We start from the raw sequence: 55660 nt of genomic DNA on the forward strand, positions 1-55660 counted from the left end.
GTTCCTTCACACCCCCCTCTGTCCTGCCGGACATCTCCCCCGCAAGGGGGGAGATTGGCCGTCACCGGCGCCTTCGCCAATCGCCAAGGTTCCCTCACCGCTTGATCTCCCACGTAGTCACGCGCTCGCCGGTGGCGGGGTCCTTGCCGTCCTTCAGCTGCACGCCCTGCGCAAGCAACTCGTTGCGGATGCGATCACCCTCGGCCCAGTTCTTGGCTGCGATAAACTCCAGACGATCCGCGATCGCCTTTGCCACCGCCGCCTCGTCCACCTTGGCCGCGCCCGTATCGAAGCCGAGGAAGGCCAGCGCTGCCTTCAGCGAAGCGGCGGCAGTATTCTCATTGGCACTGGTGTGCTCAACCGCCTCGCCGGCGAGCTGCGTCAGCCGCTGGAAGGCGGTGTAGGTGGCGAGATCGTCGGAGAGCGCTTCCACCACCTCGGCCGGCAATTCTTTTGCCGCCACAGGCGCGATATCTGCCGCGCGTTTCCATTTGCGCAACGTGTTTTCCGCCTCCTCAAGCTTGCGCACGGAGAAGTCGATCGGCTCGCGGTAATGCGTCATCAGCATCGCCAGCCTGAGCACCTCGCCCGGCCAGGCGCGGCTGCCGAAAGTGTCGGTCTCCAGCAGCTCATGGATCGAGAAGAAATTGCCGAGGCTCTTCGACATCTTCTGGCCTTCGACCTGCAGGAAGCCATTGTGCATCCAGACATTGGCCATGACCTTGGTGCCGTGGGCGCAGCGCGACTGGGCAATCTCGTTCTCGTGGTGCGGGAAGATCAGGTCCAAGCCGCCGCCATGGATGTCGAAGACCTCGCCAAGATAGGCGGCCGACATGGCCGAGCATTCGATGTGCCAGCCGGGCCGGCCCCTGCCCCACGGGCTCTCCCAGCCGGGCTCTTCCGGGCTCGACAGTTTCCACAGCACGAAATCGCCGGGGTTCTTCTTGTGCGCGTCGACAGCGATGCGCGCGCCAGCCTGCTGCTCGTCGAGATTGCGCTTCGAGAGCTCGCCATAGTCCGGCATCGAGGCGGTGTCGAACAGCACCTCGCCTGCGGCGACATAGGCGTGGCCGCGCTCGATCAGCTGCCGGATCAGCGACAGCATGTCGGCCTTGCCGTCGGCACGCGGCGCGACAAACTCGGTGGCGCGCGGCTCGTAGGTGGGCTCAAGGCAACCGAGTGCGGCGACATCCTTGTGGTACTGATCGGCGGTCTTTTCGGTGACCTTGCGGATCGCATCGTTCAGCGAGAGCCTTCCGGCCGCGATGTCGTCGCCGAAGTCGCGCAGCGCCCTGGCATTTATCTTGTCGTCGACATCCGTGATGTTGCGCACATACGTGACATGGCTTTCGCCGTAGAGATGGCGCAACAGGCGGAAGAGCACGTCGAAGACGATCGCCGGGCGCGCATTGCCGATATGGGCGAAGTCGTAGACGGTCGGGCCGCAGACATACATGCGCACGTTGTGCGGATCGATCGGAACGAAAAGTTCCTTCGCTCGCGTCAGCGTGTTGTAGAGGCTGAGGCCCTTCGATGCGTCAGACATGCGGTCCCGGTCCTTAATTAGGGTTCGCCAGAACCGGTTTGCACCGAAGGCGCAAATCAGGCTCCAGCCTGCTGGCCGGGGCGTTTTTTCCGATCTGGGGAAAGATGAGGCGAAAACGTCCGGACCAGCGCGAGGCTAGCCAATAATGCAAATGCCACAAATGGCGAAAGACGTTTTCATGCGCGGCTTTATCGCGCCGGCGGGTGTTGCCGTCAAGTCGCTCTACTCAGGAAAGATGTCGTTGGGTCACAGGTAAAGACAGGCCGAAACATTTTATTGAACATGTCGGCACAGTGATGAAACATTCGCAGGCTAGACCGCCAGAAGTCACGATTTGGTCGGAATCAGCCGACAAACGCTGAACACGAAACCGTTACCAGGGAGAGAATCATGGCTCGCACCAAGCAGGAACAGGACCGACAAACGCAGCCGGCTCTCGCCAGCCACTACCGCGCGATCGGCCCGGCGGCCATCGTCGCAGCGCTTCTTCACACCGCGAAGAAGAAGAAGCCGACGCAGAAGATCGTCTCGCCGCGCGCCGCCTGACAAGAACGACCGGCACGGTTCCCAACCATGGGGACGCCGGCGATGAGGGCGCAAACAAGCGCCCTGGAGATGAAGGCCCCAAAGCAGCCTATCAAGGCGAGCAGCCTTCGCTAAAAGAGCGTCATCTGCTTTTCGTCCGCGCCGGGCTTCTGGCGCCTGACCTTCTCGGCCTGTGGCCCGACGACGCCCCGTTCCTGAATCTCCGGCCCGGTGTTGGCGACCTTGTTGACCAGGTCTGAAACCGGAATCGCCTCGAACAAATCGGGCTCGGCGGGCTTCAACAGGTCGAGCACGTCGCGCGGCTCCTGCGTGCGGCAATCGAGCCAGCGGGCGAAGTCGCGCTCCTCGATCACCACCGGCATGCGGTCATGGATATGGGCGATGCCGGCATTGGCCTCGGTCGTGATGATCGCGCCGGTATCCATCTCGGAACCGCCAGGTTCGGAATAAGTCTCGATCAGCCCGGCGAAGGCAATCACCCCGCCTCGCTTCGGCCGGATCCAGTAGGGCTGGCCCTTTTTGCCGCCCGACTGCTGCCATTCGTAAAAGCCGGAGGCCGGCACCAGAGCGCGGCGGTGGCGCATGGCGGTTTTGAACGAAGCCTTTTGCAGCACGCCATCGGAGCGGGCGTTGATGAGCAGCGGAAACGCCTTGGTGTCCTCGACCCAGGTAGGAATCAGGCCCCAGCGCACAAGCATCGCCTGGCGGTCCGGCAGGTTCGAGCCCGGCTCCCGTTGCGGCCCGGCAAGCGCCATAAGCACCGGCTGCGTTGGCGCGATGTTGTAGCGCGCCGGAAATTCCTCCAGTTCCGCCAGGCCGAGCAAGGCGGCGGTCTGGTCCGGCGTGGCGGTCAGGGCAAAGCGTCCGCACATGGATCTGGGTTCTTCGATTGACGTGCCACGAAAGTGGCGATGGAACCGCCAGGCTGCAACGGCTAAAGCTGGATTCGCCCAATCGATCCACAAAAGGCTGCAGAAAGATCGGCACGCATGGAACAGCGCAAGATCATACCGGCCGTTTCCGTCGCCGTCGTGCGCGGCGGCACCGTGCTTCTGGTCAAGCGCGCGCGGGCGCCGTCGCAAGGGCTCTATGCCTATCCCGGCGGCAAGGTCGAGCCGGGCGAAACGCTTGCGCAAGCCGCGGCGCGCGAGTTGCAGGAAGAGACCGGGCTCGAGGCAACAGGCTACCGGCCGCTACGCGACATCCATATCGACGGCCATGCTGAAAACCACGCGGTCGACTACCTGCTGACCGTGTTCGGCGCTGCCTATGCCGGCGGCGAGCCCGTTGCCAGCGACGATGCCGAGACCGCTGCGTTCTACACGCTGGCGGAAATGGCAGGAATGCCGCTGGCGGGCGACGTGTTCTCGGTCGCCGAGGAATTGCTTGGGTCAGCGCAAGGCACAAGGCGGTGAGCATCCAGAATGGCCTTGCAGGCGACGAAATGTTTCGCCACAAAGCCCTGCCCTTTCACCGCAAGGCTTTGATGACCCGCGCTCCCGCTTTTCTCGCCGCGTGCCTCGCCGTCAGCATGACCGTCGCAGCGTCCCCAGCGCCCGCCGCCGAGGCGCCTTTCGAGCCCGGGCTGATGCGGCTGGCGGAAGTTCTGGGATCGCTGCACTTCCTGCGCAACCTGTGTGGCGAGAAGGGTGACAAGTGGCGGGTCGAGATGGAAAAGCTGCTCGAATCGGAAAATCCCGATGCTGACCGGCGCGCCCGCTTCATCGCCTCGTTCAACCGCGGCTACCGCTCCTTCAGCGGCACCTACACGCGATGCACGCCTTCGGCGACCGAGGCCATCGCCCGCTACATGAAGGAAGGCGAGACGCTGTCGCGCGACATCGCTTCCCGCTACGGGAATTGAGACCGGCTCGACCGCTGCGCGTTTTGCCCAGATTTGTTGCGGGCAATCGGCGCCAACGTGACGTGCCTTATTGTGTCCTGTCCCGCTCTGGTGCAATCATGTGTTGCACTTGCGCAACAGTGTTAATGAAACGTTAGCGCGCAGTTGTGGAATTAACTCAAACTGAAGGTTTCGATGCCCCAAGCCGGTCTAATCGGCTAAGCTCGGCATCAATTAAGGGCAGTCTCGCCCGGAATGTGGATTTCGACCGTAAAAATGTCGTATTTACAAAGACTTAATTGAGACTCCGGACGAACTGACAGACCAAGCCGGATCCCTCGTCGGATCGACGCTTGTAGAAAGTGGATATCGCAATGGAACATGGTGTCAGCGACATCGACGCTTTGGTCAGGGAAGAAAAGCGGCTGACTGCCGTGGAGAGCCACAGCGAAGCGTGGGCCGAGGGCCTGTCGGCGGGCATCGAACCGGAAATCATCGCCGAAGCGGCGCTGGAGACCGCTTTCGGCGAGATGTTGCGCGCCAATGGCGAGACCTCGGCGCTTGCCCTGCTCGACCGTATGCGGGAAAAAGTGATTGCCGGCGCGTTCGAGCCGGAACGGCTGAAGCACTAGCCACCCGTTTTGACAGCGACTTTTTGATAGTGACTTTTGACGCGCCGTTTGGGCATCATGTCCATGCACTCGGACATTCAATGTGCCGGCCGGGCCGAGCCCGGGAACCATGGAGAGGCAAGCGGTGAGATTTTCGATGTCAGGTCGGCCGCGCGGGCTGGCCCTCAGCATCCTGATCGCCGCCTCCTGCCTGGCGCTGCCTCTGTGCCTTACCAGCACGCCTTCCTACGCGCTGAGCGAGATTCAGCGCGAGGACGTGCCTTCGCCGGTCACCCCGCCCGCCAATAGCGACAGCGCCGCGCCCGGCGCTGCCGTGCCGATGCCGGAGCCGCCCGGCACCAAGCCCGCGGACGGCCAGCCGGCCGACGACACCGACAAGTCGGAGCCGGAGACGCCGCCCGCCAATGGCGGCATCACCAGCCCGCGCGCAGACCCTGACGCGCCGCCGCCCGCGGTCGTCTACGACCTCAACACGCTTCCCGAACCGGTCAAGCGCATGCACGGGCTGCTCATCGAGGCCTGCCGGACCGGCGACATCGAGAAGCTGAGGCCGCTGATCGGCAAAGGCGATTCCATGACGCAACTGTCGCTGGGCGACATCGATGGGGACCCGGTCACCTTCCTCAAGAGCCTTTCGGGGGACGGCGGCGGCCAGGAAATCCTCGCCATTCTGGAAGAGGTGCTTTCGGCCGGCTACGTCCATGTCGACACCGGCACGCCGCAGGAACTCTATGTCTGGCCGTATTTCTTCGCGCTGCCGCTCGACAAGCTCGATGCCAGGCAGCGCGTCGAATTGTTCAAGCTGGTCACCGCCAGCGACTATGACGACATGAAGCAGTTCGGCGCCTACATCTTCTACCGCGTCGGCATCACGCCGACGGGACAGTGGCTGTTCTTCGTCGCCGGGGATTGAATTTCGCCCTTACTCGGTAAGGCTGGCGGGACAGCGCCCCCCCTCTGTCCTGCCGGACATCTCCCCCACTTGGGGGGAGATCAGATGTCACGCCGGCTTTCGCCAATCACCAACGCTGTGGGGCGAGCGAGGCGCCGAAGCTGCCAATCTCCCCCCTCGTGGGGGAGATGTCCGGCAGGACAGAGGGGGGCGCGAAGAAACACGACCATAGCGGATCGTCCTATTGCCGAGGATTGTTGCGATGGCTCAGGCAGTGGTCAGAAGGATGCCGTGACCGAATTCGTCGGCCAATTTCATGATAACCGCTTCTCACGCGCCGTAAGGCGCTTTTGGTCGACAAAGCGCCAGTCGCGTTCGTAAAGCGCAAAGGCCTCTTTCGCGGGAATAGGGCGCGCGACATCGCGGTTCCAGGCGAGCGCCTGGAGCTCAGGAAATTCCGCAGGAATGATCGGCGCAATATTCGCGGGCATAGCCCACTCAAGATAATGCAGAGCACTTAACAAATCCAATGTCGGCGGGATCAGGCCGGCAGCGCCTCGGAGAACTCCACCGCCCTGCCCTGGCCGGGTGTCGCGATCTCGCCTTCCCACATGACGCGCGTGCCGCGCACGATGGTGCCGACCGGCCAGCCGGTGACCTCTTTGCCGTCATAGGGCGTCCATCCGGCCCTGGAGCCGGCCTGCGCGTTGGTGATGGTCTCGCGCCGCTTCATGTCGACGATCGTGAAATCGGCATCGTAGCCGGCGGCGATGCGGCCTTTCCTGGCCATGCCGAAAATGCGCTGAGGACCATGGCTGGAAAGGTCGACGAAGCGCTGCAGGCTGAGCCGGCCGGCATTGACGTGGTCGAGCATGATCGGCACCAGCGTCTGCACGCCGGTCATGCCGGACGGCGAGGCCGGATAGGGCTTCGCCTTCTCGGCCAGCGTGTGCGGCGCGTGGTCGGAGCCAAGGACATCGACGATGCCCTGCGAAATGCCGTGCCAGACGCCTTCACGATGGCGTGGCGCCCGCACCGGCGGGTTCATCTGGATGAGCGTGCCAAGCCGCGCATAGTCGTCGGCGCTCAGCGTCAGATGATGCGGCGTGGCCTCGCAGGTCGCGACATCCTTGTGCTGCTCGAGGAAGACGATCTCCTCGGCCGTCGATATGTGCAGCACATGGATGCGCGCGCGTGTCCGCCTGGCGATGCGCACCAGCCGCTCCGTGCAACGCAGCGCCGCGATCTCGTCGCGCCAGACGGGATGCGACGACGGATCGCCGTCGACGCGCTCGCCGAGCCGTTCGCGCAGGCGGAACTCGTCCTCCGAGTGGAAGGCGGAGCGGCGGCGGGTGTTGCGCAGGATCGAGGCGACGCCTTCATCGTCCTCGACCAGAAGATCGCCGGTGGACGAGCCCATGAACACTTTTATGCCGGCCGCGCCCGGCAGCCGTTCCAGTTCGCCGACATCACGAGCATTGTCGCGCGTCCCGCCGACCCAGAAGGCGAAGTCGCAATGCATGCGGCCGGTAGCGCGGCGCACCTTGTCGGCAAGTGCTGCCTCGCTGGTGGTCAGCGGATTGGTGTTGGGCATTTCGAAGACGGCGGTGACGCCGCCCAGCACCGCGGCGCGGGAGCCGGTTTCCAGATCCTCCTTGTGCTCCAGCCCCGGTTCGCGAAAATGCACCTGGCTGTCAACGACGCCAGGCAGGATGTGCAGGCCCGTGCAGTCAATGGTTTCGCCGGCCGAAGCCTGGCCGAGATCGCCGATCCGCGCGATGCGTCCGGCCTTCACGCCGATGTCGCGCCGTCCCTCGCCGTCATGGTTGACCACCGTGCCGCCTGTCAGGATGAGGTCGAAGGTGGTTGCCATGGGCAGGTCCAATCTCTTGCGGGGGGAGTGTGGCCGGCTTACGTAATGACCGGACGTTTTGCAAGATCAGGCCGATTTCACGCTCATGCCCTTTGCCCAAATCAAAGACCGCGCGCTCATTTCCGTGTCAGGCCCCGATGCCGAGCATTTTTTGCAGAACATCCTCACCACCGATCTCGACGCCCTCGGCCGGGGCCAGGCAAAACCTGGCGCGCTGCTTTCGCCGCAGGGCAAGATTCTGTTCGATTTCCTGGTCTCGCGCGCCGGCGACGATGGCTTCCAACTGGAATGCCGGGCCGACATCGCCGACGACTTCGTGCGCAGGCTGATGCTTTACCGGCTAAGGGCAAAGGCCGAGATCGCCAAGCAGGATAAGGTGCTTGTCACAGTCGCATGGGGTGATGATTCAACCGCCTCACGTTTTGATTCAACAGCGCTCTCCGACACGCGGTTTCAAAATATCACGGTTACCCGCACTTATGGCGGCGAGGCACGGGACGGCGGCGACCCGAATGGCTGGCTGAACATGCGCATCGGCAACGGCATTGCCGAAAGCGGCAGCGACTACCAGCTTGGCGATGCCTTCCCGCATGACGTGCTGCTCGACGAGACGGGCGGCGTCGGTTTCAAGAAGGGCTGCTATATCGGCCAGGAAGTGGTCTCGCGCATGCAGCATCGCGGCACCGCGCGGCGCCGTGTGCTAATCGCTTCGGCCGATAGCCCCCTGCCCGCCGCCGGGACCGAGCTCACCGTGGCCGGCCGACTGGTGGGCACGCTCGGGTCTGTCGGCCACCGGACCGGTCTCGCCATTGCCCGCATCGACCGCGTCAAGGCGGCGCTGGATGCCGGCGAGGCGATCACGGCGGGCGAGATTCCGGTAACGCTCGCCATTCCCGCCTGGGTGAAGTACACCTTCCCTGAAGGTGCGGTCAGCGCGGAGGAGGCCTGATGGCGGCCGACCGGGCCGGCGCGCCGCCGCGCGCCTGGCAACGCATGCTGTCCGGCCGGCGGCTCGACCTGCTCGATCCCTCGCCGCTGGACATCGAGATCGCCGATATCGCGCACGGGCTCGCCCGCGTCGCGCGCTGGAACGGCCAGACCAGAGGCGACCATGCCTTCTCGGTGGCGCAGCATTCGCTGCTGGTCGAAGCTCTCTACGGTGAACTGGCGCCTGCAGCCCCGGCCGAGGCGCGGCTCGCAGCGCTGCTGCATGATGCGCCGGAATATGTCATCGGCGACATGATCTCGCCGTTCAAATCGGTGATGGGCGGTTCCTACAAGGATTGCGAGCTGCGCCTGCAGCGCGCGATCCATCTGCGTTTCTCGCTGCCGGCGGAACTCGCCGCCTCCTTGCGCAATGACATCAAGCGCGCCGACCAGATCGCCGCCTATTACGAGGCGACGCTACTGGCCGGCTTTTCGACCGCTGAGGCGACCGAGTATTTCGGCCGGCCGCGCGGCTTCTCCGCCGATAGCTTCGACTTCACACCAAAATCCGTGACCTGGGCTCAAACAGCTTTTCTCAGGCGTTTCAAGACACTGGAAACCAGGCGCCAGTCTTCGCGCGCGGTCAATTCCACCCCTTAACAGAACGCTAAATTAACCGGCGAGCAGGACAGTATTTGCGTTCGGTCACAATCCGAAGGCGTGCTCATGCCCGGCGCACATGTCAAGACTGGTTCGTTCGCCGGCAAGCGAAGAGCGGCCGGTGTTGGCCCGGTGCGACGAATAGCCGAAGAACTTCGCGCGCAGAACGAGCGCTTCGCGGCGGCTGTCGAGAATATGTCGCATGGCCTGTGCATGTTCGACGCCGATGAGCGGATGATTATCTGCAACCGCAACTACATCGACCTCTTCCGCCTCGACGCCAAGGTGATGAAGCCCGGCATCCGCTTCTTCGACATCCTCCAGCACAGCGTCGATATCGGCATCGCCTCGCAAAGCGCCGAGGAGCTCTATGCCGTCCGCAAGCCCTATATCGACGGCGCGAAGCCCTCGACCTATGAGGAGGCTCTGGCGGATGGGCGCATCATCGTCATCTCGCACCGGCCGCTGGCTTCCGGCGGCTGGGTCTCGATCTACGAGGACGTGACCGTGCAACGGCGCGCCGAAAAGGAGCTGAAAGAGCAGCACCGCCGCTTCGACGCTGCCTTAGCCAACATGTCGCAAGGCCTGCTGATGTATGACGCCGGCGGCAAGATGATCGTACGCAATCAGCGTTTTCTGGAGCTCTACAACGTAGCCGCGGCGGATTTCCCGTTCGGCACGACGCACCGGGACGCGCTCAAACGACTGCTGGAGCTCGGCATCTACACAAAGATCGATGTCGACAGCGAAGTCGCCAAGACCGAAGCTTGCCTGCGGGCGGGGCAGATGCATTCGACTTACCGGTATCTTGCCGACGGCAGGACATTTCTGGTTGTCCGTCAGCCGATGAGCGGCGGTGGCTGGGTGGTGACCTTCGACGACGTCACCGAGCGCCGGCGCACCGAAGAGCGTATGACGCATCTTGCGCATCACGACACGCTGACCAACCTGCCCAACCGGTCGATGTTTCGCGAAAAGCTGGACCAGGCGCTTGGCGAGGCAAAGCCGCTGGCAATCCTCTCGCTCGACCTCGACCGCTTCAAGGCCGTCAACGACACGTTCGGCCACCCGGCCGGCGACTGGCTGCTGAAATGCGTCGCCAAGCGGCTACAGCAGGCCGTGCGCAGCAGCAAGGACGTGGTGGCGCGCTTCGGCGGCGACGAATTCGCCATCATCCAGTCGGGCATCAAGAGCGTCGCCGACGCCGAAAAGCTCGCCAAGCGCATCGTCGAGATCGTCGGCAAGCCTTATCGCGACAAGGGGCGAGAGATGCATGTTGGCGTGAGCCTCGGCATCGCGCTCTATCCTGGCGACGGACACGACGCCGACACGCTGCTCACCAACGCCGACATGGCGCTCTACCGGGGCAAGAGCGAAGGGCGCAACGTCTACCGCTTCTTCGAGCAGGGCATGGATGCGCTGATGCGGGAGCGCCGGGCGCTCGAGGCCGATCTCGAGGCAGCGCTGTCCAGGCGCGAATTCGAACTCGACTTCCAGCCGATACTCGACATCGGCTCCGGCAAAGTTGTCGGCGCGGAAGCCCTGATGCGCTGGCGCTCGCGGTCGCGCGGCCTGGTATCGCCGGAAAACTTCATCGCCGCCGCCGAGGAAACCGGACTGATCGTGCAGCTCGGCGATTGGGCGTTGCGCAAGGCTTGCAACGTGGCGGCGAACTGGCCGCCGGACATGCGCATGGCCGTCAATGTCTCGGCCGCACAGATCAAGAGCGGCGGCTTCGCTCGCAGCGTGATCTCGGCGCTTGCCTTTTCCGGCCTGCCGGCCAACCGCCTGGAGCTCGAAATCACCGAGACGGTGATGATGGACGAAAGCGACGCGGTGCAGAAGACGCTGAGCCAGTTGCGCGGTCTCGGCGTGCGCATCGCACTCGACGATTTCGGCACCGGCTATTCCTCGCTCGGCTACCTTCGGCGCTTCCCCGTCGACAAGATCAAGATCGACCGCTCCTTCATCCGCGACCTCGATAAGCGCGACACGGCGGCGATCGTGCGCACGGTGATCAGGCTCGGCGCCGAGCTCGGCATCACCGTCACCGCGGAGGGGGTCGAGACCGAAGCGCAGCTCGATATGCTTCGCAAAGCCGGTTGCGGCGAGGCGCAAGGCTTTCTGATCGGCGTGCCGGCCAAGGCGTCCGACATTGGCAGGCTGCTGCGCTCGCAGGCGCAGCTGCGCCAATCAGGCTGACTTCTCCTACTTGCACGTGTTGAGATTCAGGTCAGGCCGTGCCGAGAATGACGGATTCCGAGAACCGGAGCGGAGCGTACTGAAGGACGTGAGCACCGGAAGCGCAGGAAGCTGGCATTTGCAGGCCGGCACCACCTGAATATCGACACGCGCTAGCGCAGTGCCTCTATGTATTTCTCGTGGAAAGAGACATAGCCTGGCTCGACCACCTTGAGGTGCCGCTCGATCAGACGGTGAAATTCCGGCAGCTGGTGGAACGGCACGCCGGGATAGACGTGGTGCTCGGCATGATAAGGCATGTTCCAGGCGAGCTTGCGCACGAACCAGTTGGTCAGCGTCGTGCGGGTGTTTTCCAGCATGTTGGCGACAAAGGGACAGCGGCCGTGCTCGGCCAGCAGATAGAGCCTGAGGAACGGCTGGCCGAGCAGCGCCGGCACGATCCAGACATAGAGCAGCACCGAGGCCCTGAACCAGACCGCAAGCGCCAGCAGGACGACATAGAAGGCGATCATCGCCCGTGCCTCGGCCTTCACCTTCGGCAAGCCCTTCGGCGGCACGTAGGTGTCGCGGCAGCGCCCCATCGCATTGGTGTAGAGCATCTTGACATGCCCCCACCACACCGGCAGGCCGGAGACGTGGACGATGTATTGCCGCACCGTCTCGGGCTTCGGGAAAGCCAGCTCCGGATCGTTTTCGGGATCCTGGGTGAAGCGGTGATGGGCGAAATGGAAGTAGCGGAACCAGTCGGCCGGCAGCGCGAGCGCCAGGCTGCAAAAGCGCGCGATGGTATCGTTCAACCACTGCGTTTCGAACGCCGTCCTGTGCACCGTTTCATGCAGCAGCGTGAACAGGAACACGATCAGGATGCCCTGCGGCAGCATCAGGACCGGCCAGAAACGCACCTTGGCCGCGATCAGCGCGCCAAGGAGGATGATCGCGCCGAGATGGAGCGCGAACTGAACAAGGGCCGGCCCATCCGATTTGCCGGTCAGCCGACTGCGCTCCTCATTCGTCAGCGAGGCTATCACGGAGCGATGGTCGATGGCTGCGTCGTGGTCGATTGCGTTCATGAGATCACGATACCCAGAAACAAACCTCTCGAAAAACGAGGATTTCAGCGAAAGAGGTAAGGTAATCCTATCTTTCGGATTGTCGTGGCCGCCCTTCCCTCCTTGCGCGGACCGACGGGGGACCGACCGGCGCATCTTTCCCATCCTGGCGCAACTGGTTCGAGGCGACGGGAAAGCGAAGCGGGCCGCACAATGCAGAGCGGTCTCTCCGCGAACTTGTCGCGGGCAGCGCTCGATCTCCGCCATTTCAGGGCTGGGCATGGCGCTGGCGCAAGGCGCCTACTGCGCCCAGGCGCTGGAAGACGGCCGGCTGGGGGGCTGGCCCGTTGCCAGATCGCTGGAGTTGCGCCAGCCCTACTGCCCGACGATCCCGGAACGCGGCGCCAGACGCGATATCGTGGCGGCGTTCCGCGAATGGCTGATTGGGGAATGCGTGCGCGCCGTCGGATCGCCGGCGCTTGGCGCCGCAGCTCAGCGGCGTCTTTGACCGAATTGGCCAGGGGCACGACGCGCCGGCTCGGGTATGATTGCCTGCCGAGCCGGTTCGGCACGCGGTCCGTGGGCAAATCCACCCGGCACGAACCCAAGCACGATTATGGCGGCGATGAAGCTGTATTGCAGGATGTCAAAGGCCGGCGGCGGAAGACTGCCGGGAAGAACTGAAATTGCAAGCTTCGGCGCAAGAACGCCGAACCCTACCGCGGCCGGCCAACCAATGTCGCGCACGCGGGCGAATACCATCCAAATGATCGCGACGATGGTGGCAAAGCCCATCGCCACAAGGATGGAGATATAGACCGTGCCGATGGCGGAGCTCTTTGCCTCCATAGCGAGCCCTCTGGCGACCATGCCGGAAGCAAGTTGCTCGGCGGATTTCGGCTTATCGTGCATCCCATAGTCCGGCGTCCTCAGTTCCTCGACAAAGGACTTTTGGCTCAGGGCCATACTGTTGCCGTCTACCGCATAGATCTGCCTTTGAATGTTCTCTTTGGTCCCGACCAGAAAATGCTGGATAGGGTCCTTGGCAAAATCAAACCCGATCAAGAAGACCAAAAGAACGAGGTAAAGAATTTGGCCGCAATTGCCCGATTGAAACAGCCTGATCATCTTTTTAGAGCCTCTGGGCAATCCACAATATACGCGGAATAGCAAGCCGGGCTTAAGACGCAGTTAGGCAGTTCTGCGCAAATTGAAGAAACGGCGGGCCAGGATATTCGCTTAGAGATGCCCGGCCAGCGCCGCAACCATGTCCTTGCTCGTCGCCACTGGAACGATCTCGAACTCGACGAGGTCGTTCCACTCGATGGCCCAGCGCTGCAGGATCGTGACGTCATCGGCCTCCACCAGCAGGAAGCAGCGGCTCATATCGGCCGCGATCCAGGAGTGGTGGACAACGAGCTCGTCAGGCTTCAGCCGGCCCTTGTCGCGAAAGCGGCGATAGATCTCCTTGCGGTCCGCGCCATGAAAGTCCTCGATCGCTAGGAACAGCATTTGTTTCCCTCTCGGTTTGATTGATTGGGAACTGAGGAACTGAAGAACTGAAGAACTGAGGAACTGAAGAACTGAAGAACTGAAGAACTGAAGAACTGATGAGATTAAGAAATGATGGGCTGATGACGCAAGGACAGATGGTTCCGCCAGATTCTTCAGTTCCTCAGTTCCTCAGTTCCTCAGTTCCCCAGTTCCCCTTCTCCCGCCGCTACTTCTCCGGCCTTTCCAGGCGCTCCAGGAACCACTGCGTCAGCCGCACCCAGAGCTCGTCCTTCTCACCCGAATCCTCCCAGCCATGGTCGAGGTTGGGATTGTCGTTGACCTCGATGACGAAGACGCCGTCCTTGGTCTCCTTGAGGTCGACGCCGTAGAGCCCGTCGCCGATGCATTTTGCCGCCCGCACCGCCGTCTCGACGACATGCGGCGGCGTCTGCTTAAGTGTGAATGTCTTGATACCGCCCTGGTCGGGTTTGCCGCTGGCCTTGTGGTTGACGATCTGCCAGTGCTTTTTCGCCATCAGATAATGCACGGCAAACAGCGGTTGGCCGCCGAGCACGCCGACGCGCCAGTCATACTCGGTGGGGATGAATTTCTGCGCGATCAAGAGATCGGAATCGTCCAGCCATTCGGTCGCGAGCTTGGTCAGCTCGGCCATGTTCTCGCATTTCTTGACGCCGCGCGAGAAAGACGAATCCGGGATCTTCAGCACCAGCGGAAAACCCAGTGTCTGCGCCGCCAACTCGAAGTCGGACGTGCCGGCGATCATCACCGTCGGCGGCACCGGCACCTTGTTGTAGGTCATCAGCTCGTTGAGATAGACCTTGTTGGTGCAGCGGATCATCGACAGCGGATCGTCGATCACCGGCATGCCTTCCTGCTGGGCGCGGCGCGCGAAGCGGTAGGTGTGGTTGGAGATGGCCGTGGTCTCGCGGATAAACAGCGCGTCGTAGTTAGCGAGTTTGGCGAGGTCCTTCCTGGTGATCGGCTCGACCTCGACGCCCATCTTCTCGGCGATTCTCGCCCAATAGCGCAGCGAGGAAATCTCCGACGGCGGCAGTTCCTCATGCGGGTCGACCAGCGTCGCGAACGTGTAGCGCGCCGGCGTGCGGCCCTTGGTGTCGCGCCATTCGCGGTTGGTGTAGGTGTCCAGGCATTGCAGGAAGAACTCTTCCTCATCCTCGGACATGCGGGCAAGCGGCAGGAAGCCGATCTTGCGGATCGAGGCCCATTCGGCGCTGTCCTTGATGTGGACCTCGAGCGCCGGCGCGCGGAACCAGTCGAACAACAGCTTGGCGAAACGATCCCATACTTTCGACGGACCGATGCCGAAGAAGATCGCTACCTTGGCCGGAAAAATCCCGCCGAGATCCTTGCGGCATTTGTTCAGGGCGAGCTCGAGCTCCGGCAGCGCGTGCTCGTAGAGCTTGCGCTCCGAAAGGTCGATCATGGTCTCGACGGTCGGGATCACCCTGTGGCCGCGCGAGCCCGCGAGAAGCGAGGCGTAGTAGCCGCGGCTCTGGTAGCCGTAATTGTTCGACAGGTTGATCACCTTCGGCCGCTGGCCGCGGAACAGCGCCGGATGCGCGAGATAGTCGCGGTTGGTGATGATCTTGTGGGGTGTGGCCACCTGATCGAGATCGTTCTGCCTGCCTGTCAGGATAACCCAGGTCATTGTCTCAGCGTTTTCCCAGAGTGATGGCGGCGCGCAAACCGTCGCGGCCGAACTGCGCCATATTCATGAAGATGTCGTAGGGCACCGGAATGTTCGCGGCATCGAGGATCGTTTCCTGCCTTTCATCCTCGACCCAGGGATCGTGGATCAGGATATGGTCGCCATCGTCGCCGATGGCCAGCACCCAATGCGGCACCTTCTTGCCGAACATCAGGAAGCCGCTGATCAGGACCACAACCAGCTTGCCCTCGGCAAGGGCGTCACGGATGTCGCCGATGCCGAACGGACGGTAATTGACAGGGATACCGTAGAGTTCGGCGCGACGACGGAAATCGACCTGGGCAAGCTCCATCACCCGGCGCTTGTCCACGCTCCTCACCGACTGGAGGAACAACGCGCCGTAAAAGGAGACGAATATCTCGGCCGCAAGTCCGCTCTCGTAGCCGGCGACCGCCAGGCCGAAAGGCTCGCAGCCGCCAGGGCCGGACATCATGAAGACAGTGGTCGCCTCGCGCCACAGGCGGATTTCCATGACCGGATCAGGCACGAAGCCAGGATCGAAATTGGCCATCGCCATCATCAGGCAGCAAGGGCCGCACGTGAACTCGCAGGTCTGCTGGTAGAACGGCACCCTGGTCGCGGTCGGGGTGTCGCCGCGCAGCGTCTTTTCGTAGCGCAGCGCCGTGGCGCCATCCTCGTAATATTCGGGCTCGCGGCCCAGTTTTCGATAGCCGGCCTGCTCGTAGATACGAATGGCGCGATCGTTGTCCTCGCGCACTTCGAGGCGCAGCAACAGCCGGTCGTGCTCGAAGGCCGCGTCCTCGGCGGCCGCCAGCAGAAGGCGGCCGATACCGAGCCGACCGAAGAATGGGCCGACGGCAATGGAATAGAGCCGCGCCACTCCGCTGCCCTTGCGAAACAGCACCACCGCATAGCCCGCGACACGGCCCTCATTCTCAGCGACCAGCATCTCGGCGGTTTCGCGTTCGATGAACTGGCGGAAGGAGCGGCGCGAGAGCCTGTCGCCCGGAAACACCGCCTTCTCGATGGCGGCGAGGTCATCGACGTCTGACGCACGGGCCTTGCGGATCTCGGCAGGCATGCGGGCTTGGGAGAACCTCGATTGGATTAAAGAAAACGGCCCCGGTGGATGCGTCGCGAACACCGGCCGAACCGCCAGTATTCATCAAGCGCTATCGCTCCTTGATTAGGGCTGAATTGTGACAGTTTCCGCCCCGGCTGGAAAGGGCAAAGCGTTTGGACAGGATTGCCGTTCAAAGGGCTGCCGACCGCCGAAAAAGGCAGCCGGTTCAGCTCGATATGCCTGCCACAAGCTGGCCATAAGCGGTTTTTGCGACATCCGACAGCCGCTCCGGCGGCAACGAGCCGACGACGGCGCAAGCATAGCCTTTATCCAGCCAGTAGACCGCCTCCGGTCCGCCCCCCTCGGCAGTATAGGTGCCCTTGGACGTCGCCGACGATTCGGCGGTGACGAAGAGCGAGATGCGCTCGCCCTTGCCGTCTTCGTAGAGCAGCATCGCCGCCTTGCCCTGGCCGCCGGCCGGCAGCAGCCGCCCACCGACCAGTTGGAAGCCCTCGGCCGCCAGGTCGGGCGCAACCAGCTTCAGCCCGACTCGGTTCGACAGCCAGGTCTGGAGATGGTCCTTGTCGCTTGCCGGGACCTCGACGGCATGGCGCTTCTCGGCGGCGTACAGGACATGGGCGGCGATCGCCTGCTCGGCGAGTTGGTCGTCGCCGTCGTCGCCGCGGCTGACGCTGTCGATGCCGGCGACATAGCCGCCGAGGCCGCCCACAGCGAGCACAACGGCGGCTGCGGCCGAGAGCCACCAGCGCGAGCGCCAGGGCGATGCTTTTGCAGGCGCCTCGCCAAGCACGACCTGCCGCAGCCTTGCCGGCACCGGCTCTTCCATCACGCCGGCCAGGGCGGCGCGCATGGCGGCGCGGTCGGCGATGTAGCGCGCGGACTTTGCCTTCATCTCGGGATTGGCTTCGAGCCAGGCGTCGTAAGCCATGCGCTCCTCGCCCGGCAGTTCGCCGTCGAGGGCCATATGGATATCGCGTTCGGAAAAATCGCTGCGGGTCATTTTTCGACGATCCTTATCGAGCGGCGGCGCGATGTGTCGTCGAGCAATCCTCGCAATTCCTCCCGGCCGCGCGCGATGCGCGACATCAGCGTGCCGGCCGGCACGCCAAGGATGTTGGCGGCCTCGGCATAGGAAAAGCCCTCGATGGCGACCATCACCAAGGCCGCGCGGCGATCGGGGCTGATCGCCTGCAAGGCATCCATGATCTCGCGCGAGGCGATGGTCTCGACCTGATCGGCGGGCGCGGCTTGGGCTTCACCGGCTTCGAGAGGCAGCATCGCCGCCTCGCCGCGCCGGTTGACCTTGCGCATCTGGTCGATGAACAAGTGATGCATGATCGTAAACAGCCACCTCCGGGGGCTCTCTCCAGTCTGCCAGTTGTCGAGCCGCACGAGCGCCCGCTCCAGGCAATCCTGGACCAGGTCGTCGGCGGAATCGCGCTCGCGCAGCAGCGAGCGCGCATAGCGCCGCAACCGCGGTATTTCGCTCAGGATCGCTGCCTTCTTGTCGTCCATGACCGCTTGTTTCGAGGTCGCTTTCCATCCGGATAGAACGCGCCTTCGCGGCGCGGTGCAAGCAGTCAGCGCGAAGCGGCCCAACCGCTGCGGTTACCCAAGCGCATGAATAACGCCGGCGGAGGGCGGTTTATTCCCGGCCCAAATCGCATAGGACCACTATTTAGTACGTAAAATAGGTATACTGGGTATATTACGCATGAGGCGCCGATGAAACAATTCACCTTTTCAGACATGAACCGCGCATCGGGCGAGATCCTCGAAACGGCGATGATCGAGCCTGTAGCTCTTACGAAACGCGGTAAAGAGAAGCTGATCATCCTTTCAGCCAGACAATACTGGCAACTCGTTGGCTCGTCTGATGCCGCCGCTTGTACGATCGAGAACGCGCCTGACGCGATCCACAACGAGCTGATGTCGGGTTTGGAAGCCATCACAGCCGACGATGGGTCGGATGTTTAAGCCGGGCGATCTGCTCAGGTATTACTATCTGTGGGCGCGGCAGGCCGACGCTGGTGAAGAATCCGGCCGCAAGGCGCGTCCTGTCTGCATCGTGGTCAGAACTCCGACTACACCGGCAGCGCTGTTCCTGTTCCCGCTTACGTCGCAGCAACCCGACGCATATTGCAGTCAGTGAGATCGAGTGTCGGAGGGGCGGCTTCGATTTTCCGTCATGGCTGATCCTCGACCAGTACAACCGGGTGCGGACCGACGAAGCTTACGACCTCGTCACGGTGAAACCCATCGGTTCTTTCAGTCCAGCATTCGTTCGAAAGATTGCTGGCCTCATCAAAGAGGCAGCCGACCAGCGCGGGCTGCGCGGGATCGTTCGAAAATAGCCGCAACGACCCAAGGAGCTCCAGCCTCTCACGCTTCCCTCGCCGCCCTTGTCAGCAGCCGCTGATAGAACAGCCCTATCCCGATCAGCACGGCACCCAGACCGATGAAGGACAGCGCGCGCAGCACGCCTTCGAGTTCCGACATGTCGAAGAGGAAGACTTTCAGCACCGCAACCGCGATCAGAGCCGCCGACGCGATGCGCAATACCTGCGATTTCAGCCGGACGCCGGCGGTAAGCAGCGCGACGCCGATGACCAGCCAGAGCGCGGAGTAGGTATAAGTCTCGAGCTGGCCGAGCCCGCTCCACAAGGCGATGAACTCGCCCTTGAACAGGCGGCGCACCGAGAGCGTGGCATAGGCGAAGGCAAGCAGCGCGGCGATCAGCGCCAGCATCGCCGCATACCATCGCGGGCGCTTGTCGCGGACATAGAGCGCCAGCGCGCCGGCGGCGATGGCCGGCAGCAGGTAGGCGAGGAACAACAGGTTGAAGACCGGGATCGTACCGGTCGACTCATCCGTCAGCAGCGGGTTCAGCACGACGAAATGCTGAACCGCGATCAAGCCTGCCGAGACCACGCCGGCAACCATCGAGCCATAGCGCAGAACCGAGCTCGGCGAGCGCATGTCGATGGCGACCAGTATGGCGCCGGCGCCGAGCGCGATCAACGTGTAGATCGCCTGTTCGGCAAGAGTGACGGTGCCGGTGTCGATGACGCCGCCATGCATGGCATGGCGCACCAGCATGGCAATGGTGAGCAGCGCGAACAGGGCCGACGCGGCTTCCATGGCAAGGCGCGGCCGGCCATTGGTGGTGCGGGCGAGTTGCCAGGCGGCGAAACCGAAGGCCAAAGCAGGCACGCCATAGCCCGGCAGCAGCCAGTTCAAGACCGGCGTCCTGGCGAGAGACGCCGCGCCGACGATGGTCGGATCGAAGGCGACGCGGCCGAGCACGGCGACCGCCGCGCCCACCGCGATCCAGCCCAGCACGGGGTAGGTGCGCCAGCGCGTTGCCAGCGCCGGGACGACAGCGGCGGCGCCGAGCAGCAGGGTCGTCCAGCCGGAGCCGAAGGCCATGTGCAGCATCAGCAGGCCGGCGACGCCGGCGCCGCCGAGCGCGAATGACACGGCCGGGCCGCCGCTGAGCGGCGGCTCCTCGGCGCGCGCGATCCATTCGCCGCCGGCGGCAAAGGCGAGCGCCAGCAACAGGGCCGGCAGCGCATAGCCGAGATCGCGGTCGATATCGCCGAAGGTCAGCCACAGCGCCAGAAGCACCACCAGCGGCGCAATGACGCCCCAGCCCGCCCAGCAGGCTGCGCGCAATGGAGCGGCGGCGGCGAAGCGGCGTGCCGCCCAGAAACCGGCGGCGAGGAAGATCATGCCGAGCGCGACGCCGATGCGGAAAGTCAGGGTGTCGGACGACGCCAAAGGCTGAGCGTCGAGCCCGACATCGAGCGCATCCGCCCCGATCGTGGCGGGCGGGATGATACCCAGATAGATCATCACGGTCGCGATGCCGGCGGCAAAGACGAGCGGAAGCGCGCGCGGCCGGTAGAGCGCCGCCGCGACCAGCGCGGCCAGCAGGATCGCGCCGTGCAAGGCATCGCCGGCGCTGGCAAAGGCCGGATCGACGGAGAGGCCGAGCGCGCTCAAGGCGATGAAGAAGCCGGGCACGATCGAAGGCCAGTCGAAGCCGCGCGCCGTATCGTCGCGGCCAGTAACCAAGAAAGGGCCGAGCCAGACGAAAGCCAGCACGGCGAGCGTCGCCAGGCTGATGAACAGGACGGCGGCGAGGTTCACCTCCGGCGCGTCGACCATGTAAAGAATGGTCCAGACGCCGGCGCCGGCGAAGGCCGCGGCCACCAGCGCCTTCCAGTCGCGGATGCGGGCGATTGCCGCCGTGGCGGCAAGCACGATCGCGAGATAGACGAACAAGGCCCAGGGATTGGGTGCTTCCGAGGCGACCAGCGCCGGCGTGACCATGGCGCCGACGAGGCCGATGCCCGCCAACGCCAGGCCATGCAGGAGCGAAGCGCCAATGGTCGCGACGCCGATGACGCCAAGCAGCGCGAAGGCCGTCGCCGGACCGATGAAGCCATAAATGGCGTGCGCCGCGTAGACCGTGCCGAACAGGATGAAGGCGCCCGCCCCGGTCAGAATCGCGGGGATGTAGGCGCCGGCGGCGCCCTGCACCGGCACCCTGAAGCCGGTGCGGCGGATGAATTCGGCGCCGGCAATCAGCACCAGGCCGAGGATGCCGGCCATGGCGAGGCGCACGCCAGGGCCGAAAATGCCGGCCTCGATGGTGTAGCGGATCAGGAACAGGCCGCCCAGCGCCAGCGCGATGCCGCCGACCCAGACTGCCCAGCGCGTGCCCAGCGCTGTTTCGACATCGGTTTGGCGCGCCGCCTTGGGGGACACCCCGGCCGCAGGCGCCTCGGTCACGGTGGCGGATTGCGCCGGTTCGGCGGGTTGCGCCGGTGCGGCGGATTGCACCGGGGCCGCCTTGCCCTTCGTCCAGGGTCCGGCCTCGCCCTCGGCGGTCTCGGGCGTCGCGACGACCTCCTCGGCCACGGTCGCGCCATCCGCCAACGGCGCAGCAGGCGCCGCGGCTGCCTTGGCCTTCTCGGCAAGACCGTCCTGCGCGGCCGCCGCGTTGGGCGCCAATAGCGAAGCTCCAGGCTGCACAAGGCCGCGCAGCATACCGAGCTCGCGCTCGATCAGCGCAATGCGGTTCTGCTGTCGTGACACGATGACGAAAAGAGCTATGACGGCGGCAATGGCGATCAGGCTGAAAAACATGGCGGTTTCCCTCAAAACCAGACCGGTCGTGGCCAAAGAATGCGGCAATGAGACGGCTGGTGCAAATCAGCGTCTTGCCGGCTAAAGGCGCCTCGCGCCGAAACGGAATCAGGCGACGCCCCTTTAGTCACTGTTTTGGTGCATGTCGTTCTCCCAAAACCACTGCGCATTTTTGGGCGGCATGCACTGGCAAGATCGAGCATGTTTCGTCGCCGATTGCCAGCAACTTGCCGGTTTATCCAATGTCGGGCCGCCGAGGCGCCGGCATTGCCGGCGAGATTACGTGACCTCTGCCGCGGAATACTCATGCTATTCTCGCGCGGGCGAAGCAAATGCCGCGAGGTGACGGATGCCGCAAAAAAGCGCTGGCCTGCTGATCCACAGGCGCACCGCCGGTGTGTTCGAATTCCTGCTCGTCCACCCGGGCGGGCCGTTCTGGGCAAGAAAGGATGAAGGCGCGTGGACCATCCCGAAAGGACTGATCGGCGATAACGAGGATGAGCTCGAGGCCGCCAAGCGGGAAGCCGAAGAAGAGCTCGGCGTCACCGTCGACGGCGATTTCCGGCCGCTCGGCAGCTACAAGCAGCCGGGCGGGAAGATCGTCATCGCATGGAGCGTCGAAGCGGACATCGATGCGGATGCCGTCAGGAGCAATATGTTCACGATGGAGTGGCCGCCAAAATCGGGGACCATGAAAGCGTTTCCTGAAGTCGACAAGGCCGGCTGGTTTTCGCTGCCCGAAGCCGGCGTCAAAATTCTCAAGGGCCAACGCCCCATGCTCGACGATTTCCTGGAGCGACGTGGAGCCGAATAGGCGGCTGCCTCGCTATCCTGCCTCGCCCGCCATCGCCCTCACCGCGGCATGATGCCGGCGCAGCGCCGCGAGGAAGCCGGCGCGGGCGTCGGGCGGCTCGAGGCCTCGTGGCTCGTAGACGTGACGGGTGAAGAAGAAGCCGCTCAGCCGGAAGGCGTCTTCCAGTGCTGCCGCATCGGCGCGCAGGCCGGAGCCGCGCTGCAGGAAGGCGGGCAGCGCCAGCATCTTGTCGTGCCAAGGCGCGCCGGCGCTGCGCGAGACGGCGCGCCCGGATTTCGGCGAGACATAGGCGAGATCCTGCCTGGTGCCGGTCGCCGCGCATTGGCTGAGATCGAGGCCGAAGCCCAGTTCATCGAGGATAAGCAGCTCGAAGCGCGCCACCAGCTCTCCCGCCGCGTCGGCATCATCGAGATGCGAGATCATTACGGCAAGCGCCTCGTAGAGCCCGCCATGAGCGTCGCGCTCGGGCAGGAGCCTCAGATGCGCGGCCATGGTCTGCAGGCCGTAGACGGCGACGGCGCTGTCCATCAGCCGCGCGGCGTTCATCTCGATCGCTTCGGCCTGGAAGATGCCGAGATGCTCGTCGAGCCGCGCCCGCCACAGAAGATCGACGCGGTTGCCGGGCTGCAGCACCGGCTGCTGCTTGCGCGAGCGCCCTCCCCGCACTAGGCCGAGATGGCGGCCATGGGCACGCGTCATCACCTCGAGGATGGCGCTGGTTTCGCCATGCTTGCGAGTGCCGAGAACGATTCCCTCGTCGCGCCATTCCATGGCGGGAGCTTTTCACCTGTTGGGTGGCGAAATCAAGGTTGACACGGCTAAAGCGGCGAGGATGCTGCCAGCTCCAAATATCGGAATTTTCTCAGAAAGCATTCGGGATTCTCGGGCCGCGCGAATGTCAAATGCAGACGCGTTGACCGGGTGGCCAGCGCAGACCGCCGAACGTAACGGCCGGCCTTTTCCCGAAATGTCGACCTCGCGGGCAGGCGACTTTCGCAACCATTGCCCGATGCGAGATCCGACATGAGCTCCTTCCTGAACCTGGTGTGGAGACACCGGTTGACCTTCTTCTTTGCGCTGGCGCTAGGCTTGACGTGGCTGGCGTTCATCCCCTTCTATCTGTCGCATGGCGAGAGCATTCCCTGGTTTACTTTCGGACCGGCCGTTTCCGGCTTCATCGTGGCGGCACTTGTCGGTGGCTGGAGCGCGGTCAAGGCGATCCTGACCTCGATGGTGAAATGGCGCGTCCGCCCGATCTGGTATCTGGCGGCGTTCGGCCTGCCGTTCGGGGCGCAGCTTGCCTCGATCCTGATCAATCCGCTGTTCGGCTCGGTGCAGCCCGCCTGGGGCAATATCCCCGCCGTCTCCGAAATGCTGCCGATGATCGCGCTCTACGCCGTTTTCAGCGGTCCACTGGGCGAGGAACCCGGCTGGCGCGGCTTTGCGGCACCGCGCCTGCTTACCTGCCGCTCGGCGCTCGCCAGCAGCCTGATCCTTGGCGTGATATGGGCCGTCTGGCATTTCCCGCTCGGCCTAGTCGGCGACCTCAGCCTCTACGGCACGATCAATGTCGTGCTGGCCGCTATCGTCTTCACCTGGCTCTACCAGAACACCGGCAGTGTGCTGCTTGCCATCCTGATGCATGTCACGCACCAGAACAGCGTGCGCTTCCTCGGCAAGGTGTTCGTCGAAGGCGACTATGTGCAGCAGCAATGGATCGCTGTAGCGATCTGGGCGATGATCACGGTCGCGATTGTTGCGTATTACGGCACGGAGAGCTTCGTGCGCCGGCCGGCGGCACGGCTTGTGGTTGCCACAACAGCATAGGCGCCAACGGATTGCGGCGCCCGCAACAGGGCAGGCCGCCGTTTCGGACCACCGAGCATTCTTGTCCTGCCGCTATGTCCGGAACCGGAGAGGACGGCCTGTGTTTATGATGATGGCGCCGCTGTCGCGCAAACCGCCAACCGTACGAGCAGTTGCGGCAGAGAGCACCAACGAGCCCAGCGATGACGATAAGGCCTCTTCGTTACTTGAACGCAGTCGTTCCGCACATCTATGTCCAAGGCGCGGCCAAGGCCGTGGCCTTCTATGCCAAGGCGTTCGGTGCCGAAGAAGTGTTGCGCATCACGGCACCGGATGGGCGGATCGTCCATAGCGAGCTCACCATCTGCAATGCAACGGTGATGCTCGGCGATCCCACCAGCCGGATCTATGATGAGCCACGGCATCTCGGAGCATGCACGGCGGGCCTGCATCTGATGGTGGATGACAATGCAGCGGTTCTGGCTCGCGCGGTGGCTGCAGGTTGCGAGCAAGTCCAGCCTCCAACGGACACGTTTTACGGCGCGAACTCAGCCAGCGTGCGCGACCCGTTCGGCCATGTCTGGGTGCTGCTGACATGGAAGGAAGACCTATCGCCGGCCGAAATGGAGCGCCGCGGCAAGGCCGCCTTGGGTGGCGAGAATCCTTGAGCATGACCCGAAGAGTTGTGGACACTTCAGAGATGGCGATCACGTCCAGCGTTCGTAATCGGCAAGCACCTCGTCGATCACGTTGCGCTGCCTTTCGGCCTCGGCCTGGTTGGCGTCGTGGCCGGCGACGGTGATCAGCGCCTTCCACAGCGCCCAGCCGCGGCCGCGCGCCCAGGTGGCGTCGTCGATGTCGATGCGGGTGCGAAACGCCTCGCGGCTTTCGCCTTCGAAGAATGTCCAGCTTATAGCAAGATCGCAGGACGGGTCGCCGACGCCGGAGGTGCCGAAATCGATGACGGCGCTCAAGCTGCCGTCCTCGACCAGAAGATTGCCCGAGGCGACATCGCCGTGGAACCAGACCGGCGAGCCATGTGAGGTGGCGGCGAGTGCCGCGTCCCACACGGCGGTTGCGGCTCGCGTGTCGATCCGGCCTTCGAGCACGGCGATGGCTTGCCTCGCCTCGCCGTCATAGACGCTCAGCGATCCACCGCGATGGAAATTGTGCTGACCAGGCGCAGGCCCAGCGGCCGGATCGATGCCCCTCAATGCGACAAGGAAATCGGCGAGCGCCACGGCAAACGCGCGGAGATCGGCGATGCGTGCGCTCCGTGCCGTCTCGCCCTCGATCCAGCGATAGACGGACCAATGCCAGGGATACCCCGCCGCCGGCTCGCCCATGGCGAGCGGCGTTGGAATGGGCAGCGGCAAATGACGGGCGAGTTTCGGCAGCCAGCGATGCTCCTTCTCGACCTGCAGCGAATGGGCGGCAGCGCTCGGCAGCCTGACCGTCATGTCGTCGCCGAGATGGAAGGTGCGATTGTCCCAGCCGCCGAACTCGACCGGGCTGACCGGCAGATGCCGCCATTCGGGAAATTGCGCGTCGACCAGCCGGCGCACGAGACGGGTGTCGATATCTACTTTGCTATCCATCTCGATCGAAAAGACTCAGAATATGGGACAAAAGCTCGCTGCATGTCAGAATTTTAACTGAAACCGCCAATTCGCGCTCAAATGCCACAACACCCATGCTATGTTACATTCTTTCTAGTGAAGGGCTTACTCGATTTGCATCCGCTCGTTTTAATATTCGTCGTTATACCGTTCGGCGCAATGTGGCTGTGTCTGTTCGGACTGTTGATAACAGGAATTGTCCTGACTAAGCGCGATAATAAATCTGGCCGTTGGATCATCTTTATCGTCCTTGCACTTATGTCAGTCATCGTCTTCAGGCCAGAGTGGGACGACGTTCTCCGGACCATTCGCTCGCATAAAATCGCGTCATTGAACGCTGAAAAGCTCACGTCGCCTCCGCCCTATCATCTCACAGTATTCAATGCTCCGCTGGATGAGTCGGCCCTTCTTGCGCTTGCGGAATCGGGGCTGTTCGACATCACGACATCCGATCAGACGAATCCAACAAAATTCAGCAAAAGAGTCGTCGTCGAGGCGTCTGACAAATGCATGACGCACCGCACCGGCTTTGTTCGGTTTATCGCAGCAACCGGCTTCAGGCGCTGCGGTCGCCTCGTCTCCCAGCCCGGTACCCTTCCACCAAGGCATCTGGTCTTGTGGGTCGATCGAGCTCCTCTTCTGCAGCGATCGCGGTGGGGTGATCGGCAAAGAGCAATTCAATTGTCCGAGCAAACTGAAGCCGGCATGCGTTTGCTCGCTTACTGCGAAACCAATTCCCCCCTCCAGCGTGGGCTCTTTGACCGTCTAGTGATCGCGTTTCGCCGCACAATGAGTGATTGCCGGAATCCGGTGACACAAGATACGTATGCTATGTTTCATCCCGACTTGGTCACCTTTGTCTTGAAAGGCGTGGGGATCAATCCTGCCAATATTGCCATTGGCGACCAAGCTATCGGTCAATGAGAAGCCTAATCTGGCAACGGAATCCGTCCATGCATTAGTGGGGAAACTCCAGCCCCATCTCGCGGTAGCGCTCGGGGTCGTCGCCCCAATTCTCGCGCACCTTCACGAACAGGAAGAGGTGCACTTTCTGCTCCAGAATGGCAGCGATCTCCATCCGCGCGGCTTGCCCGATGGCGCGGATCGTCTCGCCCTTGTGGCCGAGCACGATCTTCTTCTGGCTGTCGCGCTCGACATAGATGACCTGCTCGATGCGCACCGAGCCGTCCTTCTTCTCTTCCCATTTCTCGGTCTCGATATGCGAGGAATAGGGAAGTTCCTGATGCAGCCTCAGATAAAGTTTTTCGCGCGTGATCTCGGCCGCGAGTTGGCGCATCGGCAGGTCGGAGATCTGGTCCTCCGGATAGTACCAGGGACCGGCCGGAAGCGTCTCGGCGAGATAATCGAGCAGGTCCTTGCAGCCGGAGCCGGTCAGCGCGGAGACCATGAAAGTGCGCTTGAAGGGCACGCGTTCGTTCGCGGTCGCGGCCAAGGCGAGAAGCGTTTCCGGCTTGACGCGGTCGACCTTGTTGAGAACCAGAAGCATCGGCTGCCTGACGTCCTTCAGCCGGTCGAGGATGGCGTCGGCATCGCCCCTGATGCCGCGCTCGGCGTCGATCAGCAGCACGACGATATCGGCATCCTTGGCGCCGCCCCAGGCGGTGGTCACCATCGCCGTGTCCAGCCGCCGCTTCGGCTTGAAGATGCCCGGCGTGTCGACGAAGACGATCTGCGCGTTGTCATGCGTGGCAATGCCGCGCACGATGGCGCGGGTGGTCTGCACCTTGTGGGTGACGATCGACACCTTGGCGCCGACGAGCTGGTTGACCAGCGTCGACTTGCCGGCATTGGGCGCGCCGATCAGCGCTACGAAACCGGAGCGCGTCGCGGGGGCTTGAGTGATTTCCGTTTCTGTCATGCCGCGCTCCATACGCCTTCGCGCAGCAAAAGAGTAGCCGCCGCGGCCTGCTCGGCCTCGCGCTTGGAGCGGCCGCTGCCGACGGCGGGCGCGAAAGAGCCGACTTTTACGCTGACCGTGAACACCGGGTCGTGGTCCGGTCCGTCACGGCCGTCGATGTGGTAGGCCGGCACGGCGCCGGCGGCCGCCTGATGCGCCCATTCCTGCAATTCGGTCTTGGCGTCGCGCCGCGCAGCGCCCATCGCCTGCGAGCGCGGCTGCCAGTAGCGGTGGATGAACGCGCGCGCCGCGTCGATCCCGCCGTCGAGATAGAGCACGGCGATCAGCGATTCCAGCGCATCGGCGCGCAGATTGGTGCGCTTGCGGCCCTCGAGATTGCGCACATCGGAACCGGCGCGCACCAATTCCGGCAGGCCGATCTGTTCGGAGATTTCCGACAGCGCCTCGGCATTGACCAGCGCGTTAAGGCGCAGCGAAAGCTCGCCTTCGGCGGCATCGGGAAAGGAGGCGAGCAGCATGTCGGCCACGACGAGGCCGAGAACACGGTCACCCAGGAATTCGAACCGCTCATAGTCGACGCCGGCATGGGTCGAACGGGCGCTGGCATGGGTCAGCGCCCGCTGCAGGCGCTGGCGGTCGGCGAAGACATGGCCGGTGCGCTCGACAAGCGCTTCGGCAAGGGCATCGGCGGTCAAACGCTTTCTGGCCGCCATCGCTCTAGTGGACGAAATGGAACAGGCGCCCGGCGCGCATCAACGACGGCCACTTCCAGATCTCGAGCGGGCTCGCCTTGCCGGCGATCGAGAAGAAGATGAGGTTGGCGCGGCCGACAAGGTTCTCGGCCGGCACATAGCCGACGGCAAAGCGGCTGTCGGAGGAATTGTCGCGATTGTCGCCCATCATGAAATAGTGCCCGGGCGGCACGACGAATTCGCGCGTGTTGTCGCCGATCGAATCGGAATTGATGTCGAGCGTGTCGTAGCTGACGCCGTTCGGCAGCGTTTCGCGGTAGACATCGATCGGCCGGTTTTCCTCGGTGACATCGGGATTGTCGATCTGGCCGGTCTTCACGCGAGGCACGCCGACGTCATTGATGAAAAGCTGGCCGTCCTTCACCTGGATCTTGTCGCCGGGCAGGCCGACGACGCGCTTGATGTAATCGACCGAGGGATCCGGCGGGAACTTGAACACCACCACGTCGCCGCGCTTGGGCTCGGAACCCCAGATGCGACCCGAGAAGAGATCGGGACCGAAGGGCAACGAGTAGCGCGAATAGCCATAGGCCCATTTGGTGACGAAGAGATAATCGCCTTCGAGCAGCGTCGGCCGCATCGAGCCGGACGGAATGGAGAAAGGCTGGAAGAGCAGCGTGCGGATGACGAGCGCGAGCAGCAGAGCCTGGATGATGACGGAAAAGGTCTCACCAAGCCCGCCGGATTTCTTCTGCGATTTTTCAGCCACGCTCATGTCGTCCTCGATTGTGCGATGTTGGTATAGAGTCTCGGCGGGCGCTGGGCAACGTCATGCCGCTCGTGGTCAGATGGAATCAATGTGGCGCTTGTTCGGCGGGCACCGCCTCGATGATCACAAAGGCTTGAGCAAGCGGGAAATCGTCGGTGATGGTGAGATGGATGAGGGCGCGGTGGCCTTTCGGCAGGATTTTCTCCAGCCTTGCCGCGGCGCCGCCGGTCAGCGCCATGGTCGGCGCGCCGCTCGGCAGGTTGACCACGCCCATGTCGCGCCAGAACACGCCCTCGGCCATGCCGGTACCCAACGCCTTGGCGCAGGCTTCCTTGGCGGCGAAGCGCTTGGCATAGGAAGCCGCGCGGGCGGCACGCTTTTCCGACTTGGCCTGCTCGACCTCGGTATAGATGCGCTGGACGAAGCGCTGGCCGTGCCGCTCCAGCGATTTCGCGATACGTCTGATGTCGATCAGGTCGCTGCCGATGCCGATGATCATTCCGCCGGCACTTCCCGTCGGCCCTGCCGCGCCTTCTTCTCGGCACGCTCGGCCATGCGCTTCCGGCGCTGCTCGCGAAACACCGTCATGCCCCAGCGGGTGATGGCATAGAACACGAGCCCGAAGACCAGGCCGAGCGGCACCGCGCCGATCAGCATCGGCTCCAGAATGGGGTGCCAGAGCTTGGCGAAGGAAAGCTTGTGCATCATTTCGCCCAGATGCTCGGGCGGGCCGTGCTTCGGCAGATGCTCATGCAGCAGCAGCTTGCCGGTTTCCCAGGACGCGCCCCACAAAAGCGGGAAGGTCAGCGGATTGCCGAAGAACACCGCGCCGAGCGCTGCCGCGACGAGATTGCCGGCGATGATCCAGCACAGCACGGCGGCGATGATGAAGTGGAAGCCAAGCGGGAAGAAGGACGCGAAAACGCCCGCGGCGACGCCGGCGGCGACGGAATGCGGCGTCGCCTTCAGCCGCAGGATGCGTTTGGAGAAATACTGCACGGAACGCGAGAACGAGCGGCGCGGCCAAAGATAAGTACGCACCTGTTCCAGGAAGCCATCAGGCTCTCGGCGTCGAAAAAGCACTCTGTTCCAGTTCCCGGTCCAATACGCGCTGCCCCTACCCACCGGGTCGCGCAAACACATCTTGCGCTTCGAGGGCGCAGAAAGGCAACAAGCTTTGATATAGCGACGACCGGGCCGCGCAACAACGAACGCCGCCGCGATGGTCTGCCGCAGCCTGTAACAACAGCGTCATTCTGGCGAAACTGAGGAAAACGATCGGGATGCAGAGCCGATGATCACCATTCGACCGGCGCGGGCGGAGGACGCCGGGGCGCTGCCGCGGATCGAACAGTCCGCCGGGCTGGCGTTCCGCGCCATTGCGGAACTGGCGTGGCTCGCCGACGGCGACAATATCAGCGTCGAGCGGCACCGCGCGCTGATCGCCGCCGGCGCATGCTGGATCGCCGCAGACGAGAAGGACCGGCCGGTCGGCTTCCTGAGCGCCGGGATCGAGGGCGATGCGTTGCATATCTGGGAGTTGGACGTGCGCCTCGACCGGCAGGGCCAAGGCATCGGCCGCGCCCTGCTCGAACAGGCGGTCGCGGACGCCGGGCGGCGCGGCCTGGCCGCGGTGACGCTGACCACGTTTCGCGCCGTCGCCTGGAATGCGCCCTTCTATCGCAAGGCCGGATTTCGCATCCTGGAAGACGCCGAGATTGACGAACGGCTGGCAAGCCTGCTCGACGATGAAGCCAGGCACGGCATGCCTTCGGGCCAGCGCTGCGCCATGCGGCTCGATCTCAGCCGGGTTGGTACTCGCTGACCTCGACCAGATTGCCGTCCGGATCGCGGAAATAGACCGACATCATCTTGCCGCGCGCGCCGGTGCGTTCGACCGGACCGACTTCGATCGCCACGCCATTGGCCTCGAGGCTGGCCTGGACCTCGGCAAGCGGCACTGCCGCCACGAGGCAGAAATCGCCGGAACCCGGCGTCGGCGCCTTTGCCTTCGGCTCGAAGGTGCGACCGACTTCGTGCAGGTTGATCTTCTGCGAGCCGAACAGAAGCGCGGTCGGCCGGTTCGGTTCGTCGAGCCGCCGCATGCCGAGCACCCGCCGGTAGAAATCGCAGGTCGCTTCCAGCGAGCGGACCGTCAGCACGAAATGGTCGATCCCGGCGATCATTGTCGCCTCGGCGCATGTCTCCGACAAAGAGATTCAAGCGACGCGCTCAAGTGCCTGTTTTCATACATCGCGATGTCAGATGTTGCGGCTTCCCGGCTTAACGGCTGGAATCGCGGCAAGTTCCGGCGGCAGGCGGTCGGCGGGATAGGCCGGCACTTCATATTCGGCAAGCGCGATCAGCGGCACGCCGACATCGGTCTTGCCGGCCGAACGGTCGATGATGCAGGCAGCCGCCGCGACGTCGGCGCCAAGCTCGCGCAGGCAGTCGATGGTCTCGCGGATTGACAGGCCGGTGGTGACGATGTCCTCGACGATGACGACGCGCGAGCCCTTGGCAATCTCGAAGCGGCGCAACCTGAATTCGCCCCCTTCCCGCTCGACCCATATCGCCGGGACGCCGAGATGGCGCGAGGTCTCATAGGCCGGGATCAGGCCGCCGATGGCCGGGCCAACGACGTAGTCTATCCCGCCCGGCACCGCCTTGCGGATCTTCTCGGCCAACGCCTTGCACAGGCGCTCGGTCTTGTCGGCATGCATGAACACCCGCGCCTTCTGCAGGAAGACCGGACTGCGCAGTCCGGACGTCAAGATGAAATGCCCTTCGAGCACGGCGCCAGCCTCGCGGAAAATGTCCAGCACTTCGTCGGTGTTCATTGTTCGGTCCCCCTTGGCGAATGGTGAATGGTGAAAGGTGAATGGCAGTGAGAGCACCTCTATTCACTATTCACCCATTCACACGCCGCGCATCGCTGACGCTCGAATTGTCCTTGAGCTGCGACAGCAGCCGGTTGAGATGCTTCAGGTCCCAGACCTCGAGATCGATCAGCATCTCGGTGAAATCGGGTGCGGTGCGTATCATCGACAGCGTGTGGATGTTGGCATCGTTGGATGCGACGACCTGGGCGATGTCGGCCAACGACCCGGGCGCATTGATGGCGGTGACCGAGATGCGCGCCGGAAAACGTTCCTTGGTGCGCTCGTCGATGTCCCAGCGCACATCGATCCAACGCTCGGGCTGGTCGTCGAAGGCCTGCAAAGCCGGCGACTGGATCGGATATATGGTGATGCCGGTGCCGGGCTGGATGATGCCGACGATGCGATCGCCGGGTACAGCGCCTTCCGGCGCGAAACGCACCGGCAGGTCGCCGCGCACGCCGCGGATCGGCACCGCGCCGTCGCGCTGCTGGTCCTTGTCCTTCTTCGCGGCGCGGGTGCCCGGCATCTGGAAGAGCATGCCGGCGGCGTTGCGGATCTTCGACCAGCCCTCCTCGCGCTGCTTAGGCGCCGCGACGGTGACACGCTCATCCTTATAATCGGGGAAGACCGCTTTCATGACATCGGTGGAACTCAGCTCGCCGCGGCCGACCGAGGCCAGCACGTCCTCGATGTCCTTGCGCGCCAGCCGGTGCAGCACCGGCTTCAGGCTCTCCTTGGTGAATGTCTTGCCGGCGCGCTCGAAGGCGCGCTCCAGGATGCGGGCTCCGAGGCCGGAATATTGCTTGCGGATCGCATTCTTGGTGGCGCGGCGGATGGCAGCGCGCGCCTTGCCGGTGACCACGACCGATTCCCAGGCGGCGGGCGGCACCTGCGCCTTGGAGCGGATGATCTCGACCTCGTCGCCGTTCTTCAATTCCGTCATCAACGGCATGATGCGGCCATTGACCTTGGCGCCGACGCAGGTGTCGCCGACATCGGTGTGGACGGCATAGGCGAAGTCGATGGGAGTAGCGCCGCGCGGCAGCGCGATCAGCATGCCCTTAGGCGTGAAGCAGAACACCTGGTCCTGGAACAGCTCCAGCTTGGTGTTCTCGAGGAAATCCTCGGGATTGTCGCCTTCGGCCAGTTGCTCGATGGTTCGCCGCAGCCAGGCATAGGCGTTGGTCTCCCTGGAGATCGCATGGCCCGCGCCGTTCATCTTGCCGCCAGTATCCTTGTAGATCGAATGCGCGGCGACGCCATATTCGGCGATCTTGTTCATCTCCCTTGTGCGGATCTGCAATTCGACGCGCTGGCGCGACGGGCCGACGATGGTGGTGTGGATTGAACGGTAGTCGTTCTGCTTGGGCGTCGAGATGTAATCCTTGAAGCGGCCGGGCACCATCGACCAGGTGGTGTGAATGGCGCCAAGCGCGCGGTAGCAGTCGTCGACCGAATCGACCACGACGCGGAAACCGAAGATGTCGGAGAGCTGCTCGAAGGAGAGCGCCTTGGCCTCCATCTTGCGGAACACCGACCACGGCTTCTTCTGCCGGCTCTTCACGCTCGCCTTGATGTCGTGTTTTTCGAACAGGCCCGACAGCGCCGTCTCGATCTCCTGCAGGACGCCCCTGTTGCGCTCGAAAATCTCGGCAAGCCTTGCGGTAACAGCGCGGTAAGCCTCCGGATTGATGTAGCGAAAGGCTATTTCCTCCAGCTCCTCGCGCATGCCCTGCATGCCCATGCGCCCGGCCAGCGGCGCATAGATCTCCATCGTCTCCTCGGCGATGCGCAGGCGCTTGGCTTCCGGCATATGGTCGAGGGTGCGCATGTTGTGCAGGCGGTCGGCGAGCTTGACGAGCAGAACGCGGACGTCCTCGGAGATCGCGAGCAGGAGCTTGCGCAGGTTCTCCGCCTGCTCGGCCTTTTTCGAGACCAGATCGAGCTTCTTCAGCTTGGTGAGGCCCTCGACCAGCTTGCCCATCTCGGGGCCGAATAGCTCGTCGATCTCAGCGCGGGTCGCGGTCGTATCCTCGATCGTGTCATGCAGCAGGGCAACGGCGATGGTCGCTTCGTCCATATGCATGTCGGTGAGGATGGCGGCGACTTCGAGCGGATGCGAGAAATAGGGATCGCCCGAGGCGCGCTTCTGATGGCCATGCTTCTGCATGGCATAGACGTAGGCCTTGTTGAGCAGCGCCTCGTTGACGTCAGGCTTGTAGCGCTGGACGCGCTCGACAAGCTCATACTGACGCATCATGGGCGGGATCTCGCGGTGCTGAAATGATTGATGCGCCGCACCGACGTGCGACGCATCTCATAGATAGCCACGAAACCTAAGATACGGAAGTCCTGGATGGTTGATCCAACCCGGACAAAAGCACTTAGTAGTCGTCGCTCTTTTCCGGCGGCACCAGACCTTCGATGCCGGCGAGCAGGTCTTCCTCGCTCATGCGGTCGAAAGTAACGTTCTCCTCGGCGTCGTCGGCGTCGGCGGCAACGGCGGTCGCGCCGGTCTGGTCAGCGATCGCCTCGCCCTCGGCTTCCGGCTCGTCGACCTCGACATGCTTCTGCAGCGAGTGGATCAGGTCTTCCTTGAGGTCGTCGGGAGACAACGTCTCGTCGGCGATCTCGCGCAGCGCGATGACCGGGTTCTTGTCATTGTCGCGCGGAACGGTGATCTGCGCGCCCTGGCTGATCTGGCGGGCGCGATGGCCGGCGAGCAGCACGAGTTCAAAACGGTTGTCGACTTTGTCGATGCAATCTTCAACGGTTACGCGGGCCATGGACTGCCCCTTTCATGCGATGGATTTGATGGAAAGCTGGCGCGCTCCATAACGCGGGCGCGGCCGAAATACAAGCTTTATGGCGCCAGCGTCGGCTTGGCGGGCCGTTGCCCGGCTCATCATCGCGCCACGCCGTGAAGCTACCCACATAGTGGCGATCACAATTGCTTGCAACACAGGGCCATGCCCTTGGATATCCACAAATTGCGCGTTATCTCGGAGGTGACGGTACAAAGGTCCATTTGCCGGACCTATTCGTCAAGCGCTTTTAGACGACAAAAATTTTCGAAAGGAATGTTTTTCAATGTTCGATCCCCGTGAAAAGATCGCTCTTTTCATCGACGGCGCCAATCTCTATGCCACGTCCCGCGCGCTGGGCTTCGACATCGATTACCGCAAGCTCCTGTCGAGCTTCCAGAAGCGCGGCTACCTGCTGCGCGCCTATTATTACACCGCGCTGGTCGAGGATCAGGAATATTCGTCGATCCGGCCGCTGATCGACTGGCTCGATTATAACGGCTTCAAGGTGGTGACGAAGCCCGCCAAGGAATTCACCGACTCGACCGGCCGCCGCAAGATCAAGGGCAACATGGACATCGAGTTGACGGTCGATGCGCTGGAGCTCGCCGATGTCGTCGACCACTATGTCATCTTCTCCGGCGACGGCGACTTCCGCACGCTGGTCGAAGCGCTGCAGCGGCGCGGGCGCAAGGTGTCGATCATCTCGACCATGGCCTCGCAGCCGCCGATGATCTCCGACGATCTGCGCCGCCAGGCCGATCATTTCATCGACCTGATGACGCTGAAGAGCGAAGTCGGCCGCGATCCGTCCGAGCGGCCGGCGCGCCGGCCAGAACCCGCCGAAGTCGACGAGGAAGATTATTGATGGCGGCGGCCTTGACCGCCGTGCTCTCCCCCGAACCGAGCCGTGACTGCCCGCTTTGCCCGCGGCTGCATGATTTCATCGCCGCCTGGCGCGAGCGTGAGCCCGGCTGGTTCAACGCGCCAGTGCCGACCTTCCTGCCGCCGGAGGGTGAAGATCCAGTCCGCCTCTTGATCGTCGGGCTGGCGCCCGGCCTGCGCGGCGCCAACCGCACGGGGCGCCCCTTCACCGGCGACTATGCCGGCGACCTGCTCTACGGCACGCTGATCGCGCACGGTTTTGCGCGTGGCGAGTTCAAGGCAAGGCCGGATGACGGCTTGCAACTCGTCGGCACGGCCATCACCAATGCGGTGCGCTGCGTGCCGCCGGAGAACAAGCCGGTGGGCGCCGAGATCGCCACCTGCCGGACCTTTCTCAAGCCGACCATCGCGCGCTTTCCCAACCTGCGCGCTATCCTGACGCTGGGTGCGATCGCGCATCAGTCGACGGTGCGGGCGCTGGGCGAGCGCGTCGCGGCCTTTCAGTTCCGCCATGGCGGGAGGCAGCAAGCCGGCGGCATCGCGCTGTTTTCCAGCTACCACTGCTCACGCTACAACACCAATACGGGCGTGCTGACGCAGGAGATGTTCGTCAGCGTGTTTAAGGAGATTGCGGCGTTCCTGAAGAGCTAGATTCAGGCGGCTTCCTGTCGGTCTGAGACCCACTCATACCGGCAGCAGCGCATCCGGCTTCACGTCGCCGATGGAGGTATAAGTGTGCGTCTCCTTCACTCCCGGCAGTGCGAGAATGACCCGCGTCAGGAAATCCTGATAGGCGGCCATTTCCGAGATGCGCGCCTTTACCAGATAGTCGAAGCCGCCGACCACCATGTGGCACTCGAGAACCTCGGGCGCCTTGGTCACCGCCTCGGCGAAGCGCTCGAAAATATGCGGCGCCGTGTGATCGAGACGCACCTCGATGAAGACGAGCGTACCGCGTCCGATCTTTGCCGGATTGAGCACGGCCCTGACCGCGGTGATGTAGCCTTCCCGAAACAGCCGCTTCACCCGTAGGCTGGTGCCGGTCGGCGAGAGGCCGACACGCGCCGCCAGATCAAGTGTGGTGCGACGCCCATCTTCTTGCAGCAATCGCAGGAGATTGCGGTCGACGCCGTCGAGGTCGCTTGCTTCAGCATTCACGCTAGATCTGCCTCCAATCTGCGAGTTTCGCTCGAATTTCGAGAAAAGAGCGTATTTTGCCGCGGGCTTTTCGGCAATGGCCTGCGCTTTCATCGCTTTGTGCGGAGATGATCTTCGATGGCGATGTCACGACGGCGGCGGAACATGGCGGACGCGCGAGACTCAGGAAACTCCAGGCTGGCGATCATCGCGGGTCTCATTATGATCGGCATCTACGCCATCCAATTCGTCGCCGCCCGCTTCAGCCTCAGGGAGCATCTGACGGCGACGGATCTGGCCGCCTTGCGCTTTGGCGGCGCGGGGGTGGTCTTTCTGCCGATCGTCTGGCACGGCGGCTTTGTAAGCATGAGGGCGCTCGGTTGGCGCCGGGCCCTAGCATTGGCGGCGCTGGCCGGATTGCCTTATCCGCTGATCATCAATTGGGGCCTGACCTATGCCCCTGCCGCCCATGCGGCCGCGCTTTGTCCAGCGTCGATCGTCTTCTTTTCGTTCCTGCTGTCACGCATCGTCTTCAATGACGGCGCTTCGCGGCAACGGACCATCGGTGTCCTCGCGATTGTCGCCGGCCTGTCGCTGTTCATCGCGCCGGGGCGCGACGGCACCGGCGGCGTTCTCTTCGGCGATATGCTTTTCATCGGATCGGGCCTGATGTTTTCGGCCTATGCCGTTCTTGTCAGGCGCTGGCGTGCCGATCCCGTTACGGCCACGGCCGCGGTAGTGCTCCTGTCCTGCCTGCCGCTGCCGATTCTCTACTTCGTCGCACCAAGCCATATCCATGCCGCGGCCGCCACGGAAATCATCAGCCAGATCGTGATCCAGGGGATTCTGGCCGGCGCGGCAGCCATGTTCCTCTATACCTATGTCGTCGGGCAGTTGGGGCCGCAGACGGCATCGCTGTTTCTGCCCGGCATACCTATCGCCACCGTGGCTGTCGGCATGGCGGTACTCGGCGAAACGCCGATGACGATCCAGTTCGCAGCCATTGCCATCATGGCCGCCGGGATGGGCTTGTCAGCGATCGGAGGGCGGATTGCCAATAGACGCCTTAATGCACCGGCGCCGGGAGGATCGTAAGCCTTCAGCGGTGCGGCAAGCGATTCAAGGACCGGCAATTCAAGGCGTCGGCGCAAACAACTTCGCCAGCGTCTCGCGGCCGCCCTTCAGGACGTTGAGATCGACATCGCCTTCGATGCCGTCGACGCGGCCCATATTGTGATACTGCCAATAGATCCAGTCGTTCTCGCGCGGCCTCATCGCCAGCGAACGCAGCCAGCGCCGGCGGTTAAGGATGCTGCCGGAATAGGCGTCTGCCGCCTCGTCGGTCAGATAGAAAATCGCCTGCTTGCCGAATGCCGTCTCGACCGGGCCGAGGAAAGCGGCAAGCTCGGCGTTCAACTGCTCGGGCGACGGGCGCTGCGGGCAATTGCCGCCAAACTCGATGTCGACCACCGGCGGCAAAAGCGGCTCGCTGCGCGGCACCACCGACATGAAGTTCTTCGCCTGGTCGGCGCCTGGCCGGCAAAAGGTGAAGAAGTGATAGGCGCCGACCGCCAGGCCGGCCGCGCGGGCCTCGCGCAGATTGGTCGCGAACAGGGTATCGACATGGGTGCCGCCTTCGGTCGCCTTGATGATGGCGAAGGCGACATCGTCGGCGGCGACGCGGGGCCAGTCGATCTTTCCCTGATGATGCGAGACGTCGATGCCCCGGATCGGGAATTCCTCGCGATCCGGCGAAAAGCCGCGGAACCAGAAGAAGGCGCCTGCCACGACGGCACTGGCGACAACCGCGACGGCAAGGCCCCAGAAAACAATCCGCTTCCCCAAGACCATCCCCTGTCGGAAGGTGCCTGACCGGAGAACCGGCCGGTGGCTTTTTTCAGGCGGCCGGCGCTGCCAGCCCTGGAGGCTCAGCCGCGCTCCTTCAGCAGCCGGCCCTTCTCGCGCGACCAGTCGCGCTGTTTCTCGGTCTCGCGCTTGTCATGCAGCTTCTTGCCTCGCGCAACGGCGAGAAGCAGCTTGGCGCGGCCGCGGTCGTTGAAATAGATTTTCAGCGGCACCAGCGTCATGCCTTCGCGCTCGACGCTTTGCGAGAGTTTCGCCATCTCGCGCTTGGAGACCAGCAATTTGCGGCGCCGGCGCGGCTCGTGGTTGAAGCGGTTGGCCTGCAGATATTCCGGCAGATAGGAATTGATCAGCCAGATCTCGCCGCCCTCGGCCGAGGCGTAGCTTTCCTGGATGTTGGCCTGGCCCTGGCGCAGCGACTTGACCTCGGTGCCGGTCAGCACCAAGCCGGTCTCGATCGTGTCGAGCACCTCGTAGGAAAAGCGCGCCTTGCGGTTTTCCGCAACGGTCTTGTTGTTGGGATCGGCTTTCTTGACTTGATTCATGACGTCCAGAGTCCGTTTCGAAACTCGCTCCTGCGAGTCAGGTGAAGGTGTCAACAGAGCGCCGCGCGTTTTCTAAACGCGCAAAGGACGCTCTGCAGCCCGACTTTGCGCATGGTCCTTTCCGAAAGCGGATGCTTTCGGGGCCATGCGCGGAACCGGAGCGGAGCGTACATATAGTACGTGAGCACCGGAAGCGCAGGTGGCGCCTTCAGATGGCCGCAGGAGTAGAGTTTCCAAACGGGCTCGCTAATTAATCAAGCCGGCGTGCTTGAGCGCCGCGTCGAGCTTCTCGGCGATCGAGGACTCGACCGTCACCAGCGGCGAACGGACCACGTTCTCGACCTTGCCCAGCTTCGACAGCGCGTATTTGGCGCCGGATACGCCAGGCTCGATGAAGATCGCCTTGTGCAACGGCAGAAGCCGATCCTGCAGCTCGAGTGCCTTGGCGCTGTCGCCGGAAAGCGTCGCTTCCTGGAACTCGGAGCAAAGGCGCGGCGCGACATTCGAGGTGACCGAAATACAGCCGACGCCGCCATGAGCGTTAAAGCCGAGCGCGGAGGCATCCTCGCCGGAAAGCTGGATGAAATCCTTGCCGCAGGTCATGCGCTGCTCGGAGACGCGCTCGACCTTGCCGGTCGCGTCCTTGACGCCGGCAATGTTCTTGAAGTCGTGGCGCAGCCTGCCCATCGTCTCCGGCGTCATGTCGATCACCGAACGCGGCGGGATGTTGTAGATGATGATCGGCAGCTTGGTCGCCCTGGCGACGGCCGCGAAATGCTCATAGAGGCCGCGCTGCGTCGGCTTGTTGTAGTAAGGCGTGACCACAAGGGCGGCATCGGCGCCGGCCTGTTCGGCATACTTCACCAGGCCGACCGCTTCCTCGGTGTTGTTGGAGCCCGCGCCGGCCACCACCGGCACCCTGCCCTTGGCTACCTCGATGGCGACCTTGACGACATGGCGGTGCTCCTCATGCGACAGCGTCGGCGACTCGCCGGTGGTGCCGACGGGAACGAGACCCTTGGTGCCCTCGGCGATCTGCCATTCGACAAATGAGCGAAAGGCTTTCTCGTCGAAGCGCCCGCTCTTTTCGAACGGTGTCACGAGCGCAGTCAGCGAGCCTCTCAGCATGTCATCCAAACTCCTTGGAACTTTGTCGGTTTATGCATGTCGTCGTCCCAAAACCGGTTTCCGCTTCTGGGCGACATGCATCGGTGTTTCATCAGATCGGTCAGTTGCGCGCCTTCTACCCGAAAGCGAAGCCGCGCACCATAGTCTCGACATGGTTCAGCGGCAAGCATCGGCGTAATGCCAGTGTCGTGGTTTTCGATGTTCGCTAGAGGTTGATATCAGGGCTCGGGGCGAACATCGAAAACCAAAACGACACTGGATTCGACAGTTGGCTGGTATCCTGCGATTCTGAAATTCGCGCCGCGCCCGATATCAAGGTCATGCGAATTTCAGAATCGGGACACCAGCAAGCGCCATTCGAACGGCCTCGATAACCTTTTGTTTACGAGCCCTTCACGACCTAAGTTTAGGCTTCGTGTCGGGGTCTCAAGTGCCCGCGCCTGCTGATGATGTGCTAGGATCACAAAATGCCGACGAGGCGGCCCCATCTTTTCGCGCTTTTGAGCGCGATCGTCGCGCTGACGCCTACCATGGCGATCGGTGGCAGCGTCGATGCGCGCGCGACGGCCTCAATTCCGGCGCCGGGCCAGACGCCGATTGCCCCCGATATAGCGCAACTGAAGAGCGGGCTCGATGCGCTTGCCGCCAACAACATCGTCGGCGCGCGCAATGCGCGCGACACGCTGCCCGCCACCTCGCTCGACAGGCATATTCTCGCCTGGGCGATCGCGCTTTACGGCGGCGACCAGGTGCCGAGCGGCGAGATTGCCGACGCGGCCAAGATGCTGCCTGGATGGCCGGGCACGATCGCGCTGCGCAAGAATAGCGAGCGGGCGCTCTATCGCGAAAACCCGCCGCCGCAGGTGGTCGTGCAGGCCTTCGGCCGCAGCCAGCCGCTGACGCCTGAGGGCGTCGTCATCCTCGCCCGCTCGCAAGTGGCGCTTGGCAACCAGGCCGCGGCGCGGTCGGTGCTGGTACCCTTTTGGCGCACGGAAAAACTGGAAGCGAAGGATGAGGCAGCCGTCATCAAGGAGTTCGGCACGCTGATCCCGGCGGCTGACCATCGCTACCGCATGGAGCGCATGTTCTATGCCGACCGGCTGTCGTCGGCGCTGCGCGTCGCCGGCCTCGCCGGCGCACAGCCGCTGGCGGATGCCTGGGCGGCGGCCGACAAGGGCGACAAGAACGCCGCCAAGCTGTTGAAGGCAGTGCCCGCAGTGCTGCGCTCCGCCGGCTATTTCTTCGCCGAGGCGGAGTATCTGCGAAAGCAGCAGAAATTCGCCGAAGCCGCTGCTGCCGTGATGAAAGCGCCGACGAACCTCGATTCGCTGGTCGACCCCGATGCCTGGTGGGTCGAACGCCGCGTGCTCTCGCGCGAGCTGGTCGACCAAGGCGACATGAAGACTGCCTACAAGATTGTCTCCATGCACGCCGCCGAAAGCCCGCCGAACGCCGCCGAAGCCGAGTTCCATGCCGGCTGGTACGCGTTGCGCGGTCTCAACGATCCGGCGACCGCCGCCAGGCATTTCACGCGCATCACCGAGTTCGCCCAGGGCCCGGTGTCGCTGTCGCGCGCCTATTACTGGCTCGGCCGGGCGGCGGAAGTCGGCGGTCCGGGCAGCGCCAAGGATTATTTCACCCGCGCGGCCAGCTACGGCACGACCTTCTATGGCCAGCTCGCCGGCGAGCGCGTGGGCTTGAGGACCCTCAACATCGCCTACCCAAAGCCGAGCGCGGCCGACCGCCAGAGTTTCGACGGCCGCGAAGCAGTGAGCGCGATCAAACGGCTGCAGGAAGCGGGCTATGACCGCTACGCCGAGACGCTCTACCGCGACCTTGCCGGCCAGCTGACCAGCCCGGGCGAGCTGGCGCTGCTAGCGGTGCTGGCCGAAAAGCAGGGCAACCATTTCATGGCGCTGAAGGTCGGCAAGATCGCCGCCCAGCGCGGCATCGATGTCGGCGCGCTGTCGCATCCGCTGGGTGTCATTCCCGATACGGCCAATATTTCCGGGTCGGGCAAGGCGCTCGCCTATGCCATTGCTCGCCAGGAAAGCGAGTTCAATATCGGCGCCGTTTCCAGCGCCGGCGCGCGCGGCCTGCTGCAGTTGATGCCGGGCACCGCCAAGCAGTTGGCAAAAAAGGCCGGCATGAATTTCTCGCAGGCGCGGCTGACGAGCGATGCCGGCTATAACGCGACGCTGGGCTCGGCCTTCCTCGGCGAGCAACTCGACCGTTTCGGCGGCTCCTATGTGCTGACCTTCGCCGGCTACAATGCCGGCCCGAACCGCGCCGCCCAATGGGTGGCGAAATACGGCGACCCGCGCGGCAAGGACGTGGATGCCGTCGTCGACTGGATCGAGCGGATTCCCTACACGGAAACAAGAAGTTACGTGCAGCGTGTGATGGAGAATTACGAGGTCTACAGGATGCGTATTTCAGGCAAATACGACATCGTGGGGGATCTCGTGAACGGACGAAGCTGAGGGGGCGTCTCTTCCTTCTCCCCTTGTGGGAGAAGGTGGATCGGCGCGGTAGCGCCGAGACGGATGAGGGGTGCTCCAGCTTGGCCAACGCGCTCGTCTAAAGGCGCAATCGCCGGCGTCTCACTCCGCTGGAACACCCCTCATCCGTCGCCTTCGGCGACACCTTCTCCCACAAGGGGAGAAGGAAGAACTCCCATTTGACGATCCCTGCCCTCGCCTGTAGCTGTCGATCACCCCTAGCGAGGAGCGGCATTGCGATGGCGAGCGGCGAAGGTTTCTCCGACTTCTTCTACGCCGCGCCAGACGGCCTGAAACTCCACGCCCAGATTTACGGCGAAGCGAATGCCGGCAGCTGGCCGGTCGTCTGCCTGCCCGGACTCACCCGTAACGCCCGCGATTTCCACGAACTGGCACTCCACCTCTCAAGCAAGGCGGAAAGGCCGCGAAAAGTCCTCGCCTTTGACTATCGCGGGCGCGGGCAATCCGACCGCGATCCCGATATCAGCCACTATAATGTCGGCGTCGAAGCCGGCGATGTCCTTGCCGGATTGTCGGCGCTCGGCATCGAGCAGGCCGCCTTCGTCGGCACGTCGCGGGGCGGCCTGATCATCCATGTGCTCGGCGCATTGAAGCCGGCCGTCCTGAAGGCCATCGTGCTGAACGATATCGGCCCGGTGATCGAGGCGGCGGGCCTCGCCCATATCCGCTCCTATCTCAATCGCGCGCCGAAACCGAAGACATTCGCCGAGGCGGTGGATGCTCAGCGGCGCGTGCATGGCGCCGATTTCCCGGCGCTCACCGACGCCGACTGGGCGCGAATGGTCCGGGCAATCTGCCGCGAAATGGAGACTGGCTGGGTGCCGGACTTCGATCCGACCCTGGTCGACACGCTGGCCGGCATCGACTTCAACAAGCCGCTGCCGGATCTGTGGCCGCAGTTCGACGCTTTAGCCACCGTGCCGCTGCTTGCCATTCGCGGCGGCAATTCAAAACTATTATCCGCTGCGACCGTCGAGGAGATGGGAAGGCGGCATCCCGGCATGGAGACGATCACCGTCGAAGGCCAGGGACACGCGCCGTTCCTGGAGACCGGCACTCTGCCTCGGGAGATTGCGGATTTCCTCGATCGGGCAGAGCGCAAATCAAAATAAAGTAAAGCCCGAGACTAACTCAATCTCGGGCTTGTCGATAAAATATAGATTCTCCGGCACGCGGCGCGTGCCTACTTGCCTTTGGAGCTCTTGCGCCGCGCCTTTGCCGGCTCCAGTCCGCTCTCCTTGCGAGCGGCTTTGCCAGGTGACGGCGCGGTCAAGGGGGAGGCAAAGACGGAGTTCTCCGCGGCGCTCGGCGCCTGGTCGCCGCGTGGCTTCTCGAGAACGACGACGCAGCCATCGAGGTCGTTGGTGGCGAGATGCGCGTAACGCATGGTCATCGACAGCGTCTGGTGGCCCAGCCACATCTGGACGCGCCTTATGTCGATACCGCCCTGGACCAGACGTGAAGCGCAGGTGTGGCGCAGTATATGCGGCACCACCTGTTCGTCGGCGCCGAGGCCGACTTCCGTCTTCGCCTCGTTCCAGATCGCGCGGTACTGCGCCTGGGTAAGCTTGGTGAACGGGCCCTTCGGCCGGCGGCCTTCGGTATTCGGCGGCAGCTTGATCACCTCCTTGACCCGTTCGGTCATCGGAATGGTACGGCTGCGGCCGGACTTGGTGATCCAGAAGGAGACGCGGTGTTCCTGGATGTCGTTCCAGATCAGGCCGAGCGCCTCGCCTAGACGGCAGCCGGTGTCGACCAGGAAAACGGAAAGTCTGTAAGCATCCTCGCTGCGGCTCTTGATGGCAGCGAACAGCCTTGTCTCTTCGTCCCTTTCGAGGAAACGAATCCGTCCCGCCCGCTCCTTCTGGCGGCGGAACTCGGGCAGGCTGTGGATATCTCCCATCTTATGAGCCTTGCGCAGCAGCTTGCTGAGTGCAGCCATCTTGCGATTGATGGTTGCGTTGCTGTTCCCGCGCTGGCGCAAGGTACCGATAAGATTGTCCAGGGTGTTCTGGTCAAAGGTGCTGAAACGCTCTCCCAGAAGGATCTCGTCTATTTCACCGATGAAAGAGCTGACATTGTATTTATGCCGCCCATCATCCCAGAGTATATCCCGGTATGCTGCAAAGAGTTCCCCGATCCTGTGCGATTTTACTTCCCGGATCTTGTCGTAGGTGTACCTAAACTTCGAATTCTGAGAAGAAAATACCGCAAAATGACCAGAGGCCTCGGCCTCTTGAACCGCTTCGTTCGACATTTTTAGCCACACCCCCTGTGGTTAAGCCTTCAGCCCTAACCGTTCGGAGATGTCCTTTCAAGAGTTTTCGAATCTGGCGGCCGACCACATCCGCCGGTGGCGGATCCCACAAAGTCGCTCCACAGACCCGATCAGCTTACCGTTTCACCCCCATCCTTTCGTTTGCTTCGACCAATCGCGAAAACAAAACGGCCCGGGCGTGGAAACGCCCGGGCCGGATTTCAGTTGTAGCAGTCCAGCCCTTAGAAGGAGCGCTGGAAGCGGAGCATGCCGCCGATGGCGTCGTCTTCGCCAGCAGAAATACCGGTCCAGTTGTGGTTCGTGCCACGGGTATCGACTTCGTCGATCTTGCCTGCATTGACGTAGTCGACTTCGGCCGTAACCGTAAAGCCGGGAACGATGTCGTAGGCGATGTTGGCGGCGATGCCGAGGTTCTCACCTTCGTCATACGAGATCTGAGCGTTGAACGAGGTCTTCTCGTTGAACTTGTAGGTGCCACCGCCCCACACTGCCCAGTTTTCGTCCCACTGCTTGTAGAAGCCGCGACCGCCAGCTGCGAAGGCATAGGTCGGGTCCGACAGGTTGTCATCGGAGCCATAGCCGCCCATGATGAACAGCGAGATGGCGTCGTTGACGTTCACGTCCAAGCGGACCTTGCCGGCAACTTCCTCGTAGTTGCTGTCGTAAGCGATAACGCCGGTGATGGCGCCCCACCCTTGAGTCCACTTCACGCCGCCGACGACATGCGGAACGTAGCTGTCGATCGTGCCCACGCCGTAGGAGCCGTCCGTGCCGCCGCCCGAGCCTTCTTCGAGCGAGATCACGGCCGAGAAGCCGTTGCCGGCGTCGAAGTAGTACTGGACGACGTTGGTGTCGAAATCGCCGTAGGGAACGAGCGTATCCTGGATGACGTTGCCGGCATAGCCGATGAACGTGTTGAAGGCCGATTCGTCCTTACCGACGCGGAGGCCGCCGAGCTGGATCCAGGCGAAGTTCAGCGAAGTGCCCTTGTTGAAGGCCGGATTGACGGAGTTGGTGAGCGGACCGGTGCCATCAGGATCCGCGCCCAGATCGGCGTTGCGGTTGCCGAAGTTCCAGCGGGTCTCAGTGTAGGTCTTCAACGTGCCGAGCTCGGTCTCCTGGCCGGTCCAGGTCTTCAACGTGAAGCGGGCATTCTTGTAGAAGGTGTCGTTGCTGCCGCGGTCCTCAACATCGGCGGACGTCGCGCCATCGAACGCACCGACGTCGCCGACGCCGATGTCGTAACGGACATAGCCGCCGATGCGCAGGCAGGTTTCGGTGCCGGGGATGTAGAAGTAGCCCGAGCCGTAGACGTCGCAGATCTTGACGTATTCAGCCGGTTCCGGCTCGGCGACGGTCACCGCGTCGGCGGCGCGGGCGCCCGAAACTGCGATCAGGGCCGCAGCTGAGCCGAGAAGAAGGCTCTTGATGTTCATTTTCTGACCTCCAGTCAAAAGTTAAAAAACGGGTCTGGGTATTTTTTGCTGAAGGACAGCGTTCCCTGCCCCATCCCCACTACCGAAAAAGATGCGCACCGCGCCGCTCCTTCGAACGTGACCTTTACCCAGGCCGCGGCGGGGTTCAACCACGATCGTATCGGCGAAAGCCCTATCCGGATGCTATCCCCGGACGTTGTTGCACAAATGACACGATTTGGCCTCACTCCGAAAGTTCTCATTAACCAATCAGGCTTTGCAGCCGGTCGAATCCGGCGATGGACGGCCGAAATTGCGGCGCCAGCCCCGAGTCGCCGGGCAGGGAATCGCCATGGAATCGCCGCATGGCTCCGCCCGCCGAGCTGCACCATGCCGAATTTTCGGCGATTATGGCGCCGGCTTGTTGATTGTGCCGACGCTTTTCTTTATCCAGCGGCGCGACGGAGAGGTGGCCGAGTGGTCGAAGGCGCTCCCCTGCTAAGGGAGTAGAGGTCAAAAGCTTCTCGTGGGTTCGAATCCCATCCTCTCCGCCATCCTGCTTCGCTCTCCGAGCTTCGCAGGACAAGCCCAACTTTCGAGCGAAGCAGGATGGCGGAGAGGATGCCCTCCAAAGCCTTGGCGAAGGAGGGCCGGTTCGTGTGGTATGTCTATCTGCTTGAGAGCGAGGCTTCGGAAGGCGAGCGCGTTATATCGGCATAACGTCCGATTTGAAGAAGCGGATTGCCGAGCACAATGCTGGGAAGTCCAGTCACACTTCCAAGTTTCTCCCGTGGCGAATCGTGACCTACTTGGCCTTTTCGAGCCAGGCGAAGGCGGCTTCATTGGAGCGCTATCTCAAATCCGGATCCGGACACGCGTTCGCCAGCAAACGCCTCTGGTAGCGCTCACCATAGCAAAAAGCACCGCAATAACAAAGCACTGACAGCGACTGCGATCGAGCGAACGCATCGCTTGCGTTCGATTCTGACTGGAGGTCAGAAAATGAACATCAAGAGCCTTCTTCTCGGCTCAGCTGCGGCCCTGATCGCAGTTTCGGGCGCCCGCGCCGCCGACGCGGTGACCGTCGCCGAGCCGGAACCGGCTGAATACGTCAAGATCTGCGACGTGTACGGCTCGGGCTACTTCTATATCCCCGGCACCGAGACCTGCCTGCGCATCGGCGGCTATGTCCGTTACGACATCGGCCTCGGCGACGTCGGTTCATTCGACGGCGCGAAGAATGTCGACCACCAGGACGGCGACATCCACAGCACCTGGTACAAGAACACCCGCTTCACGCTGAAGACCTGGACCGGCCAGGAAACCGAGCTCGGCACGTTGAAGACCTACACCGAGACACGCTTCAACTTCGGCAACAACAATCGCGGCGCATCCTTCAACCCGGTCACAGGTGGTTATCTCGACAATCCGGCGGGCAACAAGAACGTCTCGCTGAATTTCGCCTGGATCCAGCTCGGTGGTCTGCGCGTCGGTAAGGACGAATCGGCCTTCGACACGTTCATCGGCTATGCCGGCAACGTCATCCAGGATACGCTGGTCCCCTATGGCGACTTCGACACCAACGTCGTCCAATATTACTTCGACGCCGGCAACGGCTTCTCGGCGGTGGTTTCGCTGGAAGAAGGCGCAGGCACTGTCGGCACGATCGACAGCTATGTTCCGCATGTCGTAGGCGGCGTGAAGTACACGCAGGGCTGGGGCGCCATCACCGGCGTCGTGGCCTACGATAGCAACTATGAGGAAGTCGCCGGCAAGGTCCGCTTGGACGTGAATGTCACCAATGAACTGTCGCTGTTCGGCATGTTCGGCTACGGCAGCGACAACAATCTGAGCGACCCGACCAACGTCATCGACGCCCGTGGTCGCGGCTTCTACAAGATCTGGGGCGGCAACTGGGCATTCTGGGCCGGCGGCACCTACAAGTTCAACGAGAAGACCTCGTTCAACCTCCAGGTGTCGGGTGACGAGGACAAGAACTACGGCGTGGCGGCGAACGTCGCCTACGACATCGTTCCCGGCTTCACGGTCACCGCCGAAGTCGACTACGATCACTTTGGCAAGTTTGACCAGTGGAACGCCGATCCCACCTCGACCGTCAACTTCACCGGTGCGGACAAGAAGAACAGCGTCGGCGGCCTGCTCCGCTTCCAGCGTTCGTTCTAACAGGCATTGCCTGATCGAAATCGATAACCCGGCGGGCAACCGCCGGGTTTTTCTTTCTCCCTTCCAGCACCCCGGCACCGTTTGCACAAAGCGCTGCATTCGGCGTGATCGCCGGAATTGCACGCTATCGGAGCCTTGGAGACTGAGCACTCAGCGCAGAGAGCGCTATGGCTCGGCGCGAATTGCTACTGGTCAAACCTCAGCAAGATCTCCCAACGCTTCGATCAGAGGCTGGATCTCGCTCTCGTAATTCTTCCAGCGCTTGACCGACGACTTGTAGATCGGCTGGCGGACCTGCCAATTGCTATAGGTGTTTACTGAGCCAGCCCTGTCAAAGAAACGCAAGCAGGCTTTGTCCCAGGGCAGCCCGAGATAATCTATCAAGCGCCGCGACTGCTCCTCCTGGTTCTCGATCAGTGTCTCGTACTGGTTTTCGAAGATGCGCCCGGGGAGGACCTTGCTCCAATGCCGCATCAGCCGGTCATATTCCCTGTAGTAGAGCCCCAGTGTCTCGAGATCTGCGCTATAGCTATGCGCTTCACTGAACTGCAGGACGAAACAGGAGATGCAATTGTCGATAGCGTCGCGGCGACAATGAATGATGCGCGCGTTGGGAAACAAAATGGCGACAAGGCCGATCAGCTCGAAATTGTGGGGCATCTTGTCGATGATTCGGAGCGAATCGGGCGCTCGCTCGCGCAGATAGGCAAGATGCTCCGCTGCCAGCATCTCGGTCAGTTCGGGAGTAATCGTCGCGACCGATTTGCCGAGATTCGCCTCGGAACGATGTGCGAGGCCGATCCCATTGGCCATTCGTCTAAGCTTGCTGAGCTCGCCGGCACCGTGAACATCAGGATGGCTGGCGCAGATCTGCTCCGTCAGCGTCGTGCCGGAGCGAGGCATGCCGACGACGAATACGGGCGCCTCCGAGGCATTGCCGCAAGCGGCCATTGAAGCCACCAGTTCGGGCGTGAAGGTTTCGATCATGGCGTCGACCCAGCGACGATAGCTTCCGATGTCGAATATTTGGCCCCTAGCCCGATTCCCTTGCTTGAAGTGGTCTATCGCCTCCCTGTAGCGATGGAGGTCGTTAAGCAGCTTCCCTGCAGCGTGATGGAGGGCCGCCGCTCCTTCCGCTCCATGGGCCGGGTCCCGAAGCTCCGCTAGAATTGCCGCGAGCTCCGGCGGCTCTTCCGTGAATTTACGCGTCTGCACCAATGCACTGTAGGCAGCCGGTACCGCGTTCCGCCGCTCTATCGCCTCTTTCAAATGAACCGCGGCTTCGTCCATACGGCCGAGACTTGCGAGCGCGCGGGGCAACCCCAACCGGGCCAGAGGATGATCTCGGTCGATCTTGAGCGCCTTCTCAAAGAGCGGCAGCGCCATTTCTCCCTTGTCAAACGAGTTGTAGGTATCGCCCAAGGCGCAAAGAGCTTCCACCAGGTCAGGCTTCAACGCCAAGGCCTGCTGAATGTGCCTGATTGCCGGCGTAAATTCGCTGAGCTTCAGATAGGTTTCGCCAAGGCTAAGGTGGTAGTAGGGATTCCGCGGCTCCTCTGCGACCGCCCGCGCGAAATACCGCAAGGCTTTCTCGTTGTCGTATCCGAGTCCGAGAGTTCCCAGGATATAGAATGCCAGCGGATCGTTTGGGGTTCTTGCCAGAACCTTGAGACAGAGTTCCTCGGCCTCCGGCAATTGCTCGGCTTTTTGCAGCTCGAGTGCCTGCCTCAACAGCATATCGTCGGCCTGATTGCGGGGCGGGCCGGCGTTCGGCTGGGCTTTGGGTGATGCAGCTTTCGGCGACACCGCTCTCGCCGAGGGCTGCGTCTTGAGGTGCTTTGCCCAGGCGGGCGGCAATCGGTTGCTCATCCTGCCTCGCTAGCAAAAGCGGCAGGCAGAATCCAGCGATACGTCGTCCGCATCGAATTCGGAGGCCAACGGCAGACGTCCGCCGCTGCGTTCACCAGACCCATGCGAGCGGCAAACCTCTCAAGAGCTGACGCCGGATACCGGTCAAGCCAACTGATTTCAGCTTGTCGCCTAACTTGCACCCACCCCTCGCGCACGCTAGCAAGAAGACCCTTTCTCAACCGAGCTTGCGCCATGCTTCGTCGCCCTCCCCTTACGCCGATCATCGGCGCGCTTCCCACCACGGTGCCGTTCGTCGGCCCGGAGGCGCAGGAGCGCGAGCGCGGGCGGCCGTTCCGCGCCCGCATCGGCGCCAATGAAAGCAGTTTCGGGCCTTCGCCGCGCGTCATCGCGCGTATGGAGAGCGTTGCCCGCGACCAGTGGATGTATTGCGACCCCGACAATTACGAGCTGAAGGTGGCGGCCGCCGCGCATCACGGCGTGGCGATCGAAAACGTGGTCGTGGGCGAAGGCATCGACGGCCTGCTCGGCCTGGTGGCGCGCATGTATGTCGGCCCTGGCGACGCGGTGGTCACCTCGCTTGGCGCCTACCCCACCTTCAATTTCCATATCGCCGGTGTCGGCGGCCGTCTGGTGACGGTGCCCTATGCCAATGACAAGGAGGACCTGGACGGTCTTCTCGCCAAGGTCGCGAGCGAAAAGGCGCCGTTGGTCTATCTCTCCAACCCCGACAATCCGATGGGAAGCTGGTGGGAGGCGCCGGATGTCGTGCGCTTCATCGAAGCGCTGCCGCAAACCACCATGCTGGTGCTGGACGAGGCCTATGGCGAGCTGGGACCGGCCTCGGCGCTGCCGGCGATCGATGTCGCGCGGCCGAACGTCATCCGCATGCGCACCTTCTCGAAGGCTTACGGCCTAGCCGGCATACGCTGCGGCTACGCCGTGGCGGAGGCGGAGGTGATCCGCGATTTCGAGAAGATCCGCAACCATTACGGCGTCAGCCGCATGGCGCAGGTCGCCGGCCTCGAGGCGCTTGCCGACCAGGACTATCTGCGCTCGGTGGTGGCGCGCGTTGCGGCAGGCCGCGAGCGCATTTCGGCTATCGCCAGGCAGAACGATCTCAAGCCACTGCCGTCGGCAACCAATTTCGTCACCATCGACTGCGGCCGCGACGGCGCCTTCGCGCTGAAGGTGATGCAGGGCCTCCTGTCGCGCGACGTGTTCATCCGCAAGCCGATGGTGCCGGTGCTGGACCGCTGCATCAGGGTCAGCGTCGGGCTCGACCATGAGCTCGACATCTTCGCCGAGGAGTTGCCGGGCGCGCTGGCGGCGGCGCGGGGGAACTAGGATGTGTTGATATTCAGGTGATGCCAGCCCGCAAATGCTGGTTTTCTGCGCTTCCGGTGCTCACGGACCCGGATGTCCGCTCCGCTCCGGTTCTCGAAAGCCACCATTTTCGGCTTGGCCTGACCTGAATCTCAACGCACCCTAGCCCAAGCCCCTGTTGCCTTTGCCCTTTGCTGTGCCAGATTCCGCGAAGTGCAACGCGGAGCACAGGCAATGCAAGGCGAACGCAGAATCGTTCGGGCGCGCGTTTCCGGTACGGTTCAAGGTGTGAGTTACCGCGTCTGGGCGCGCGCAGAAGCGATACGTCTCGGGCTGACGGGTTGGGTGCACAACGAGCGTGACGGCTCGGTCACCGCACTGATCGCCGGCGCCGATGCCGCTGTCACGGCGATGATCGAACGCCTGTGGCAAGGGCCGCGGGGCGCGCTCGTCTCGAAGGTCGAGATCGAGGAAGCGGCCGAAGAGGCGCCCTTGGATTTCAGGATCATCGTATAGGCCAGGTAGCTTCCCCAGAAGGGAGGGGCAATCGCATATGGCTTTGAGAGTTCGGATAGCCGGCATGCCTTGATTGGCGTCATCCTTGGGACAAGCCCGAGGATAACGGCGTTGCGTCGGCCTTCGCCGATAAACTCGTATGCGACAGCCGCACCCTCGAGGGAAAATTGGAAGCTTGAATTAATTGAACGTTCGTTTTATTATTGCTGCCAGAGGCAAACATGGCGCGCACCACAGGTTCCGACGGGGAGAAAACCGAAGCGGCCGTTCGCGAGGCGGCGGTCAGCCTGATCGCGCGCCTCGGCTACGAGGCGATGTCGATGCGGCAGCTGGCGGCCGAGGTCGGCGTACAGGCGGCAGCGCTCTATCGCTACTTCCCGACCAAGGAAGATCTGCTTTTCACCTTGATGCGAGAGCATATGGAAGGTCTGCTCGAGGCTTGGGAAGCGGCGCGGCCGGCGAGCGTCGATCCGGTGGGCCGGCTCACCGCCTATGTCGAAAACCACATCGCCTTCCACATCGGGCGGCGACACGCCACCCATGTCTCCAACATGGAATTGCGCAGCCTTTCGCATGAAAGGCTGACGCAGATCCTCAAAATGCGCACGGCCTATGAGAAGGAACTGCGCACGATCCTGCGCGACGGCGCCGAGGCCGGCGCCTTCGAGATCGACGATACAGGCCTGACTGCCATGGCGCTGATCCAGATGATGACCGGCGTCATCGTCTGGTTCCGGCCGGGCGAGCGGCTGTCGATCGCCGAAGTCACGGCATCATATCTTTCGATGACAATGCGCCTGGTCGGCGCGACAATCAGCCATGGCACCGCGCGTCCATCGGGACGCGCCAGGGACGCCGTGGCACTCTGATACGGCGCGATCTCCGCGAAGACCGGCGCAGGGAGGAACGGCATGTACACGAATACGCTGAACTTCGGACTTGATAGCGACATCGAGGCGCTGCGCGACACGGTGAGGCGCTTCGCCCAGGACAGGATCGCGCCGATCGCGGCCGAGATCGACCGTTGCAACGAATTTCCCGCGCATCTTTGGGGCGAGCTCGGCGCGCTCGGCCTGCTCGGCATCACCGCCGATCCAGACTTCGGCGGCAGCGGCATGGGCTATCTCGCGCATGTCGTCGCGATGGAGGAGATTTCGCGCGCGTCCGCCTCGGTCGGCCTCTCCTACGGCGCGCACTCGAACCTCTGCGTTAACCAGATCAACCGCTGGGCCACGCCGGCGCAGAAGGAGAAGTATCTGCCTGCCCTTTGCTCGGGCGAGACGGTCGGCGCGTTGGCGATGTCGGAACCAGGCGCCGGCTCGGACGTGGTGTCGCTTCGCCTGCGCGCCGAAAAGCGCAACGACCGCTACGTGCTCAACGGCTCGAAAATGTGGATCACCAATGGCCCGGACGCCGGGACGATGGTGGTCTATGCCAAGACCGATCCGGAACGCCATGCGCGCGGCATCACGGCTTTCATCGTCGAGAAGACGATGGCCGGCTTTTCGGTGGCACAAAAACTCGACAAGCTCGGCATGCGCGGCTCCAACACCGGCGAGCTTGTGTTTGAGGATGTCGAGGTGCCGTTCGAGAACGTGCTGCATGAGGAAGGGCGCGGCGTCGAGGTGCTGATGTCGGGGCTCGACTACGAGCGCGCGGTGCTGTCCGGGGGCCCGATCGGGCTGATGGCGGCCTGCCTCGACGTCGCTGTGCCCTACGTGCAAGAGCGCAAGCAGTTCGGCCAGCCGATCGGCACCTTCCAGCTGGTGCAGGGCAAGCTTGCCGACATGTACTCGACGATGAACGCCGCGCGGGCCTACGTCTATGCGGTGGCGGCCGCCTGCGACCGCGGCGAGACCTCGCGCAAGGACGCCGCCGGCTGCGTGCTGTTCGCCGCCGAGAAAGCGACGCAGATGGCGCTCGACGCCATCCAGCTGCTCGGCGGCAACGGCTACATCAACGACTATCCGACGGGCCGGCTGCTGCGCGACGCCAAGCTCTACGAGATCGGCGCCGGCACCAGCGAGATCCGCCGCTGGCTGATCGGGCGCGAGATCATGGCGGAGGGGGCGTGAGCTTTTAAAATGCCAAGGCTGCCACTGGATCTCGAACGAATTGTGGGCGCGATTGTCATTTCGATTTTGCTCCTGGCATTCGTCGCGACAGCGCATTCCGGCACGCCGTTGTTCAAGGATGCGGATGCGCTGCGAACCGAAGTGATCTCGCGTGAAGACTGACAGTCGTGTCAAAGCGGTTGCTCCCGACCCTATCGATCCAGCTCGTCTGCATGTAACGACAGTGCTCTCAGGTAAGGATCAGAATCTCGAGGTCGACGTCACCAATTTGTTGGGTCGCCTTCGCGAACTACCCTCCGAGGATATCGAGTCCGAAATCCAGCGATTCTTGAACGTTCTTGTCTTTGCCGGCACCAACACAGGCTTCGACGCTGATCACGTGATAGCGAACATTCGCCCTCGCGAGCATCTCGATGCTTTCAAAGGCGGCGCGGTGCCCGAAAAGGATCCCGTCTATGAGGATCTCGCTGGTGACGTTGTCGTCCTCTACCAGATCGACGATGAAGATTCCCTTCGCAGCGTGCCCAAGTCTGATGTCGGAGGACGTTCCCTCGCACAACTTCGCCAACTTGCTCTCGCAAACATCGATAGGCAGATGTCCAAGGTAAAACAGGAGAGAATTCGCGAAGGGATATCCATCTTCAGCGTCGAAGGTGACGAAGCGATCTCGCCCGCCCTTCTCCTGACTGACAAATTCTGGGCTCTGCTCGAACCCCAATTCCCCGAGGGCGTCGTCATAGCCATTCCGCAACGCGACGCGATTATTGTGTTCGACAAGCGTTTGCCGAGGGCGGTGCAGATAGCCCACGTATTGATCGCTAATGTTTTTCGAAGCGAACCCGACCTTCTGTCTGAATATATCTTCGAGCGGCGAAACGGCACGCTGCAAATCGTGGCAGAGCAATAGGAATCGACCGTGGCCACACTGCAAACTCAAATTTCCCCCTCCTCCGACACCTTTCGCGCCAATGCGGAGCGCATGCGGGCGCTGGTCGCCGACATCGCCGAGAAGGCGGCAAGCGTCGAGCGCGGCGGCTCG

General features: G+C 63.0%; 58 protein-coding genes, 1 tRNA gene and 2 pseudogenes (1 of these 61 cut by a window edge). 31 read left to right on the plus strand and 30 right to left on the minus strand.

Translation table 11 applies throughout. The features are described 5' to 3' along the window. Window positions 1-94: 94 nt before the first annotated feature. Window positions 95-1546 (minus strand): cysteine--tRNA ligase, encoded by a 1452-nt coding sequence (gene cysS, locus LB552_RS14465; RefSeq protein WP_224607409.1) that lies wholly within the window; start codon window positions 1544-1546, stop codon window positions 95-97. Window positions 1547-1936: 390 nt separating this feature from the next. Here cysS and LB552_RS14470 point away from each other — a divergent pair, with 390 nt between their 5' ends. Beyond that, complete coding sequence (locus tag LB552_RS14470; protein ID WP_095766957.1) at window positions 1937-2092, plus strand: hypothetical protein; 156 nt, start codon at window positions 1937-1939, stop codon at window positions 2090-2092. A gap of 110 nt (window positions 2093-2202) precedes the next feature. Here the strand turns inward: LB552_RS14470 and LB552_RS14475 are convergent, their stop codons facing one another. Next, complete coding sequence (locus tag LB552_RS14475; protein ID WP_224607411.1) at window positions 2203-2964, minus strand: SOS response-associated peptidase; 762 nt, start codon at window positions 2962-2964, stop codon at window positions 2203-2205. Between the two features lie 117 nt (window positions 2965-3081). Between LB552_RS14475 and LB552_RS14480 the strand changes: the two genes are divergently transcribed. The 4 genes from LB552_RS14480 (at window position 3082) to LB552_RS14495 (ending at window position 5480) form a co-directional block, all read left to right on the plus strand. Continuing rightward, a complete protein-coding gene (locus LB552_RS14480; RefSeq protein WP_140842471.1) occupies window positions 3082-3507 on the plus strand; it encodes an NUDIX hydrolase in 426 nt (141 codons plus the stop codon). Between the two features lie 71 nt (window positions 3508-3578). Then, entirely contained in the window at window positions 3579-3956 is a 378-nt protein-coding gene (locus tag LB552_RS14485) for a TIGR02301 family protein (protein ID WP_224607704.1), read from the plus strand. A gap of 353 nt (window positions 3957-4309) precedes the next feature. Next, window positions 4310-4567 (plus strand): hypothetical protein, encoded by a 258-nt coding sequence (locus tag LB552_RS14490; RefSeq protein WP_040984202.1) that lies wholly within the window; start codon window positions 4310-4312, stop codon window positions 4565-4567. Between the two features lie 124 nt (window positions 4568-4691). Continuing rightward, window positions 4692-5480, plus strand: coding sequence for a hypothetical protein (locus LB552_RS14495; protein WP_224607414.1), 789 nt, complete (start codon window positions 4692-4694; stop codon window positions 5478-5480). Between the two features lie 246 nt (window positions 5481-5726). Here LB552_RS14495 and LB552_RS14500 read toward each other — a convergent pair. Next, window positions 5727-5950: pseudogene (locus LB552_RS14500) on the minus strand (hypothetical protein). Between the two features lie 50 nt (window positions 5951-6000). Further along, window positions 6001-7332, minus strand: a complete 1332-nt coding sequence (locus tag LB552_RS14505; RefSeq protein ID WP_224607420.1) for a dihydroorotase — start codon at window positions 7330-7332, stop codon at window positions 6001-6003. Between the two features lie 85 nt (window positions 7333-7417). Here LB552_RS14505 and LB552_RS14510 point away from each other — a divergent pair, with 85 nt between their 5' ends. From LB552_RS14510 to LB552_RS14520, 3 genes are all read left to right on the plus strand, one after another. Further along, window positions 7418-8281 carry a YgfZ/GcvT domain-containing protein gene (locus LB552_RS14510; protein ID WP_224607438.1) on the plus strand — a complete coding sequence of 288 codons (864 nt, stop codon included), beginning with the start codon at window positions 7418-7420 and terminating at the stop codon, window positions 8279-8281. Next, window positions 8281-8919: a YfbR-like 5'-deoxynucleotidase gene (locus tag LB552_RS14515; protein WP_140842479.1), complete on the plus strand. Its 639-nt coding sequence runs from the start codon at window positions 8281-8283 to the stop codon at window positions 8917-8919. Before LB552_RS14510 ends, LB552_RS14515 begins: the two co-directional genes overlap by 1 nt. Before the next feature lie 66 nt (window positions 8920-8985). Then, complete coding sequence (locus LB552_RS14520) at window positions 8986-11121, plus strand: putative bifunctional diguanylate cyclase/phosphodiesterase (protein ID WP_224607441.1); 2136 nt, start codon at window positions 8986-8988, stop codon at window positions 11119-11121. A 152-nt stretch (window positions 11122-11273) separates the two neighbouring features. Here LB552_RS14520 and LB552_RS14525 read toward each other — a convergent pair whose 3' ends face one another. After that, entirely contained in the window at window positions 11274-12164 is an 891-nt protein-coding gene (locus LB552_RS14525; protein WP_318012041.1) for a fatty acid desaturase family protein, read from the minus strand. Between the two features lie 128 nt (window positions 12165-12292). Here LB552_RS14525 and LB552_RS29860 point away from each other — a divergent pair. Further along, a pseudogene (locus LB552_RS29860) lies at window positions 12293-12678 on the plus strand (LysR substrate-binding domain-containing protein); the annotation flags it as partial. Here LB552_RS29860 and LB552_RS14535 read toward each other — a convergent pair. From LB552_RS14535 to LB552_RS14560, 6 genes are all read right to left on the minus strand, one after another. Next, entirely contained in the window at window positions 12663-13298 is a 636-nt protein-coding gene (locus LB552_RS14535) for a hypothetical protein (RefSeq protein ID WP_224607445.1), read from the minus strand. The pseudogene LB552_RS29860 and the gene LB552_RS14535 overlap by 16 nt on opposite strands. Before the next feature lie 111 nt (window positions 13299-13409). Continuing rightward, window positions 13410-13682 (minus strand): DUF3303 domain-containing protein, encoded by a 273-nt coding sequence (locus tag LB552_RS14540; protein WP_224607463.1) that lies wholly within the window; start codon window positions 13680-13682, stop codon window positions 13410-13412. A 208-nt stretch (window positions 13683-13890) separates the two neighbouring features. Continuing rightward, window positions 13891-15354 carry a RimK family protein gene (locus LB552_RS14545; protein ID WP_224607494.1) on the minus strand — a complete coding sequence of 488 codons (1464 nt, stop codon included), beginning with the start codon at window positions 15352-15354 and terminating at the stop codon, window positions 13891-13893. A 4-nt stretch (window positions 15355-15358) separates the two neighbouring features. Continuing rightward, a complete protein-coding gene (locus LB552_RS14550; RefSeq protein ID WP_224607497.1) occupies window positions 15359-16456 on the minus strand; it encodes a GNAT family N-acetyltransferase/peptidase C39 family protein in 1098 nt (365 codons plus the stop codon). Window positions 16457-16664: 208 nt separating this feature from the next. Then, complete coding sequence (locus LB552_RS14555; protein ID WP_224607500.1) at window positions 16665-17459, minus strand: anti-sigma factor family protein; 795 nt, start codon at window positions 17457-17459, stop codon at window positions 16665-16667. After that, window positions 17456-17974 (minus strand): RNA polymerase sigma factor, encoded by a 519-nt coding sequence (locus LB552_RS14560; protein WP_040984221.1) that lies wholly within the window; start codon window positions 17972-17974, stop codon window positions 17456-17458. The genes LB552_RS14555 and LB552_RS14560 overlap by 4 nt, the downstream gene beginning before the upstream one ends. Before the next feature lie 210 nt (window positions 17975-18184). On the opposite strand from LB552_RS14560, the gene LB552_RS14565 reads away from it, so the two are divergent. Continuing rightward, a complete protein-coding gene (locus LB552_RS14565) occupies window positions 18185-18436 on the plus strand; it encodes a prevent-host-death protein (RefSeq protein ID WP_224544134.1) in 252 nt (83 codons plus the stop codon). Between the two features lie 53 nt (window positions 18437-18489). Beyond that, complete coding sequence (locus LB552_RS14570; RefSeq protein ID WP_224607503.1) at window positions 18490-18813, plus strand: hypothetical protein; 324 nt, start codon at window positions 18490-18492, stop codon at window positions 18811-18813. A 28-nt stretch (window positions 18814-18841) separates the two neighbouring features. Here LB552_RS14570 and LB552_RS14575 read toward each other — a convergent pair whose 3' ends face one another. Then, the gene (locus tag LB552_RS14575; RefSeq protein WP_224607505.1) at window positions 18842-21613 is read right to left on the minus strand and encodes a DUF2339 domain-containing protein; all 2772 of its coding nucleotides are present in this window, start codon (window positions 21611-21613) and stop codon (window positions 18842-18844) included. Window positions 21614-21962: 349 nt separating this feature from the next. Here LB552_RS14575 and LB552_RS14580 point away from each other — a divergent pair, with 349 nt between their 5' ends. Continuing rightward, window positions 21963-22427, plus strand: a complete 465-nt coding sequence (locus tag LB552_RS14580) for an NUDIX domain-containing protein (RefSeq protein ID WP_224607508.1) — start codon at window positions 21963-21965, stop codon at window positions 22425-22427. 12 nt (window positions 22428-22439) lie between these two features. Here LB552_RS14580 and recO read toward each other — a convergent pair whose 3' ends face one another. Then, entirely contained in the window at window positions 22440-23198 is a 759-nt protein-coding gene (recO, locus tag LB552_RS14585) for a DNA repair protein RecO (RefSeq protein ID WP_224607511.1), read from the minus strand. Between the two features lie 252 nt (window positions 23199-23450). On the opposite strand from recO, the gene LB552_RS14590 reads away from it, so the two are divergent. Next, complete coding sequence (locus LB552_RS14590) at window positions 23451-24254, plus strand: CPBP family intramembrane glutamic endopeptidase (RefSeq protein WP_224607513.1); 804 nt, start codon at window positions 23451-23453, stop codon at window positions 24252-24254. A 206-nt stretch (window positions 24255-24460) separates the two neighbouring features. Further along, entirely contained in the window at window positions 24461-24901 is a 441-nt protein-coding gene (locus tag LB552_RS14595; RefSeq protein WP_224607515.1) for a VOC family protein, read from the plus strand. 39 nt (window positions 24902-24940) lie between these two features. On the opposite strand, the gene LB552_RS14600 is transcribed toward LB552_RS14595, so the two are convergent. Beyond that, on the minus strand, window positions 24941-25831 hold the full coding sequence (locus LB552_RS14600) for an aminoglycoside phosphotransferase family protein (protein WP_224607519.1): 891 nt from the start codon (window positions 25829-25831) through the stop codon (window positions 24941-24943). Window positions 25832-25966: 135 nt separating this feature from the next. On the opposite strand from LB552_RS14600, the gene LB552_RS14605 reads away from it, so the two are divergent. After that, the gene (locus tag LB552_RS14605; RefSeq protein WP_224607523.1) at window positions 25967-26776 is read left to right on the plus strand and encodes a hypothetical protein; all 810 of its coding nucleotides are present in this window, start codon (window positions 25967-25969) and stop codon (window positions 26774-26776) included. A gap of 34 nt (window positions 26777-26810) precedes the next feature. On the opposite strand, the gene era is transcribed toward LB552_RS14605, so the two are convergent. The 5 genes from era to LB552_RS14630 all read right to left on the minus strand — a co-directional run bounded on the left by era (window position 26811) and on the right by LB552_RS14630 (window position 30275). After that, window positions 26811-27743: a GTPase Era gene (gene era, locus LB552_RS14610; RefSeq protein WP_224607525.1), complete on the minus strand. Its 933-nt coding sequence runs from the start codon at window positions 27741-27743 to the stop codon at window positions 26811-26813. Beyond that, window positions 27728-28444, minus strand: coding sequence for a ribonuclease III (rnc, locus tag LB552_RS14615; protein ID WP_224607529.1), 717 nt, complete (start codon window positions 28442-28444; stop codon window positions 27728-27730). The genes era and rnc overlap by 16 nt, the downstream gene beginning before the upstream one ends. Before the next feature lie 4 nt (window positions 28445-28448). Then, a complete protein-coding gene (gene lepB, locus LB552_RS14620) occupies window positions 28449-29198 on the minus strand; it encodes a signal peptidase I (protein ID WP_095766934.1) in 750 nt (249 codons plus the stop codon). 79 nt (window positions 29199-29277) lie between these two features. Further along, a complete protein-coding gene (gene acpS / locus LB552_RS14625; RefSeq protein WP_224607533.1) occupies window positions 29278-29691 on the minus strand; it encodes a holo-ACP synthase in 414 nt (137 codons plus the stop codon). Next, window positions 29688-30275 (minus strand): DUF2062 domain-containing protein, encoded by a 588-nt coding sequence (locus tag LB552_RS14630; RefSeq protein WP_224605241.1) that lies wholly within the window; start codon window positions 30273-30275, stop codon window positions 29688-29690. The genes acpS and LB552_RS14630 overlap by 4 nt, the downstream gene beginning before the upstream one ends. 211 nt (window positions 30276-30486) lie before the next feature. On the opposite strand from LB552_RS14630, the gene LB552_RS14635 reads away from it, so the two are divergent. Beyond that, window positions 30487-31017: a GNAT family N-acetyltransferase gene (locus LB552_RS14635; protein ID WP_224605239.1), complete on the plus strand. Its 531-nt coding sequence runs from the start codon at window positions 30487-30489 to the stop codon at window positions 31015-31017. Here LB552_RS14635 and LB552_RS14640 read toward each other — a convergent pair. From LB552_RS14640 to rpoZ, 4 genes are all read right to left on the minus strand, one after another. Next, window positions 30995-31378, minus strand: coding sequence for a VOC family protein (locus LB552_RS14640; protein ID WP_140842512.1), 384 nt, complete (start codon window positions 31376-31378; stop codon window positions 30995-30997). The two genes, LB552_RS14635 and LB552_RS14640, sit on opposite strands and share 23 nt — an antisense overlap. A gap of 75 nt (window positions 31379-31453) precedes the next feature. Next, window positions 31454-32032: an orotate phosphoribosyltransferase gene (pyrE, locus tag LB552_RS14645; protein ID WP_224607536.1), complete on the minus strand. Its 579-nt coding sequence runs from the start codon at window positions 32030-32032 to the stop codon at window positions 31454-31456. 70 nt (window positions 32033-32102) lie between these two features. After that, window positions 32103-34334, minus strand: a complete 2232-nt coding sequence (locus tag LB552_RS14650) for a RelA/SpoT family protein (RefSeq protein WP_095766930.1) — start codon at window positions 34332-34334, stop codon at window positions 32103-32105. Between the two features lie 124 nt (window positions 34335-34458). After that, window positions 34459-34860, minus strand: coding sequence for a DNA-directed RNA polymerase subunit omega (rpoZ, locus tag LB552_RS14655; protein WP_095766929.1), 402 nt, complete (start codon window positions 34858-34860; stop codon window positions 34459-34461). Between the two features lie 304 nt (window positions 34861-35164). On the opposite strand from rpoZ, the gene LB552_RS14660 reads away from it, so the two are divergent. Continuing rightward, the gene (locus LB552_RS14660) at window positions 35165-35746 is read left to right on the plus strand and encodes an NYN domain-containing protein (protein WP_095766928.1); all 582 of its coding nucleotides are present in this window, start codon (window positions 35165-35167) and stop codon (window positions 35744-35746) included. Continuing rightward, complete coding sequence (locus LB552_RS14665; protein WP_224607538.1) at window positions 35746-36414, plus strand: uracil-DNA glycosylase; 669 nt, start codon at window positions 35746-35748, stop codon at window positions 36412-36414. The genes LB552_RS14660 and LB552_RS14665 overlap by 1 nt, the downstream gene beginning before the upstream one ends. 33 nt (window positions 36415-36447) lie before the next feature. Here the strand turns inward: LB552_RS14665 and LB552_RS14670 are convergent, their stop codons facing one another. Beyond that, window positions 36448-36921: an Lrp/AsnC ligand binding domain-containing protein gene (locus LB552_RS14670; RefSeq protein ID WP_224525181.1), complete on the minus strand. Its 474-nt coding sequence runs from the start codon at window positions 36919-36921 to the stop codon at window positions 36448-36450. Window positions 36922-37065: 144 nt separating this feature from the next. On the opposite strand from LB552_RS14670, the gene LB552_RS14675 reads away from it, so the two are divergent. Next, on the plus strand, window positions 37066-37995 hold the full coding sequence (locus LB552_RS14675; RefSeq protein WP_224607541.1) for a DMT family transporter: 930 nt from the start codon (window positions 37066-37068) through the stop codon (window positions 37993-37995). Window positions 37996-38034: 39 nt separating this feature from the next. On the opposite strand, the gene LB552_RS14680 is transcribed toward LB552_RS14675, so the two are convergent. The 3 genes from LB552_RS14680 to dapA form a co-directional block, all read right to left on the minus strand. Beyond that, entirely contained in the window at window positions 38035-38751 is a 717-nt protein-coding gene (locus LB552_RS14680) for a GH25 family lysozyme (RefSeq protein WP_411966058.1), read from the minus strand. Window positions 38752-38828: 77 nt separating this feature from the next. Continuing rightward, window positions 38829-39308 (minus strand): SsrA-binding protein SmpB, encoded by a 480-nt coding sequence (gene smpB, locus LB552_RS14685; RefSeq protein ID WP_112095724.1) that lies wholly within the window; start codon window positions 39306-39308, stop codon window positions 38829-38831. A gap of 246 nt (window positions 39309-39554) precedes the next feature. Then, the gene (gene dapA, locus LB552_RS14690; protein ID WP_224607547.1) at window positions 39555-40436 is read right to left on the minus strand and encodes a 4-hydroxy-tetrahydrodipicolinate synthase; all 882 of its coding nucleotides are present in this window, start codon (window positions 40434-40436) and stop codon (window positions 39555-39557) included. Between the two features lie 467 nt (window positions 40437-40903). On the opposite strand from dapA, the gene LB552_RS14695 reads away from it, so the two are divergent. Both LB552_RS14695 and LB552_RS14700 read left to right on the plus strand, forming a co-directional pair. Continuing rightward, the gene (locus LB552_RS14695) at window positions 40904-42919 is read left to right on the plus strand and encodes a lytic transglycosylase domain-containing protein (RefSeq protein WP_224607550.1); all 2016 of its coding nucleotides are present in this window, start codon (window positions 40904-40906) and stop codon (window positions 42917-42919) included. A gap of 257 nt (window positions 42920-43176) precedes the next feature. Beyond that, on the plus strand, window positions 43177-44070 hold the full coding sequence (locus tag LB552_RS14700) for an alpha/beta fold hydrolase (RefSeq protein WP_224607553.1): 894 nt from the start codon (window positions 43177-43179) through the stop codon (window positions 44068-44070). A 71-nt stretch (window positions 44071-44141) separates the two neighbouring features. Here LB552_RS14700 and LB552_RS14705 read toward each other — a convergent pair whose 3' ends face one another. Together LB552_RS14705 and LB552_RS14710 are read right to left on the minus strand one after the other, a co-directional pair. Next, entirely contained in the window at window positions 44142-45215 is a 1074-nt protein-coding gene (locus LB552_RS14705; RefSeq protein ID WP_224607556.1) for a tyrosine-type recombinase/integrase, read from the minus strand. Between the two features lie 242 nt (window positions 45216-45457). Then, window positions 45458-46672 carry a porin gene (locus LB552_RS14710; RefSeq protein ID WP_224607559.1) on the minus strand — a complete coding sequence of 405 codons (1215 nt, stop codon included), beginning with the start codon at window positions 46670-46672 and terminating at the stop codon, window positions 45458-45460. 442 nt (window positions 46673-47114) lie between these two features. Here LB552_RS14710 and LB552_RS14715 point away from each other — a divergent pair. The 3 genes from LB552_RS14715 to LB552_RS14725 all read left to right on the plus strand — a co-directional run bounded on the left by LB552_RS14715 (window position 47115) and on the right by LB552_RS14725 (window position 48835). Then, window positions 47115-47205 (plus strand) — tRNA-Ser (locus LB552_RS14715). Between the two features lie 174 nt (window positions 47206-47379). Then, the gene (locus LB552_RS14720; RefSeq protein WP_411966062.1) at window positions 47380-47553 is read left to right on the plus strand and encodes a GIY-YIG nuclease family protein; all 174 of its coding nucleotides are present in this window, start codon (window positions 47380-47382) and stop codon (window positions 47551-47553) included. A gap of 100 nt (window positions 47554-47653) precedes the next feature. After that, window positions 47654-48835, plus strand: coding sequence for a porin (locus tag LB552_RS14725; protein WP_224607562.1), 1182 nt, complete (start codon window positions 47654-47656; stop codon window positions 48833-48835). A 192-nt stretch (window positions 48836-49027) separates the two neighbouring features. Here the strand turns inward: LB552_RS14725 and LB552_RS14730 are convergent, their stop codons facing one another. Further along, a complete protein-coding gene (locus LB552_RS14730) occupies window positions 49028-50704 on the minus strand; it encodes a tetratricopeptide repeat-containing sulfotransferase family protein (RefSeq protein ID WP_224607565.1) in 1677 nt (558 codons plus the stop codon). A 234-nt stretch (window positions 50705-50938) separates the two neighbouring features. Between LB552_RS14730 and LB552_RS14735 the strand changes: the two genes are divergently transcribed. From LB552_RS14735 to LB552_RS14765, 7 genes are all read left to right on the plus strand, one after another. Beyond that, window positions 50939-52051 carry a pyridoxal phosphate-dependent aminotransferase gene (locus tag LB552_RS14735; RefSeq protein WP_224607568.1) on the plus strand — a complete coding sequence of 371 codons (1113 nt, stop codon included), beginning with the start codon at window positions 50939-50941 and terminating at the stop codon, window positions 52049-52051. 213 nt (window positions 52052-52264) lie between these two features. After that, on the plus strand, window positions 52265-52546 hold the full coding sequence (locus LB552_RS14740; RefSeq protein ID WP_224607571.1) for an acylphosphatase: 282 nt from the start codon (window positions 52265-52267) through the stop codon (window positions 52544-52546). 221 nt (window positions 52547-52767) lie between these two features. Further along, entirely contained in the window at window positions 52768-53415 is a 648-nt protein-coding gene (locus LB552_RS14745) for a TetR/AcrR family transcriptional regulator (protein WP_224607574.1), read from the plus strand. A 42-nt stretch (window positions 53416-53457) separates the two neighbouring features. After that, on the plus strand, window positions 53458-54621 hold the full coding sequence (locus tag LB552_RS14750) for an isovaleryl-CoA dehydrogenase (RefSeq protein ID WP_224607576.1): 1164 nt from the start codon (window positions 53458-53460) through the stop codon (window positions 54619-54621). 9 nt (window positions 54622-54630) lie between these two features. Then, window positions 54631-54783 (plus strand): hypothetical protein, encoded by a 153-nt coding sequence (locus LB552_RS14755; protein WP_224607579.1) that lies wholly within the window; start codon window positions 54631-54633, stop codon window positions 54781-54783. Next, window positions 54773-55528 (plus strand): hypothetical protein, encoded by a 756-nt coding sequence (locus LB552_RS14760; RefSeq protein WP_224607582.1) that lies wholly within the window; start codon window positions 54773-54775, stop codon window positions 55526-55528. The genes LB552_RS14755 and LB552_RS14760 overlap by 11 nt, the downstream gene beginning before the upstream one ends. Before the next feature lie 9 nt (window positions 55529-55537). Then, a protein-coding gene (locus LB552_RS14765) for a carboxyl transferase domain-containing protein (RefSeq protein ID WP_224607585.1) crosses the window boundary here: on the plus strand, window positions 55538-55660 show its 5' end (the start). Its footprint extends 1485 nt past the window's final position; 123 of the gene's 1608 nt are visible here — the first part of the coding sequence; its start codon is at window positions 55538-55540; its stop codon lies off the right edge, out of view.

Source organism: Mesorhizobium sp. CA7, from assembly GCF_020165015.1.
Taxonomy (GTDB): domain Bacteria; phylum Pseudomonadota; class Alphaproteobacteria; order Rhizobiales; family Rhizobiaceae; genus Mesorhizobium.

Coding starts and splice junctions, on each gene's coding strand:
- cysS (WP_224607409.1), bottom strand. CDS start 1,546: ATGTCTGACGCATCGAAGGGCCTCAGCCTCTACAACACGCTGACGCGA.
- LB552_RS14470 (WP_095766957.1), top strand. CDS start 1,937: ATGGCTCGCACCAAGCAGGAACAGGACCGACAAACGCAGCCGGCTCTC.
- LB552_RS14475 (WP_224607411.1), bottom strand. CDS start 2,964: ATGTGCGGACGCTTTGCCCTGACCGCCACGCCGGACCAGACCGCCGCC.
- LB552_RS14480 (WP_140842471.1), top strand. CDS start 3,082: ATGGAACAGCGCAAGATCATACCGGCCGTTTCCGTCGCCGTCGTGCGC.
- LB552_RS14485 (WP_224607704.1), top strand. CDS start 3,579: ATGACCCGCGCTCCCGCTTTTCTCGCCGCGTGCCTCGCCGTCAGCATG.
- LB552_RS14490 (WP_040984202.1), top strand. CDS start 4,310: ATGGAACATGGTGTCAGCGACATCGACGCTTTGGTCAGGGAAGAAAAG.
- LB552_RS14505 (WP_224607420.1), bottom strand. CDS start 7,332: ATGGCAACCACCTTCGACCTCATCCTGACAGGCGGCACGGTGGTCAAC.
- LB552_RS14510 (WP_224607438.1), top strand. CDS start 7,418: ATGCCCTTTGCCCAAATCAAAGACCGCGCGCTCATTTCCGTGTCAGGC.
- LB552_RS14515 (WP_140842479.1), top strand. CDS start 8,281: ATGGCGGCCGACCGGGCCGGCGCGCCGCCGCGCGCCTGGCAACGCATG.
- LB552_RS14520 (WP_224607441.1), top strand. CDS start 8,986: ATGCCCGGCGCACATGTCAAGACTGGTTCGTTCGCCGGCAAGCGAAGA.
- LB552_RS14535 (WP_224607445.1), bottom strand. CDS start 13,298: ATGATCAGGCTGTTTCAATCGGGCAATTGCGGCCAAATTCTTTACCTC.
- LB552_RS14540 (WP_224607463.1), bottom strand. CDS start 13,682: ATGCTGTTCCTAGCGATCGAGGACTTTCATGGCGCGGACCGCAAGGAG.
- LB552_RS14545 (WP_224607494.1), bottom strand. CDS start 15,354: ATGACCTGGGTTATCCTGACAGGCAGGCAGAACGATCTCGATCAGGTG.
- LB552_RS14550 (WP_224607497.1), bottom strand. CDS start 16,456: ATGCCTGCCGAGATCCGCAAGGCCCGTGCGTCAGACGTCGATGACCTC.
- LB552_RS14555 (WP_224607500.1), bottom strand. CDS start 17,459: ATGACCCGCAGCGATTTTTCCGAACGCGATATCCATATGGCCCTCGAC.
- LB552_RS14560 (WP_040984221.1), bottom strand. CDS start 17,974: ATGGACGACAAGAAGGCAGCGATCCTGAGCGAAATACCGCGGTTGCGG.
- LB552_RS14565 (WP_224544134.1), top strand. CDS start 18,185: ATGAAACAATTCACCTTTTCAGACATGAACCGCGCATCGGGCGAGATC.
- LB552_RS14575 (WP_224607505.1), bottom strand. CDS start 21,613: ATGTTTTTCAGCCTGATCGCCATTGCCGCCGTCATAGCTCTTTTCGTC.
- LB552_RS14580 (WP_224607508.1), top strand. CDS start 21,963: ATGCCGCAAAAAAGCGCTGGCCTGCTGATCCACAGGCGCACCGCCGGT.
- recO (WP_224607511.1), bottom strand. CDS start 23,198: ATGGAATGGCGCGACGAGGGAATCGTTCTCGGCACTCGCAAGCATGGC.
- LB552_RS14590 (WP_224607513.1), top strand. CDS start 23,451: ATGAGCTCCTTCCTGAACCTGGTGTGGAGACACCGGTTGACCTTCTTC.
- LB552_RS14600 (WP_224607519.1), bottom strand. CDS start 25,831: ATGGATAGCAAAGTAGATATCGACACCCGTCTCGTGCGCCGGCTGGTC.
- era (WP_224607525.1), bottom strand. CDS start 27,743: ATGGAGCGCGGCATGACAGAAACGGAAATCACTCAAGCCCCCGCGACG.
- rnc (WP_224607529.1), bottom strand. CDS start 28,444: ATGGCGGCCAGAAAGCGTTTGACCGCCGATGCCCTTGCCGAAGCGCTT.
- lepB (WP_095766934.1), bottom strand. CDS start 29,198: ATGAGCGTGGCTGAAAAATCGCAGAAGAAATCCGGCGGGCTTGGTGAG.
- acpS (WP_224607533.1), bottom strand. CDS start 29,691: ATGATCATCGGCATCGGCAGCGACCTGATCGACATCAGACGTATCGCG.
- LB552_RS14635 (WP_224605239.1), top strand. CDS start 30,487: ATGATCACCATTCGACCGGCGCGGGCGGAGGACGCCGGGGCGCTGCCG.
- LB552_RS14640 (WP_140842512.1), bottom strand. CDS start 31,378: ATGATCGCCGGGATCGACCATTTCGTGCTGACGGTCCGCTCGCTGGAA.
- pyrE (WP_224607536.1), bottom strand. CDS start 32,032: ATGAACACCGACGAAGTGCTGGACATTTTCCGCGAGGCTGGCGCCGTG.
- LB552_RS14650 (WP_095766930.1), bottom strand. CDS start 34,334: ATGATGCGTCAGTATGAGCTTGTCGAGCGCGTCCAGCGCTACAAGCCT.
- rpoZ (WP_095766929.1), bottom strand. CDS start 34,860: ATGGCCCGCGTAACCGTTGAAGATTGCATCGACAAAGTCGACAACCGT.
- LB552_RS14660 (WP_095766928.1), top strand. CDS start 35,165: ATGTTCGATCCCCGTGAAAAGATCGCTCTTTTCATCGACGGCGCCAAT.
- LB552_RS14665 (WP_224607538.1), top strand. CDS start 35,746: ATGGCGGCGGCCTTGACCGCCGTGCTCTCCCCCGAACCGAGCCGTGAC.
- LB552_RS14675 (WP_224607541.1), top strand. CDS start 37,066: ATGGCGGACGCGCGAGACTCAGGAAACTCCAGGCTGGCGATCATCGCG.
- LB552_RS14680 (WP_411966058.1), bottom strand. CDS start 38,751: ATGGTCTTGGGGAAGCGGATTGTTTTCTGGGGCCTTGCCGTCGCGGTT.
- smpB (WP_112095724.1), bottom strand. CDS start 39,308: ATGAATCAAGTCAAGAAAGCCGATCCCAACAACAAGACCGTTGCGGAA.
- dapA (WP_224607547.1), bottom strand. CDS start 40,436: ATGCTGAGAGGCTCGCTGACTGCGCTCGTGACACCGTTCGAAAAGAGC.
- LB552_RS14695 (WP_224607550.1), top strand. CDS start 40,904: ATGCCGACGAGGCGGCCCCATCTTTTCGCGCTTTTGAGCGCGATCGTC.
- LB552_RS14700 (WP_224607553.1), top strand. CDS start 43,177: ATGGCGAGCGGCGAAGGTTTCTCCGACTTCTTCTACGCCGCGCCAGAC.
- LB552_RS14705 (WP_224607556.1), bottom strand. CDS start 45,215: ATGTCGAACGAAGCGGTTCAAGAGGCCGAGGCCTCTGGTCATTTTGCG.
- LB552_RS14710 (WP_224607559.1), bottom strand. CDS start 46,672: ATGAACATCAAGAGCCTTCTTCTCGGCTCAGCTGCGGCCCTGATCGCA.
- LB552_RS14725 (WP_224607562.1), top strand. CDS start 47,654: ATGAACATCAAGAGCCTTCTTCTCGGCTCAGCTGCGGCCCTGATCGCA.
- LB552_RS14730 (WP_224607565.1), bottom strand. CDS start 50,704: ATGAGCAACCGATTGCCGCCCGCCTGGGCAAAGCACCTCAAGACGCAG.
- LB552_RS14735 (WP_224607568.1), top strand. CDS start 50,939: ATGCTTCGTCGCCCTCCCCTTACGCCGATCATCGGCGCGCTTCCCACC.
- LB552_RS14740 (WP_224607571.1), top strand. CDS start 52,265: ATGCAAGGCGAACGCAGAATCGTTCGGGCGCGCGTTTCCGGTACGGTT.
- LB552_RS14745 (WP_224607574.1), top strand. CDS start 52,768: ATGGCGCGCACCACAGGTTCCGACGGGGAGAAAACCGAAGCGGCCGTT.
- LB552_RS14750 (WP_224607576.1), top strand. CDS start 53,458: ATGTACACGAATACGCTGAACTTCGGACTTGATAGCGACATCGAGGCG.
- LB552_RS14755 (WP_224607579.1), top strand. CDS start 54,631: ATGCCAAGGCTGCCACTGGATCTCGAACGAATTGTGGGCGCGATTGTC.